The organism is Variovorax sp. 10N412 (assembly GCF_056394985.1).
The window spans coordinates 222,304-278,427 of sequence record NZ_JBFTIO010000007.1 but is presented as its reverse complement, the minus strand read 5'-3'; the positions used below and the strand labels follow the sequence as shown (position 1 = coordinate 278,427).

Here is a 56,124-nt window from a genome sequence, read left to right as displayed (position 1 = left end):
CAATCTGGCGGAAAGCACCTCGCAAGACCTGACCCTCGGCGAGCTTCTCGCGCTTCCGGGTCTGGAGAACATCCGCGACCTGAAGCTCGGCTACGGCACGTCGGCCGGCTCGCTCGCCCTGCGGCAGGCGATTGCGGATGCCTGCAGGGTCCCGGCGGACTATGTCCTCGCCACGCAGGGGACGGCGCTCGGTCTTTTCCTGCTTGCTTTCGAGGTTTGCCGTGCGGGCGACGAAGCGGTGCTGGCGACGCCGTGCTTCCCGCTGAGCCGTGACAGCCTTCTGGGGGCTGGTGTGACCGTGCGGGAGGTCAAGCTCTCGTTCGAGAGTGGCTACACCCTGGATCTCGCGCAGATCGAGGCATGCCTTACGTCGAAGACGAAGCTGGTGAGCATCGCTTCACCCCAGAACCCCAGCGGTGTGCGGATGCCGCGCGCCGACATCGAGCAACTCCTCGAACTGATGGGCAAGCTGTCGCCCGACGCACTGCTCTTTGTCGACGAGACCTACCGCGAGGCCTCCTACGGGGACGACCAGAGGGTCGAGAGCTTTGCGGGACTCGATCCACGCATCGTCACCGGCGCGTCTGTCTCCAAGGCACTGGGCGCACCGGGGCTGCGAACCGGGTGGCTCACAGTGCCTGACGCAGACCTCCGCTCGAGGCTCACGGTTGCGAAGATGAACACCGTGCTCTCCGGCTCGGTGCTCGATGAGGCGCTTGCCGCCGCATTGCTGCGCAACAGGGCGGTGGTGCTCGAGCCTCGTCGGCGCCTGCTTGCGAATGCCCTGGACGTGTTGTTGACCTGGTGCCAGGCTGAACAGGGCCGCATCGAGTGGATCCGACCCGATGCCGGTGCGTTGTGCTGCCTGCGGCTGCGCGCCGATGTGTTCGACGATGCGGCCGTCTCTCGCTTCTGGGCGCTGTTGCCGGAGCATGACCTGCAGCTGGCGTCGGGCAAGTGGTTCGGCGAAGCCGACCGGGTGTTCCGGCTCGGCTTCGGGTATCTGCCCCACGCAAGGCTGAAGCCTGCCTTGGCTGCGCTTTCTTCGAGTCTGGATGCGGCCTCTCGCTGACGAGCAAGCGCGGATTTCAAGGGAGCCTTTTTTCTGTTCAGTTGGAGTCGACGCATGAGAGTACGTATCGCATACATCGAAGAGCCGCCGTTTTATTGGACGGGCTCGGATGGCGTGCCAACCGGCGCAGATCTCGAGCTCGCCGATGTGGTGCTTCGTGCCATCGGGGTGTCGGCCATCGAGCACCATCTGGTCTCGTTCGAAGAACTGCTGCCCGGTGTCCAGCAAGGACGCTGGGACATGAATGTGCCGATCTTCGTGACGCCCGAGCGCGCCAGGCTGGTCACGTTCAGCGAGCCGGTCTGGGCGCTCGGAGACGGGTTCCTCGTGGCGCGGGGCAATCCCAAGGCGCTCACAAGCTACAAGGCGGTCGCAGCGCGCGGCGATGCACGGCTGGGCGTGGTCGGCGGCACCGTTCAGATCGATGCCGCAAAGGCCTCTGGAGCAACTGACAGCCAGATCGTGCTGTTCAATGACCAGCCTTCGGCGGTGGCTGCGCTGTTGTCCGGAAAGATCGACGCCTACGCCGCAACGGCCGTGGGCAACCGCGCGCTCGCTGCCGCCAACAAGGAACTCGAGGCCGTTGCGCATGAGAGGAGCGCCGACGGACGCGTGCCCGTTGGAGGCTTCTCCTTCAACAAGGAAAACCACGACCTCGTGCAGGCGGTGAACAGGCAACTTGGCGCGTACCTGGGTACGGCCGACCATCGCGCGCGAATGGCGAAATACGGCATCGAGGCCAGCGAGATCGATGGCGTGGTCGCGCGCCAGTCGAGCCAGGGCTCGGCCTTGAACATGAACGTCGAAAGTAAGAAATGAAAAGAACCTACAAGGTGGTCGATGTATTCACCTCCCAGCCTTTCATGGGCAATCCTGTCGCGGTGATCCTCGATGCAGAGGGGCTCGATACTCCGGCGATGCAAGCCATTGCCGGATGGACCAACCTTTCGGAGACAACCTTCGTGCTGCCCCCGACATCGCCGGAGGCTGACTACCGCCTGCGGATATTCACGCCCCGCGGCGAGCTCCCGTTCGCTGGCCATCCAACGCTCGGCAGCGCATACGCGCTCCTGGAAGCCGGACGCGTGACACCACGTGACAACGGTAGCCTGGTCCAGGAGTGCGACATGGGGCTGGTCGCGTTGACCGTCACGGATACGGGCGGAGATCGTCGCTTGAGCTTTGAGCTTCCGCCGGCAACGATCACCACCTTGGGGAAAGCGGATCTGAACGAACTGGAGGCCATTCTCGGAAGCGCACTGAAGGTCGAGCCTGGTGTCGTGAACGTAGGACCGGTCTGGATCATTGCGCAGCTCGAGGATGCAAACGCAGTGATCGGTCTGCGTCCGGATCTTGCGAAGCTGGCGGAACTGGAGCGTCGCCTGGGCGTGACCGGCGTCACCGTGTTCGGCTCGCACCCGTCCGGAGATGCCGCGATCGAAGTACGCACCTTCGCGCCGTCTTCCGGTGTGGACGAAGACCCTGTCTGCGGAAGCGGCAACGGCAGCGTGGCCGCGTTCCTGTGGGCGCGCGGCCTGTTGCCTTCCAGCGGCAAGGACTACCTCGCCACGCAGGGGCGCTGCGTGGGTCGCAATGGCCGCATCGCGGTGAACATCGATTCGAAGGGCGGCATTCGCATCGGTGGTTCCTGCGTCACGTGCGTGGATGGCTCGATGCTGAGCTAGCAACAGGCCCGCGACCGATTTCATCTTGGTGACAAACCGACGGACGCCTCGGTGACGATTGGCCCGCTCGATGCGAAGGCGGTGCTTGCGGCGCGTCGCTAGACGTCTGCGGCGCGTTGCCGCCGGATCTGCCGCTTCTGCCGACCATCGGGCGCCTTGTAGTCGGGCGGCAGCCGGCGTCGAAGCGACTTGATCGCGGTCGCCCGCGCCGCGTCGACAGCCGCATCCGTCACGTCGAGCGTCTCCACCCATGTGAGGGACTCGGCCGTGGGTGCGCCACGCACGGCCCAGAGGCACATGCTCTGGAGGATCGGCTCGGACGCCGCGCCAAATGCCTTGACCACAACTTGCAGAAGATCGTCCATGACGGCCTTCTCGACCTTCACGCCATCGTCCAGGCCCAGCAGCAGGTTCAACGCCGCCAGCGCCGTCCATTCGGCATGCGTGGCGTCTGTCGATTGCCACTGCGCCGAGCCGCAAAAGCCCGTCAAGGCCTCGACGCTTTCGACGGTCTTCACCTCTTCCAGGACACCGATCGCAAAGGTCGCAAGCGCGGGGTCGGCCAGCAGCGGCCGCAGTGCGGGGACACCACCGCGCCCGAAGGCGGCACAAGCCTGTGCCCATCGCGCAAACGGCACGACGCGCGTCCCGTTTTCGAGGAGGCCGTCGCTCAGCCAGCCGTGCTGCGCGCAGAGACGTTCGATTTCATCCGCGCCTTCGGCACCGTGGACGGAGGCGAAGCGGATCATGTCCTCGACATTCATGGCGCCGCCATAGGCCGAGGGTGCCGGGCCTTTCGACGCCTTGCGGGCGAGTGCGTTCAGGTTCATCTTTTCATTGTCATCGTGTGTAGCGCCTTTCAGCGCTTCGGGCCCTTCCCTGCTATCGGTCTGGTGGCGCAGCCGGGTGGCGTGGATGACAATCTTGGACACCAATCAATACGCGGACACCGCACGACGGAGGAACTGACGATGGCTTATTTGAAAGAACTCAAGGTCACGTTCACGCGCAAGCGCGTCGACGACGACCTGCTGAACAAGCCCGTGGACAGCCCCGAGCAGGTGTACTCGCTGTTCAGGGACATGCAGGACGAGACCAAGGAAAAGGTCGTCGTGCTGCACCTGAACCCTCAGCTGGAGGTTCTTTCTTATGAAATTGCAGCTATCGGAACGGGCACGGCGGCGCTGCTTGCCCCCGTGGAGCTCTATCGAAATGCGATGCTGGCACGGGCCAGTTCATTGATCGTGGTGCACAACCATCCGTCGGGGCATTGCACCCCTTCGGAAAACGATGTGAAGACCGCAGCGAAACTGCATGAACTGGGCGTCATTCATGAGATGCCTCTGCAGGACTTCATCATCATCGGGGACGGCGCGTACAACAGCTTTCGGCAGGACGGGCGCTTCTGAGCCGTACCGAAGCCCCCGCCCGGCTGGCGTGACGGGCGAGGGCGATGCCAATCAATCCAACGACACGTTCGCCTTGCGAATCACATCCGTGAACCGCGTCGTCTCGCTCGCCACGAACTGATCGAACTGCGGCCGCGTGGTCGGGAACGGCTCGTAGCCGAAGCTCTTGAACTTCTCCAGCACGTCGGGTTCGGCCAGTCCCTTCTCGATGTCGCGCTTGATCTTGTCGGTGACCGAGGCTGGCAGCCCCTTCGGCACCGCGATCGCGTTCCACCCGATCACCTCGAAGCCCTTCGGACCGCCCGACTCCGACACCGTCGGCACGTCGGGGAACGCCGCCACGCGCTGCGGTGCGGCCGCGGCCAGAAAGCGCAGCTTGTTCGCACGCTGCAGCGGCCCGGCCGTGGCGCTGGAGCCCAGCGCAAAGGCCAGCTCGCCCGTGGCCACCGACGTGTACAGCTGCGTGGTCTCCTTGTAGATCACGTGTTCCATCTGCGTGCCGGTGGCCGACTCGAAGAGCTCGGAGCCCAGGTGCACCGGGTTGCCGACCGACCACGAGCCGTAGTCGAGCTTGCCGGGGTTGGCCTTGGCGTCGGCGATCAGGTCGCCCACTGTCTTGTACTTGCTGTTGGTCGCGACGGTGAAGAAGAAGTAGGTCTTGAACAGCGGCAGCAGCGCGTCGAAGTCCTTGGCGGTGTCGTACGGCAGCTTCTTGAACAGCGCGGGGTACGCGGCCAGGTGCACGTTATCGAGCACGATGATGTCGTGGCCGTCCTTGGCGCCGCGCTTGAAGGCGTCGATGGCGATGAAGCCGTTGCCGCCCGGGCGGTTCTCCACCACCACCGGCTGGCCCCAGGCGCGCGAGAGCTTGTCGGCCACCAGCCGTGCCACGCCGTCGGGACCGCCGCCCACGGGGAACGGCGTGATGATGCGCACGGGCTTGGTCGGAAAGGCCTGTTGCTGCGCCGATGCAGTGGCGGGCACCAGCGCGGCGGCGGCGAGCGCGAGCGCGGCCAGGCCGACGCTGCGGCGCGTTGTGTTCGTCTTCTTCATCCTCTGATCCTCTTCTTTCGGTTCTCTTGGTTTGAAATTTTCCTGGCCGTGTTTCTTCGATTCGTTGTCGCGGCTGCTTCCTTTTCGGCTGCCGCGGCTACTCCACCACCGCGCCAGAACTCTTCACGATCGCTGCCCACTTCCCGCTCTCCCGGGCAATGAGCGCTGCGTATTCAACGGGCCCGCCCAGCAAGGGCACGGCCCCTTCCACGTCCAGCCGCGACTGGAATTCCTTCTCCCCCGCCACCTTCAGCATCTGCGCCGCCAGCTCGTTGACGAACGCGGCGGGCGTGCCGCGCGGCGCGAGGATGCCGTAGGTCAGCGTGCTCTCGAAATCCGCGAGCGCGCCCAGGCCCGACTCCATCACGGTCGGCACGTCGGGCAACGACGGCAGCCGCCTGGCGCTGGTGACGGCAATGGCGCGCAACCGCCCGCCCTTCACCAGCGCGAGCGCGGGCGGAATCACGCTGAACATCATGTGCACCTGCCCGCCCGTGAGGTCGGTCAACGCGGGGTTGGTGCCCTTGTAGGGAATGTGGGTCAGCCTGGTGCCTGTGCGCTCGGCGAAGAACTCGCCGCTCAGGTGGCCGCCGGTGCCGCTCCCGCTCGATGCGTAGTCGACGGCGCCGGGGCGCGCCTTGGCCTCGGCCACCAGGTCGGCGAGGGTGCGGATCTTCGAGCTGGCGGGCACCACCAGCACCAGGGCCGACGAGGCGAACATGGCCACGGGCGCCAGGTCCTTGCGGGGGTCGAACTTCAGGCCCTTGTAGAGCGCGGGGTTGATCGACACGGTACCGGTGTGGCCCAACAGCAAGGTGCTGCCGTCGGCGGCGCTGCGCACCACTTCGCCGGTGCCCAGGTTGCCGCCGGCACCGGGCTTGTTGTCGACGACGACGGCCTGCCTGCGCAGCTCGCCCAGGCCCTTGGCCATCTGGCGCGCGAACACGTCGTTGCCGCCGCCGGGGGCGAAGGGAACGACGATGCGGATGGGTTTGGTGGTGTCGCCCTGCGGTCCCTGCGGCACCTGGGAGAAAGCCGGCAGGGCTGCTGCGGACAGCAGGCCCAGCAGCATCTCGCGCCGGGTGGTTGAAGGAGCAACGACTCGGCACGAACGGGGCGTCATGACTCGGCGGTCAGACGCGTTCGAGGATCAGCGCAATGCCCTGCCCCACGCCGATGCACATGGTGCACAGCGCATAGCGGCCGCCGCTCTTGTGCAGCTGGTTCACCGCGGTGGTGGCCAGGCGCGCACCGCTGGCGCCCAGCGGGTGGCCCAGCGCAATGGCGCCGCCGTTGATGTTCACGCGCGCGTCGTCGTCCTTCAGGCCGAGCAGGCGCAGCACTGCGAGGCCCTGGGCTGCGAAGGCTTCGTTCAGCTCGATGACGTCGATCTGGTCGATCGTCAGGCCGGTGAGCGCCAACACCTTCTGCGTGGCCGGCGCAGGGCCGATGCCCATCACGCGCGGCGCGACGCCGGCGGTGGCCATGCCGACCACGCGGGCGCGCGGCGTGAGGCCATGCTTGGCGGCGCTGGCTTCGTCGGCCAGCAGCAGCGCGCAGGCGCCGTCGTTCACGCCGCTGGCATTGCCGGCGGTCACGGTGCCGTCGGGGCGCACGATGGGCTTGAGCTTGGCCAGCGCCTCCATCGTGGTGTCGCGCGGATGCTCGTCCTTGTTGACGATGAGGGCATCGCCCTTCTTCTGCGGCACGGACACGGGCACGATCTCGGCGTCGAAGAAGCCCGACTTCTGCGAGGCCACGGCGCGCAGTTGCGAGTTCAGCGCCATCAGGTCTTGCGCTTCGCGCTCGATCTTGTAGTCGGTGGCCACGTTCTCTGCCGTCTCGGGCATGGAGTCGACGCCGTACTGCGCCTTCATGAGCTTGTTGACGAAGCGCCAGCCGATGGTGGTGTCGTACACGGCGTTGTTGCGGCTGAAGGCGCTCTCTGCCTTGGGCATGACGAAGGGCGCGCGGCTCATGCTTTCCACGCCGCCGGCGATCATGAGGCCGGCTTCACCGGCGCGGATGGCGCGCGCGGCGGTGCCCACGGCGTCCAGGCCCGAACCGCACAGGCGGTTGATGGTGGCGCCGCCCAGTTCGATTGGCAGGCCCGCGAGCAATGCGGACATGCGCGCGACGTTGCGGTTGTCTTCGCCGGCCTGGTTGGCGCAGCCGTAGAGCACGTCGCTCACGGCTTGCCAGTCGACGTTCTTGTTGCGTTCCATCAGCGCGCGCAGGGGCACGGCGCCCAGGTCGTCGGTGCGCACGCTGCTGAGCGAGCCGCCGTAGCGGCCGAAGGGGGTGCGAACGGCGTCGCAGATGAAGGCTTGGTGGGTCATGGTGTGTGTCTCTTGAAAGTCTTGGATGGAATCAGGCGGCGGCGATCGGCAAACCGACCAGCTTCTCGAGCTCTTCGCGGCTCAGGCCGTCGACCAGGTCGACGAGCTTCAGGCCCTGCGGCGTGCATTCGATGGTGGCCAGGTCGGAGTACACGCGCTTGACGCAGCCGATGCCGGTCAGCGGGTAGCTGCATTCCTTCACCAGCTTGCTCACGCCCTGCTTGGTCAGCAGGTCCATCATCACCCAGGTCTGCTTGGCGCCGATGGCGAGGTCCATGGCGCCGCCGACGGCGGGAATGGCGTCTTTCTCGCCGGTGTGCCAGTTGGCGAGGTCGCCGGTGGCCGACACCTGGAACGCGCCGAGCACGCAGATGTCGAGGTGGCCGCCGCGCATCATCGCGAAGCTGTCGGCATGGTGAAAGAACGAGCCGCCCGGCAGCAGCGTGACGGGCTGCTTGCCGGCGTTGATGAGGTCGTAGTCTTCTTCGCCGGCCTCGGGCGCGGGGCCCATGCCGAGGATGCCGTTCTCGCTCTGCAGAATGACTTCGCGGCCCTTGGGCAGGTGGTTGGCCACCAGCGTGGGCTGGCCGATGCCGAGATTGACGACGGCGCCGTCGAAGATGTCCTGCGCGACGCGGGCGGCGAGTTGGTCCTTGGTGCGACGTTGGTAAGTCATGGTCATGCTGCCTTCTTGAAACCGCCGGCTTGCGTCGCCACGCGTTCGATGCGCACCACCTGGTGCACGAAGATGCCCGGGGTCACGATGGTCTCGGGGTCGAGGGTGCCGAGCTCGGCAATGTCGTGCACGGTGGCCACGGTTTTCTTCGAGGCCATGGCCATCACCGGGCCGAAGTTGCGCGCGGCCTTGCGGTACACCAGGTTGCCCCAGCGGTCGCCGCGCTCGGCCTTGATGAGCGCCACGTCGCCATGAATGGGGTACTCCAGCACGTACTGCTTGCCGTCGATTTCGCGGGTCTCGCGGTTGCCGGCCAGTTGGGTGCCGTAGCCCGTGGGGCAGAAGAAGGCGCCGATGCCGGCCCCGGCGGCGCGGATGCGCTCGGCCAGGTTGCCCTGGGGCACCAGTTCGAGCTCGAGCTTGTTGCTGCGGTAGAGCCCGTCGAACACCTGGCTGTCGGCCTGGCGCGGAAAGCTGCAGATGATCTTGCGCACGCGGCCGGCCTTCAGCAGCGCCGCGAGGCCGGTCTCGCCGTTGCCCGCGTTGTTGTTGACGACGGTGAGGTCTTTGGCGCCCTGCTCGACGAGGCCGTCGATGAGTTCGTTGGGAATGCCGGCGGTGCCGAAGCCGCCGATGAGAACCGTGGCGCCGTCCTGGATGCCTGCCAGGGCGTCCGCGACCGAGCGCGCGATCTTGTTGATCATGAAGCTTGTCTCCGGGTGAGAGGAAAGAAGAAGAAACCCAACCGTGGTCCGCGAACTGCCAGATTCTGCGAACCCTCGATTTGTTCGTCTAAAGAACATTTGTTCGTATAATGAATTCTAGAGACGATCGCACACCATGGCAACCCACCCCACACAAACCAATACACCCGACACGCCCGCCCCCGGCGACAGCTATGTGCAGTCGTTCGCGCGCGGCCTGCAGGTGATTCGTTCGTTCAGCGCCAATGCGCCGCGCCAGACGCTCAGCGAGGTGGCGGCCGGCAGCGGGCTGACCCGGGCGGGCGCGCGCCGCATCCTGCTGACCTTGCAGACGCTGGGCTATGTGGTGACCGACGGCAAGCTCTTCACGCTCACGCCGCGCATCCTCGACCTGGGATTCGCGTACCTGTCGTCCATGCCGATCTGGAACCGCGCCGAGCCGGTGATGGAGGCGCTGGTGCAGCAGGTGCAGGAGTCGTGCTCGGCCGCCGTGCTGGACGCGACCGACATCGTCTACGTGCTGCGCGTGCCCACGCAGAAGATCATGCGCATGAGCCTGGGCGTGGGCTCGCGCCTGCCGGCCTACTGCACGTCGCTGGGCCGCCTGCTGCTGGCCGACCTGGACGACGACGAGGTGCGCGCGCGGCTGGAGGCCTCGAACATCGAGGCCATGACCAAGCACACGGTGACCGACGTCGACGCGCTCATGGCCAAGGTGGCGCAGGCGCGCAGGCAGCAGTGGTGCCTGGTGAACCAGGAGCTGGAAGAAGGCCTGATCTCGGTGGCCGCGCCCATCGTCAACCGGCAGGGCCGCATGGTGGCGGCGCTGAACATCAGCGGGCAGGCCAACCGCACCAGCGCGAAGGTGATGCAGGAGACGATGCTGCCCGCGCTGGTGGATGCGGCCAGGCAGGTATCGCGGCTGCTCTAGCAGCAAGAACCACGGGCCACAGCCCTGGGCTCAGCTGTCCGAGTGAATGCCCTTCATGATGATCACACCGCCCAGGCGCGTGGTGTCGGCGCGCATGCGCTTGGCCAGCGTGTCGGGCGAACCGGGCTGCGCCTGCCAGCCGGTCTTGAGCAGGGCCTGGCTCACGTCGGGCGAGCTGATCACCTCGACCAGCGCCGCGTTGAGCCTGGTGACGGCCGCGGGCCTCATGCCGGCGGGCGCGGCCAGCGCGGTCCAGATCTCGAGGTCGGCGCCGCGCACGTCGGCATCGCGGATGGTGGGCAGCTCCTGCGCCAGCGCGCTGCGCTCGGGCGATGTCACGCCGATGGCTTTGACCTTGCCCGACTTGATGTGCGGCAGGGCCAGGCCCGGCGGCAGCAGCGCGAGCTGGATCTCGTTGGCCAGCAGGCCGGCGATGACCTGCGGGTTGCCGGTGTAGGGCTTGTGCTGCGCCGTGATGGCCGCGCGGCTCTTGATGAGCTCCATGCCCAGGTGGCCCACGGTGCCCACGCCCGGCGTGCCGTACCTGGCGCCGCTGCCGAGGTTGCGCACCCACAGCAGCTGGTCTGCCGCGGTCTTGCCTTCGGCGCTGCCCGACACCACCAGCACCAGCGGCGCGGTGCCGATGAGGCCGACGGGGGCGAAGTCTTTCTCGGGGTCGAACGGCAGCGACGGGTTGAGCAGCCTGGCAATGGTGAGGTTGCCGTTGATCAGCGCGCCGATGGTGTGGTCGTCGGTGGCCTTGGCCACCAGGTCGGCCACGGTGTTGCCGCTGGCGCCGGGCTTGTTCTCGACCACCACCGGCTGGCGCAGCAGCTTCGACAGCGGTTCGGCCACCGCGCGGGCCGCGAGGTCGGGCGATGCGCCCGCAGGAAAGCCCACGAGGATGCGCACGGGCTTGGTCGGCCAGGCGACGTCGCCGGCGGAAGAAGCGGAGGAAGAAGAGGCGCGCTGCGCCCACGAGGCCTTCGCAAGCAGCGATGCGGCAACGGCTGCCGCGCCGCCTTCGAGCAGGCGGCGTTTGGTGATCGTCAAGGTGACTCCAGAGAGTGAAAGGCCGGCGAATGCGGGTGCATTTGCTGACAGCGGGCTGACCGCCGGACTTACAAGACGTTACGTGATCGTGCGGCGTCGCGCAAGTCAGACGGAAGCGTTCAGCCGGGCTTTCACCTCGGGCCGGGATGCAGCAGCAACTTGCGCTGCGTGGGGAACAGCGACCAGCCCCAGCGCTGTTGCGCGTAGCCCCACAGGCCCTGCTTGAAGAACAGCGTCACCCCGATCGCGAGCAGGCCCAGACCCAGCAGATACCAGGTGCCGTAGTCGCTCAGGAACTTGTTGAGCGCCCAGAAGATGAGCGCGCCCACCAGCGGCCCTTCGATGCGGCCGATGCCGCCGATGACCACCATGAAGATGGCGAAGGCCGTCCAGTTGACGCTGAAGGCCGCGTCGGGGCTGATGCGCAGGTTGCCCACGAAGTACAGCGCGCCCGCCAGGCCCGCGCCGAAGGCCGCGACCACGTACACCGCCAGCTTCATGCGCGCGACCGGAATGCCCTGCGATTCGGCTGCCACCTCGTTGTCGCGAATGGCCAGCAGCGCCAGCCCGCGCTTGCTGCGCAGGAACAGGTACACCAGCGCGATGGCCGCGACCACGCAGGCCAGCGCCATCCAGTAGGTGGTGCTTTCGCGCGTGGCCTTCTCGATGCCGCGCAGCGCGGTGAGGGTGGTGCCCGAGCCGCCGCCCACCGCCGACACGTTGGCGAAGCTCAGGCGGAACACCTCGGCAATGACCCAGGTGCCGATGGCGAAGTACCCGCCCGACAGCCGGAAGGCGACGAAGGACACAGGTATTGCAACGAGCCCCGCGGCCAGCGCGCCCAGCGGAATCGCCACGAAGGGGTTGAGGCCCGCGAAGTTGCCGAGCATCAGCATCACGTAGCCGCCGAAGCCGAAGAAGGCCTGCTGCCCGATGCTGACCATGCCGCCGTAGCCGGCGAGCAGGTTCCACATCATCGCGAAGATGAAGTAGCAGGCGATCTCGACGAACTCGCGCATCCAGCTCGACTCGCCCCAGAACGGCAGGCTGGCCGCGACGAGCACGAGGGCGATGCCGACGACGAGCGCGGCGCGGCTCGCGGCGGTGGCGCGTGCTACGGCGATGAGGGGCGGGGGCATGTTCGTCATTCGGTTCATCCGCGCGGTCATCCACGGGTTTTGGGAAAGAGCCCCTGCGGGCGCAGCACCAGCACCACCAGGAACACGATGTGCCCGGCCCAGATGCCCCAGCCCGGATCGAGCCGGAAGCCGATCTGCTGCGTGACGCCGAGGATCATCGCGCCGGCCAGCGTGCCCCAGAAGGAGCCCATGCCGCCGATGATCACGGCCTCGAAGGCAAACAGCAGCAGCAGCGGGCCGTCGGACGGCGACACGGTCGTGCGCATGCCCTGCAGGGTGCCCGCGATGGCGATGAGCACGAAGGCGATGGCCGTGGCGAAGGCATAGACCTTCTTCGCATCGAGCCCCATGAGCTCGGCGATCTCGCGGTCGTCGGACACCGCACGAAACGACCGGCCCAGCGCCGTGCGCGCGAAAAGCCATTGCAGCGCGCCCGTCGCGACGACCGCGACGGCCAGCACGACGAGCGGCAGCACACCGAGCGAGAGCGAATCGCCCAGCGCCACGCCCTGCGTGTTGAGCCCGCCGGTCTCGATGGCGCGCGGGTCGGCCGAGAACAGCTCGAGCAGCAGGTTCTGGATGACGATCGACAGGCCGAAGGTGACGACCAGCGAAGGCAGCGGGTCTTTGCCCAGCGTGCCGTTGAGCACGTAGCGCTGCAGCGCGTAGCCGAAGCCGAAGGCCACCGGCAGCGCCGCGAGCGCGACCAGCCACGGCGCCACGTCGCCGCCGAGGGACACGCCCGCGATGACGGCGAACGCGCCGAGGATGATGAAGTCGCCCTGCGCCGTGTTGGTCAGGCGCATGACGCCGAACATCAGCGACTGGCCCAGCGCGAACAGGGTGTAGAGGCCGCCGAGCAGCACGCCTTGCACGAGGGTTTCAGCCATGGGCGGCCTCGATGCCGAAGTAGGCCTGCGAGATCTGCTCGCGCGTCAGGTCCGCGGAGCGGCCTTCGAGCGACACGCGGCCTTCCTGCAAACAGTAGATGCGCCGCGAGACCTGGCGCGCCATGGTCACGTCCTGCTCGACGATGACGACCGTCATGCCCTCGCCGGTGATGGCGGGCATGGCCGCGTAGATCTCGCGGATGACGATGGGCGCGAGGCCGAGCGAAAGCTCGTCGCACAGCAGCACCTCGGGGTTGCTCATGAGCGCGCGGCCCAGCGCGACCATCTGCTGCTGGCCGCCCGACAGCGAGGTGCCCGGCTGGTGGCGCTTCTCGGCAAGGATGGGGAACAGGGCGTACAGGCGCTGCAGGTTCCAGGGGCCCTTGCGGTTCGCGGTGGCGCCCATCAGCAGGTTCTCCTCGACGCTGAGGCTGGGGAACAGGCGACGGCCTTCAGGGACCATGGCGAGGCCGCGTCGGACGATCTCTCCGGGTGGGAGACCGCCGATCGGGTCGCCCTTGAAATGGATCGCGTCGCGGGGCGCACGCACCAGGCCGGTCAGGCTTTTGAGGAAGGTGGATTTGCCCGCGCCGTTGGCGCCGATGATGGCGACGAGCTCGCCCTGGGTCAGGGTGAAGTCGATGCCGAACAGGGCCTGGGCGTCGCCGTAGAAGGCCTTGAGGGCGTGGGTTGCGAGGAGCGCGTTCATGGCGTTTGCYCCCTCCCCTTCCGGGGGAGGGTTGGGGTGGGGGCAAGCGGCGGTCGATGAAGCGCGGCGGCCAASCCAGCGCCGYCGTGCCCCCATCCCAGCCTTCCCCCGGAAGGGGAAGGAGCAATGCAAAGACAGCTCGCGCTCATGCCTCCATCCCCATGTACACCCGCCGCACTTCCGCATCGTTCATCACCGCGCGCGGCTCCCCTTCCGCCAGCTTCTGCCCGAAGTTGATGACGAACAACCGGTCCGCCAGCGACAGCAGCGCATGCACCACATGCTCGATCCAGATCATGGTCACGCCCCGCGCCTTGATGCGCTTGAGTTCGTCGACAAGCACCGCGGCTTCCGGCTCCGTGAGCCCGCCCGCGATCTCGTCGAGCAGCAGCAGTTGCGGCTGCGTCGCCAGCGCACGCGCCAGTTCGAGGCGCTTGCGGTCCAGCAGCGTGAGCCCGCCGGCCGGTTTGTTGGCATGCGCCATCAGCCCCGTCTGCGACAGCACCTCGTGCGCCGTCAACCACGCCTCGCGCTCGGTCTGCTGCCCGCCGAAGCAGGCGGCCGTCACGAGGTTCTCGAACACGCTCATGTTGCCGAAGGGCTGCGGCACCTGGTAGCTGCGGCCGATGCCCGCGTGGCAGCGCTGGTGCGGCTTGAGCCGGGTCACGTCGCGCCCCGCGTACTCGACGCGCCCCGCATCGACACGCGCATCGCCAGAGATCAGGTTGAACAGCGTGGTCTTCCCCGCGCCGTTGGGCCCGAGAATGCCCAGCGTCTCGCCCTCGGCGACCGACAGCGTGATGCCGTCGGTGACCTTGAGCGCGCCGTAGGACTTGCTCACGCCATGCAGTGCCAGCAATGCCATGGCGTTCTTCAGAGCAGCCGCAGCGTGCCGCCAGTGGGAATGTTCGTGGCCGCCTCGTTGTTCACGATGGTGAGCTCGACCTTGTACTTCTTGCCCTTGCCCCACTGGCCGAGCACCAGCGGCGTCTTGCTGACGTTCTTGAACGGTCCTTGCCCGCCCCACTTCACCGGGCCGACCACCGAGTTGATCGACGTCGCTGCCACCGCATCACGCACGTCACCCGACTTGAGCGACTTCGACCGCGACAGCGCATTGGCTGCCACCTCGAACAGCGCATGCGCAAAGCCGATCGGCTGCGTCCACTGCTTCTTCGCACCGGCCTCGTAGGCGTCGGCCAGCGCCTTGGCGCTCTGCTGCGTGAGGCTGGACGTGAAGGGGTGCGACGGGCTCCACCACACCTCGGTCGACAGGCCGTCGCCCAGGTCGCCCAGCGCCTCGATGGCACCCGGGAACAGCAGCGCCTTGCCCAGCGTGATGATCTTCGGCTTGAAACCCTGCTGCCGTGCCTGCGTGAGGAAGGTCTTGGCGTCGGGCGGAATCACCACGCCGGTGACGATTTCCACGCCCGCGCCCTTGAACGCCGCGATCTGCGCGCTGAAGTCCTGCGTGCCGTTCTGGAAGCGGCCCGGGTCGCTGAGCGTGAAGCCCATGGCCGCGAGCGGCTTGGGAAAGCCCAGCTCCTTGTCGCCCCACGCGTTGCCGTCGCCGTCGTTCGGGAACAGCCCGCCCACCTTCTTGTTGGTGGCGAGCGTCTTCCACCCGTTGGTGTAGTTGGCGATGACGTCTTCCAGGCCCCAGAACATGTGGTACGTCCAGTTGAAGCCCTTGGCCGCGTCGCCCTTGCGGCCGAAGAACCACGGCTGCCAGGGCACCACGCTGGAGATGCAGGGCACCTCGTTGAGCTCGCAGGCGTCGCTCACGGGGTTGGCGGTTTCGGGCGTGCCTGCCGTCAGCACCAGCGCGACCTTGTCCTTCAAGATGAGGTCGTTGGCCACCTCGCCCGCGCGGTTGGGGTTCGACTGGCTGTCCTTCAGCACGATCTGCACCGCGTACTTCTTGCCGCCGACGCTGATGCCGTCCTTGAACGCGGTCTTCATCTGTTCGATGACCCATTTGTCGGCCTCGCCGAAGGGCGCGAGCGGGCCGGTCTGCGGCGACACGTAGCCGATCTTGAGCGTGTCGGCTGCGAACACCAGCGGTGCCGCGCCCGAGGCCACGATTGCGGCCGTGGCCTGCGTGAACTGTCTGCGATTGAATGTCATGGTTGTCTCCGTCTCTTGTTGGTTTGTGGGTTGTGCCGCAGGGCCGGGACTTACTCGTCAGCGCGCGAAGTGCGGCGGTATCTGCGCGTCGACGTTCACCCACACGCTTTTCACCTGCGTGTATTCGCGCATCGCGTCGAACCCCATCTCGCGGCCGTAGCCGCTCTGGCCGACGCCGCCGAAGGGCGAGCCTGGGTTCACGCGCTTGTAGCTGTTGATCCACACCATGCCGGCGTGCAGGTCGCGCGCCACCTTGTGGGCGCGCTGCAGGTTGTTGGTCCACAGGCCGCTGCCCAGGCCGTAGTCGGTGCCGTTGGCGATCTGCATCGCCTCTTCGTCGGTCTTGAAGGTAAGCACGGTGACGAAGGGGCCGAAGACTTCTTCCTGCGCCACGCGGTCCTTGTACGACCTGGCGCGCATCACGGTCGGCTCGAGGTAGCAGCCCTGGGCCAGATCGCCCCCGGGCGACTTGCCGCCCGCGAGCAGTTCGCCGCCCTCGCCTTGCGCCACCTCGACGTAGCTGAGCACGCGCTCGCGGTGTTGCGCGCTGGTGAGCGGGCCCATCTCGGTGTTGTCGTCGAGCGGGTTGCCCAGGCGAATCGATCTGGCGAGCGGAATGAACCGCTCAAGGAACGCATCGGCGATCTTCTCGTGCAGCATGAGCCGCGAACCCGCAATGCACGCCTGCCCCTGGTTGTGGAAGATGGCCCACGCGCTGCCGTTCACCGCGGCCTGCAGGTTCGCGTCTTCGAACACGATGTTGGGGCCCTTGCCGCCGAGTTCGAGCTGCACCTTCTTCAGGTTGCCCGCGCTGGCCTGCACGATGCGCCGGCCCGTGGCGGTGCTGCCGGTGAAGGCGATCTTGGCGATCTCCGGATGCTCCGCGATGTACTGGCCCGCCACGCTGCCCAGGCCCGGCAGCATGTTGACCACGCCGGGCGGCAGGCCCGCCTCGGCCATCAGCTCGGCGATGCGCAGCGAACTGAGCGGCGTGATCTCGGCCGGCTTCATCACGATGCAGTTGCCGGCGGCGAGGGCGGGCGCCATCTTCCAGCTGGTGAACATCAGCGGGAAGTTCCACGGCACGATCTGGCCGACGATGCCGACCGGCTCGCGCAGCGTGTAGTTGAGAAAGCCCTCTTCCACCGGAATGGTCTCGCCCTGGAACTTGTCGGCCATGCCGCCGAAGTAGCGAAAGCACGCGGCCGTGCGCGGCACATCGAGCCGGCGCGAATCGCGGATGGGGTGGCCGGTGTCGAGCGATTCGAGGCGGGCGAGCTCTTCGGCGTTGGCTTCGATGAGGTCGGCGAGCTTCAGCAGGATGCGGCCGCGGTCGGCGGCGGCCATGCGGCTCCATTTCGGGAAGGCACGCTTCGCCGCGGCCACGGCCTTGTCGACGTCGGCCTTGCCGGCCAACGCAACATCGGCGATGGGCGTGTTGTCGTGCGGGTTCAGCGTGGCCAGGGTCTCGCCGGATTCGGCGTCGACGAAGCGGCCGTCGATGAAGAGCTGGTGGCGGATGGATGGAGCAGGCATGGGCGTTCCTCTCCCTCCCCCGCTGGGGGAGGGCTGGGGTGGGGGCTTCTTCAAAGAGGGCGCGGGCCTGGCGAGCCCCCACCCCTGCCCTCCCCCAGAGGGGGAGGGAGAAAGGCAATTCAGAACTGCACGGGGATCTCGGGCGACTCGCCCTTCTGGATCTCATGCACCAGGCTCGGCGACCCGTTCTCCCACACCAGCAGCATCGAGCGCTTGGGGCTGAAGCCCTGGTGGCGGCAGTAGGCGGGCATGGCGGCCATGTCGCCCGCCTTCATGATCACGCGGGCCATCGGGCGGCCGGTGTTCTTGTCGCCGCAGTCCCAGTGGATCTCGTCGGTCATCTGGAAGAACCACTCGACGCGGTCGTTGCCGTGAATGATCGGCAGGATGTGCTCCTCGGTCGTCGGGCACATGTAGCTGTGCTTCACCACCGAGGTGAAGCTCGGGTTCCACGTCACCTGCGAGCGGCTCAGGAAGCCGAAGAGGTTGAAGCCGTGCACCTCGTTCTCGAAGCCGGGCTCGGGGTGCAGCTCGGGCTGGCCTTGGGGCACGTCGGCAAAGGCGCGGTTCACCGGTGCGCCGCGTGCGTCGCTGCGCAGGTCGAGGTCGCCCTTCAGGCCCACGCAGCGCTTGGCGAGTTCGCGCGCCCTCGTGATCTTGGCGGTGTTGTTGCCGCTCTTGCGGCCGTAGGGCGAGCCGGTTTCCTGCGGCGCGGAGAAGGGGTCGAAGCTCTCGTTGGTCCAGTCGTCGAGCATGGCCTCGAAGGTGGCGCGGATCTGCGCGGTCGGAAAGTTCTCGAGCAGGTCGATGCCCGCGTCCTTCATGGTGCCGTTGAAGCTGCCGGCGTAGAGGTCGACCGACTCGTAGTGGTTGACGGTGCCGAACACGTCGTCGAAGTTGACCCAGCCATAGAAGAAGCCCCACGCCACGTCGCGCATGAGTGCGCGCAGGTAGCTGCCGGCGTCCATGGTGTGGCTCATGGGGCGGCCGTCGCGGGTTTTCCAGCCGATGTGCACGAAGTATTCGTCGCGCCGGAAGCTGAAGCTGCCGAGCGAAAAGTCCTTGTAGCCGAGCGTGGCGTCGGGTTGCGATGCGATCACGCGGGCGAGTTCTGCGGGTGCGTTCATGGTGCGGGGCTCCTGTTCGATGCGGTCAATGCGTCTGGCAGATGTCGGCCCACTTCTCCACCGAGAGTTCGCCTTTGCAGCTCTGCAGCACGATCACGCCCGGCTCGCCGGCGTTGCGGAACTGGTAGGCGGTGTTCTTCGGCAGCAGGCCCTGGTGGCCGCGCGAGAGCTTCATCCAGCCCATCTTCCGGCCCTTGGGTTCGCCGTTCACGAGCACGGCGCCGTTCTTTTCCTTGTCGGCCACGGTCTGGGCCGCGTCGAGCTGTACCAGGTGCACTTCGACGTCGCCGTCCATCACCAGCGCGAACTCGTCGTGCGCGCAGGTGTACCAGGGCGAGGTGCCCTCGGCACGGAGCGTTTCCAGCACGTAGATCTGGTTCTGGCCGAACACGACCTTCTCGTAGGGCTTGCTGAGGCTGGCGATCTCGAAGCAGTTGGAAAACGCGTAGTGGCGCACGTCGTCGTCGATCGGCTCGACGTGGCCCTTCTCGAAGTGCTTGAGCGAACCGAAGCGGGTCTGGTACGCAGTGGAAGCGGCGGCTGTCATGGCTTGTCTCCTTGTGTTCTCTCGAATGAGCGAACTCTAGGAGCCCTGCGTCCCCGCCGGTAGGGACCAGTTTGGAAGAGGATTATTCGGAGTCTCCGAACAATCGGCCGGGTTTACCCCCGCTCCCCTGCAGCCCGGCCGCCCAGTCCAGGGACACCGCGGAACCGGCTCCGCCGGTCCGCAGGTGTCGCCCCCGGCGAGGGGGAAGGAGAAGCGACACGAAGTGCGCGAAGCCTGGGGGCGTACCTGTCACCCGCTGGAGCGGCTGAACTCGATGAGCTCCGCCGGGATCAGGCCGCGCTCGATCAGCGTGGCGTCCCACGGCGGCACGCGCGTGAAGCGCGTGGCGATGTGCTCGATGAACAGGCGCAGCTTCAGCGCATTGCGCGAGGTGCCCGCGTACACGGCGCTCAGCGAGAACGACGACAGCTGGTGTTCCGGCAGCACCACGCGCAGTTCGCCGCGCGCAATGGCGTCGCCCGCCACCAGCGTCGGCAGGCACACGATGCCCGCGTGCTCCAGCGCGTATTCGCGCAGCAGGTGCACGCTGTTGGTCAGCAGCGCCGCGGCCAGGTAGATGGTGATCTGCTCGCCCTGGTGATGAAAGGTCCAGCGGTCGCGCGTGGGGTAGCCCGAGTACAGGCCCAGCTTGTGGCGGTGCAGCTCGCGCGGCGAGCCCGGCGTGCCGTGGGCCTCCAGGTAGGCCGGCGTGGCGCAGAGCACGCGCCGCACCGGGAACAGCGGGCGCGACACCAGCTCCTGCGAGGTCGCCGGGAAGATCTGCAACGCGCAGTCGACGCCGGCTTTCACCGGGTCGGCCACCGCGTCGCTCACGATCAGCTCGAGGTGGATGTCGGGGTAGGTCGTCTGGAACTCGCGCAGCAGAGAGGCGAAACGCCCCAGCACCATGCCCGTGAGCGCATGCACGCGCAGCGTGCCCGACGGCGTGCCGCGCGCGTCGCGCATCTGGTCGACGATGTCGTTGGCGCGGCCTACCAGCTCGGTGCAGTCGCGCAGGAAGGCCTGGCCCATGTCGCTGAGGCGCACCACGCGCGTGCTGCGGTGGAACAGCGGTGCGCCCAGGAACTCCTCGAGCTGCTTGACCCGGGTGGTGACGACCGAGTTGGCCACGCGCAGCTGGCGTGCCGCCTCCGCGAAGCTCTGGGTCTGCGCGACACGAACGAAGGTTTCAATGCTTTGGAGGCGATCCACGGCGGCACTGTACTGCGGGGAAGGGCCAGGCGGCACTGGGGGCATCGCGGACACTATGAAACGCCACGAGCCGCAGGAACCGCACGAACCGCACGAACCGCACGAACCGCATTAAAGGCTGTCATCGCCGTATCGAGAGGTTAACCACCCCACTTACAATGCCTGCCGCATCACCCACCCCCTTACGAGGTCTTGTCCGCAATGCCCAAGAGCCCCAGGCCGCGCGCCCGTTTCAGCTTTTCCCCCACCGTGCGTGCCCTCGTGCTGGCCGCAGCGGCCTGTGGCATGTCGGTTTCCGCCTTGGCGGCCGTCGAGCATGAGGACGTCGACAAGCTCATGCAGGCCGGCAAGCTCGACGAGGCCATGACGCGGGCCGACGCCTTCCTCAAGGACAAGCCGCGCGACCCGCAGATGCGCTTCCTGAAGGCCGTGATCCAGCTCGACACCGGCAAGCGCGCCGAGGCCATCGCCGCCTTCACGCAGCTCACGCAGGACGCCCCCGAACTGCCCGAGCCGTACAACAACCTGGCGGTGATCTACGCGAGCCAGAACCAGTTCGACAAGGCGCGCGCCGCGCTCGAAAGCGCGATTCGCACCAACCCCAGCTATGCCACCGCCCAGGAGAACCTCGGCGACGTGTATGCACGGCTGGCCAGCCAGGCCTACAGCAAGGCGCTGCAGCTCGACCAGAACAACACGGCCGTTCAGCCCAAGCTGGCGGTGATCCGCACGCTCTTCACGCCGACCCCGCCGGGCGGCAAGGCGACGGCGCTGGTCGCCTCGGCGGCACCTGCACCTGCACCTGCTCCCGCGCCCGCCCCGGTGGCCAAGGCTGCGCCGGCACCTGCGCCCGCCCCCGTTGCACCGCCGCCGGCCAAGGTCGCACCCGCACCTGCACCCGCACCGGTCGCCGCCGCACCCAAGGCACCGGAGGCCACGCCGGCGCCAGCGCCCGCACCGGCACCGGCAGCCAGCTCCGCAGGCAACGCGGAAGTCGAATCGGCCGTGCGCGCCTGGGCCGCGGCCTGGGCCGGGCAGGACATGGACCGCTACCTCGGCGCCTACGGGCCCGACTTCGCGCCGGCCGGCGGCCAGAGCCGCAAGGCCTGGGAAGAAGACCGTCGCGCGCGCATCGTCGGCAAGAGCAGCATCAGCGTGAACATCGAGAACCTCGTCATCAAGGTCGACGGGCAATCGGCCACTGCCAAGTTCCGCCAGATCTATCGCGCCGACAACCTCAACATCTCGAGCCGCAAGACGCTGGACATGCAGCGTTCGGGCAACCAGTGGCACATTCGCAAGGAAAGCGTCGGCGGCTAGTGGCAGACATCGTCCGGCATGGCCGGCTTCAGAATCCTCCGTTCCGTCCGCGCAGCGGACACCTGCTCGCGGCGCTGATGACCGCGTCGGCGCTGATGCTGGCGACGCCCGGCGCGGCGCTGGCATCGGGCACCGCCAAGGCGGCGGGCAACGCAAAGGCCGGCGCCAGCGCCGCCGCCAAGGCGAGGCCCGCGAACAGCGGCAGCCGTTCCGCCAAGGAAGCCAAGGGCGCTTCGGCAAAGGCCCAGGCTCAGGCCCAGCAGGCCAAAAGCAGGAAAGGCGCAGCCGCCGACACCCGGTCCGCCGCCGCAAAGCCGGCGCGCCGCGGCGCACCGGCCGCCATCCAGGAAGCCGGCGGCGCCGAAGCCCGGCTGATCGCCGTCTACGAGATGTTCGGCCGCGGCCAGGCCCGCCCCGCGCTGGCCAAGGCCCGCGACCTCGTGCGCGACTACCCGAACTTCCAGCTTGCGCAGCTTGTCTACGGCGACCTGCTCGCCGCGCAGGTGCCGCCGACGAACGCGCTGCCCGACACGGCCAGCATCGCCAGGATGCGCGGCAACCCCGCCATGAGCGACCTGCACGAGGAATCGAAGCGCCGTCTGCAGGCGCTGCGCGAGCGGCCGCCGCCGAACACCGTGCCGTCGCAGTTCCTGGCGCTCTCCACGCGCAGCCGTTACGCCATCGCGGTCGACGCCTCGCGCTCGCGGCTGTACCTGTTCGAGAACACCGACAAGGGCCTGAAGCTCACGGCCGACTACTACATCTCGGTGGGCAAGTCGGGCACCGACAAGCTCGCCGAGGGCGACGCGCGCACCCCGCTGGGCGTGTACTACATCACCAGCAGCCTCGACCCGAAGTCGCTGAAGGACTTCTACGGCGCCGGCGCCCTGCCCATCAACTACCCCAACCCGTACGACGCGCGACGCGGGCGCACCGGTGGCGGCATCTGGCTGCACGGCACCCCGCCCCAGCAGTTCGCCCGGGCGCCGCTGGCGAGCGACGGCTGCGTGGTCATGGCCAACCCCGACCTCAAGCAGCTTTTGCGCAAGGTGCAAATTGGCGCCACCCCCGTGGTGACCGCGCGCAGCCTGCAATGGATTTCGCAGCCGCAGGCCGAAAAAGAAGCCCAATCAATTAGCAGCGCAATCAATGGCTGGAAAGAAGCCCGGGCTGCCGGAAATGAAGCGCAATTGAAGAAATTCTATTTGCCCGACTTCCAGCGCAGCAGCAAGAAGACAACCGAAGGCATTTCCGCCGTCGACGACGAAGTGAAATACGCGCAGGGCAAGCGCGTGCAGCTCAAGGACGTGTCGTACCTCCACTGGCGCGACGGCGACGACACCATGGTGGTCACCTTTGGCGAAGTCTTCGAGGGCGACAAGAGCGGGCGCTCACGGCGCCAGTACTGGCTGCGCCAAGGCAGCGAGTGGAAGCTCTTCCACGAAGAAATCCTGGGCTGACGCCCGGCTGACGCTGTACCGAGGCCCGGCTGGCGAGCCGCGAAGGCCAGGCTGACATCCCCGAGGCCGCGGTACATCCCCCGAGACCGGGCAGACATTCCATTAGGCCGTGGTGACATTCACCGAGGCCCTGCTGGCGATCCATGGAGGCCCTGCTGGCGACGCGGGCACCCCGTGAATCCGTGACTTTTTGCTCACGGTTTTTGGCTTTCTTCGCTGTTACAACTGCCTGTTTGTGGCCTTGCGCTACGTAACACGTAACGCGTTTGTGCCCGTAACACACCCCTGCTGGACGTTCCGTGTGACGTAACGTGCCCTCCCATTTTCATGGGAGGTGGGACAGCACCTACAGAGGGAAGATTTCGTTTCAGAACTGTCAGCCAGCTGACCAGGCAGGCCCTGGCTCGGACTGGCAAGAGGCTTGCAAGCCTCCGTTTGGTCTCCTCTCGTACCACGGCCTCTGGGTACAACCTCGGGGTAACCGATGTTGATACACAGAGTTACCCGGGATAACATTCGTCTCGCCAGCGTTTGTTAACACTTCCGAAAGGGGAAATCATGCTCAGCTCTATTACTCGTTTTTTGCGCGATGAAGAAGGTGCGACCGCAATTGAATATGGAATTATTGCGGGGCTGATGGCAGTTATCTTGATCGGCATCTTTTCCGAAACCAGCGGTATCGGAAAAGCGCTGATCGATATGTTTTCGTACATCGGGACCAAGCTTCCTACCAAGGACTGATTTGCGACCGGATTCCGTCCTGCTGATCTGGCTGGCCTTGGTCGCCGTCCATGATTTCCGCAGGCGCATCGTTCCCAATTGGCTGGTGCTCGCGGGCGCCGTCGCAGCGCTCGCCCAGCTTGCCCTCGGTTTCCAACCTGTGGGCATCGGCTGGTCCGAGGCGTTGCTCGGTTTCGCCGCAGGGTTCGGGGTTTTGCTGCTCTTCTACGCCGCTGGTGTCATGGGAGCCGGCGACGTGAAGTTCGCAGGCGTCCTCGGCCTGTGGGTCGGGCCGGCCGCACTCGTTCCCGTCTGGATCGGCGGAAGTCTGCTCGCCGCGGCCCACGGCATCCTTTGGCTGGTCCTGCAACGCTGGCCGCTGCTTCCGCGGCTCGCGTTGCTGCTGGCATATCAACGCGCCCCTGCCGACAGCTCTCCGGCTACCGGACGGCGGGCCCGTTTTGTTCCTTATGCGGCCTATCTGGCCTTGGCCACCGCGGTATGGCTGATCTGGGGGCGACAGCGGTAATCGAACAGCGTGAGATGAACATTTGAATCGTTGCGCGAACTCCTTGTTGCCGATTTCAGGATTGCCCACCTTCCCTCTTCCACAAGCCGCCCATGATCCATCTCACCAAGATAGTCGCTGCCATCCTCGTACTGCTTGCAATCGCATTGGGCGGCTATGCATGGATGCTCAGCCGCCAGGCACCCGCGCCAGCGCAAGCGGCCGTTGCTGCGTCAGCAGCACCGGCCAAGGCACAGCAAGTGCCGACCTATCCCGTGGTGGTCGCATCGAAGCCCCTGCCGGCAGGCCAGGCGATTCCCGCCGATGCGTTGCGCGTAGAACAGCTCCCCATCAATCCCGCCGGTGCATTCCAGGCAACCGCCGACGCCACCGGCCGCGTCCCTGTGCTGGATCTCGGCGAAGGGTCGCCTTTGCTCGAGGGTCAGTTGGTCTCGGGCCTCGCCTTGCGTGTCGCGGAAGGCGAACGCGCGGTCGCCATCAAGGCGGACGAAATCATGGGCGTCGGCAACAAGGTCCAGCCCGGCGATTTCGTGGATGTCTTCGTGATGCTCAAGTCGGATGGCAAGGACATCGATCGAAGCCAGGCCCGACTGCTGCTCGCACGCAAACGCGTGCTGGCGTTCGGCAACGCGTCAGTCGACGGCTTGCCGCCCAAGGGGGCCGATGGCAAGGCAGGAACAACGCAACAGCAGGCACAACGCACGGAGGCGCCGCGAACCGCCGTCCTGGCGGTCACCGTCGATGAAATCAACCGCCTGACGCTCGGCGAGTCCAGCGGCCGGCTGCTGCTGGCCCTGCGCAACCCGACCGATTCGGCCGAGCCCGATCCCCAGCTCTTCGCAGATTTGCCCACCGCCCTGCAACCGACATCGGCCAAGCCTGGCGGGTCGCGTCGAGCTCCCCTGGAGGGACTGGACAAGGCGCAGGCCGGCTTGACCGCGGTGGATTTCGTTTCTGGTGGCGCAGCCGATGTCAACCGCCGGACGAACACCGGAATCCGTCCCGCGGCGCCTGCAAACCCTCCCGCCCGCGTCGGCACACCGCAGCAGGGCGGCACCGAAGTCGAAGTGATTCGCGGCGAACGAAGCGAAACCATGCGCTATTGATCGGCCAATCCAATGACCGTCCAAGTTCAAGAAAGAAGACACATGCCGCATATGCCGCCCAGCGCGAAGCCGGATCCTCAGGCCTGCCAGTTCATCCAGGACCGGCCGTCTGCGCTTCGTATTCCGCTCGTGGTGCTGTGCCTGATCTCGCTCGGCATCCTTCCTGCCGGGTCTCGTGCGGCCGGCCCCGAGGCCAAGCCGCAAGCGACCGCGCGGCAGCTCCCCATCGCACTCGTCATGCAGGCAGGAACCCAGCAGGAACTGCTGATCGACAAGGGGATCGACCGCATGGCCATCGCCGACGAGGCGGTGGTCGGCGTCACGCTGACACGCAAGACCCCGGGCACACCCGCGGCGCGTCTCATCGTCACGGGCAAGGCCGCCGGCCGCACCACGCTCATGGTCTGGGAAAAAGGGAGTTCGGCAGCGACCACCTATGCAGTGGAAGTACGACGCCGCGTGGCGTTGGTGACAGGATCGACCGACAGCCTTCCCGCGCACCAGCAAGCCACGGACGTCGCCCTCTCCGGAGCCGACGAAAAGACCCTGTTGGTGGACCGATCCGTCGTGAACGTTCGAAGCCATACGGTTCAGGTCGAGGTCAAGGTCGTGGAGTTCAGCCGCAGCGTGCTGAAGGAGGCGGGTTTCAACCTCTCCTCCTACGGCCCCAACAGCCGCGGTTTCAGCTTCAGCAACACCGCACCGGGCGGCGTTCTGGCCGACGCGTTCAGCCTGGCATTGGGTTTCGGCAATGCAAACAAGGGCCGCGGCATGGCATTGACGCTGAACTTGCTTGAGGGCAACGGCCTTGCCCGCGTGCTTGCAGAACCGACGCTCGTGGCGATGTCCGGGCAGAGCGCCAGCTTCCTTGCCGGCGGTGAGTTGCCGATCCCGGTGCCGCAGAGCCTTGGCGCCACGACCATCGAGTACAAGCCCTTCGGAATCGGGCTGTCCGTGACACCGACAGTTCTGTCGAACGACCGCATCGTCCTGAAGGTCGCCCCCGAAGCGAGCGACCTCGACTACACCAACGCGCTGAGCATCGACGGCATTGCGGTGCCCGCAATCACCACACGCCGCGCGGACACCACGGTCGAACTCGGCGACGGCGAGAGCTTCGTGATCGGCGGGCTCGTGAGCAGGACCACCTCGTCCAACGTCGACAAGGTGCCGTTGCTCGGCGACATCCCGGTGATCGGTTCGTTCTTCAGGCAGAACAAGTACCAGATGAGCGAGAAAGAGCTCGTCATCATGGTGACGCCGCACCTCGTGAAGCCCATTGCGCGCAACACCGACCTCGCACCCTACCTGCCGGGCACCGCCGAGCAACGCGATGGCGCGGTGTGGCGTTCGATCTTCCTGGGTGGCGCGGCGAACACCGCACTTCCCGGCTTCTCGCGCTGAAGCGGCACCAGTGTGAACGCCAGAACTGCTGACCTCATGAACGCACCACGCGACAGCATTCCGGAAACAGGCGCAGAAACCTACCTGTTCGCCTCGATCAACGGCGGGCACATCACGTGGCTGACCGACGCGCTTGGTCGCCTCGGTTCCGTGGTGGTCCTTTCTCCGGACACCAAGTCGATTGATGAGCGCATTGCCCTTCTTGGCCCTGTCGCAGTGTTCATCGATTTCTCTTCGGACCAGATCACCGGCGCGAGTCAGCTTCACCAGCGCCTGAAGCGGGACTGGCCCACGTTGCCGGTGCTTGCCATCGGCACCTCCGCCGAGCCCGCGGCCATGCTCGCGGCGTTGCGCACGGGTGTCGACGATTTCGTGGACGTCGCTGCGGCCCCGGGCGAGGCGGTCAACACGCTGCGGGCGCTGCTTGAACGACGCAGCAGCCTGAGCGGCGGCACCCGCGGCGGCACCCTGGCACTGCTCGGTGCGCGCGCTGGCCTGGGGGTGACCACACTTGCGACCAGCCTGGCCTTGATGTTGAACGATCAGTTGGCACAAGCGCCGGCCAGGCCGGCAGCGCGCGCGGCAAGGCAAGGCGTGGCCTTGCTCGATCTGGGGCTGCCGGCACGCGACGGCTTGTTGTACATGGACACGCAAAGCGGATTCAGTTTCGTCGATGGCGTGCGCAACCTGCGGCGCCTCGACCAGACTCTTCTGCACACCGCACTGGCGCACCACACCAGCGGCGTGGCCGTGCTTCCGTTGCCCTCCAGCCTGTCGCAGATCCGCGAGATCTCGCATGCGGATTCGGTGGCGCTGATCAAGCGGCTCGCCGACTTCTTCGACTTTCAGATTGCGGACCTCGGCGGCTTTTCGACCATCGACTTCATCGCGCAAACCCAGCGCGAGGCGCAGCAGACCTGGGTGGTCTGCGACCAGAGCATCGGTGCCATCGTCTCCACCGCCACCCTGCTCAAGGAATTGCGCGCGCGCGGCGTCGAGACCGAGCGGCTCTCGCTCGTGGTCAACAAATTCGACAGCCACGTGGGCCTGTCGGCCAAGGACATCGCGGAGCGCCTGGAACTCCCGCTGCTGCATGTGCTGCCAGCGCGCAGCGCACCGCTGCTGGCCGCCGCGAGCCGGGGGGAAATGCTGGTGCGCTGCGCGCGCAACGACCCCTATTCGCAGGCCGTCACCGGCCTGGCTCGCGGTCTTCATCAAGGCTACATGTCCGCCTCGGGACAACCGCCGGCCAAGGATCAGCGCTGGGTAGCACTGATGTCGCAAATCACCGGGCTCTGGAAGAGTTCAAACGAAAGTTGAGCCAATGTCCACCGATATCGAATTTGCCGACGACGATCAGGCATTCATCAATTCGCAGCAGTTCCAGGACATCAAAAGCTGGACGCACGATCACCTGCTGAGCCGCATCGAAGAGCTCGGTGCGGAATTCGGCCGCTGGTCCCGCGCATCGATTCAGCAGTTCGTCGAACTCGAGGTCGACAGCTTCGTGCGCCTGCGCCGTGTTCCGATCAACGACCGTGAAATGCAGCTCATCTCCGATGCGCTGACAAAGGAACTCGCGGGCTTCGGCCCGCTGGAGGATCTGCTGAACGATCCAGCAGTCGAAGACATCCTGATCAACGGGCACACCAACGTCTACGTATCGCGTCACGGCGTACTGGAGCGCGAAACGCTGCGCTTTGCAGACACGGAGCATGTGATGCGCATCGTGCGTCGCATTCTCGCGCCGCTGGGACGTCGGCTTGATGAAGCGAATCCGATGGTCGATGCGAGGCTGCCCGACGGGGGCCGTATCAACGTCATCATCGAACCGCTGGCCATCGACGGCCTGTCCGTTTCGATCCGGAAGTTCCGCAAGGAGCCGCTCACGCCGGCGGACCTGGTGAAGCTCGGCACCTTCGACGCGGGCATGGCCCAGTTGCTCGAGATCGCGGTGCGCTCACGCTGCAACGTCCTGGTCAGCGGCGGCACGAGTTCGGGCAAGACCTCGCTGCTCAACGCGCTGGCTAGTTTCATCCCGCCCGTGGAGCGCGTGATCACCATCGAAGACACCGCCGAACTTTCGCTGGGCCACACGCACGTGGTTCGATTGGAAAGCCGTCCGGGCGGCTTCGACGGTACCGGCGTGGTATCCATTCGCGACCTGCTGCGCAACAGCCTGCGGATGCGACCCGACCGCATCATCGTGGGCGAGGTGCGCGGCGCCGAAGTGATCGAGATGCTGCAGGCGATGAACACCGGCCATGAAGGCTCGATGGGCACCATCCACGCAAGCTCGCCGCGCGAATGCCTCTATCGACTTGAAATGCTGGCGGGCTTCGCGGGCTACCAGGGCAGCGAGGTGAGTTTGCGCCGGCAGATCGCTAACGCAATCGACTTCATCGTGCAGATCGGGCGCATGTCGAGTGGCCAGCGGCGCATCGTGTCGCTGAGCGAAGTGACGGGCGTCAACGACAACGTCGTGGCGATGCAGGAGCTGTACCGCTATGACCCGATCGTTTCACCCGACGGGGAAGAACACGACAGGTGGATTTCGCTCGGCATAGCGCCGCACTCGCCGAAGATCACGCGCTTTCGCCAGATGATGAACCGCGCCCAGGGAGAACGCCGTGGGTGAGGCGCAGCTGGCCGTGTTGTGCCTTGCGCTGCTTCTCGCGGCGGCGGGCATCCTGCTGTGGCAGTGGGCACGCGGGCTTCAGCAACGGCAGGTCATCCATCGCCATCTTGCGCAACAGCTGGAAGCCAGGCCGGTGCCTGCGGAAGCTGCGCCTTCGTCGCCGCGCACATCCTTCATCGACTCCCCCGCCAACGGCATGGCGGCCGACCCTTGGATGAATGCGGGCAGCGCGGCGCCAGTCACGGCAGCCCGCAAAGACCGGCTGCAGGGGCTGATGCCGTCCTGGCTCGAAGGGGCGATCTCGGTGAATCTGGTCGCGCTCGTCGGCCTGCTGATCGTGATCCTGAGTGCAATGACCGGCTTTATCGCTGGCTGGATCAGCGCCATCGGCGCCCTCGTCGTGCTGTTGGCGCTTTCGACCTTCGGGCTGTGGCTGCGCCTGCAGAAGTTCCGCCGTCAACTGATCAGCCAGTTGCCGTCCTTCATCGACTCGATGGTTCGGCTCATCACCATCGGCAACTCGACGCAAGCGGCCTTCCAGCTGGCGATCACTTCGACGCAAACTCCCCTGCGCGGTTATCTGGAGCGCGCAGCCAACCTGGTACGCGCGGGCGTGGATCTGGACCGCGCGCTGCATCAGACCGCGGCCAGCGTACGGGTCGAGGAGATGTACCTCCTCGCATCGATCCTCGGCCTGGGCGTGCGCTACGGGGGACGCGCGGATTTGCTCCTGGAGCGCGTCGCAAACTTCATGCGCGACCGTGAACAGGCGCAGCACGAACTGGTGGCGATGTCGTCAGAGACGCGTCTGTCCGCATGGATCCTCGGCTTGCTGCCGTTGGGGGTGGGCGGCTTCATCATCATTGCCAACCCGGGCTATTTCCTGCGCATGTGGCACGACTCCACAGGGCAGATGATGATCTTCGGCGCAGTGGGCCTCCAGCTGCTCGGGACCGTCCTTCTCTACCGGCTGGCGAGATTGACATGAGCTTCACACCCGCGCAACTCGCCATCTGGAGCCTGGCCCTGCTCGCTCTGGGCCTGTGCAGCGCAGCAGCCGGCCTGCTCGTCAACGAACTGCGGCGGGTCCAGCGCACGAAAGCCATCGGCCGGGCGCTGCACCGGGACGATGCCGCTGTTGCACCGGTGGCCGACGCCTCGTCCGAAGTGGACGCAGCGCGGCGCGCCGACGCCGACCTGCCGCTGCACTGGCTCAACACCCGGGTCGGCAAGGCGTTGGTGGCCGATGAGGACAGGCGGTTGATCGATCAATGCGGCTTTTCCTCGATGCGGGCGCAACTCGTCTTCCTGGTCATGCGCCTGAGCCTGGCGGCCTTGTTACCCACCGTGGCGCTCCTGTTCTGGCCAGGCCCTATCTCGACCCGGAAGTTCACGATCCTCCTGGCGGCGTTCGTCGGCATCGGCTTCATGCTCCCGAAGTGGGTGCTCGGCCGGCTGGCGGCCGGCCGACGCGAGCGCGTGGCGAACGAGCTGCCACTGTTCGTCGATCTGCTGCGACTGCTGCAAGGCGTGGGGTTGAGCCTTGACCAGAGCTTGCAGATCATGGCCAGCGACTTTGCGCACGTCATGCCGGTGCTGGGCTACGAGCTGACGCTCGCCAACAGTCAGTACAGCCGGGGACGCACGCGAGAACATTCGCTCACCCGCCTTGGAACACTGCACGCGAACGACAACCTGGCGGGCATGGTTTCACTGCTCATCCAAGTTGACCGCCACGGCGGCGCCGTCCAGGAACCCTTGCGCATCTTCAGCGACCGGCTGCGTGAACACCGCAAATCGGAGATGAAGGCGCGCATCGGCAAGATCACCGTGAAGATGACCGGCGTGATGGTGAGCACGCTCTTGCCGGCCCTGGTCATCGTGACCGCCGGACCCGGCTTCATCGCCATCATCCGTTCACTCGGAGCCATGTCCAAATGAGCATCGCCTTCAATGATTCGAAGCAAATCTGCGCGCTGCTTGCGGCTGCGCTGGCATTCACGCTGACCGGCTGTGCCGGCCCCAAAGGGCAGTACGCCGCCGCGGCCGACGCGCAACAACGCATGGCGGCGGAAGCTGCCGCAAGCCAGAAAAACGCGGTGAACATCGACACGGCCGCCACCTACCTGAAGCTCGTCGAGCAGATGCAGGCCGACGGCTTGTGGTTCGCGTCACTTGCTCACATCGACGCGCTCGAGCAACGTTGGGGCACATCCCCCGAGTCGAGCCGCATGCGTGCAGATGCCTTGCGTCAGACCGGAGAGAGTGCAGGAAGCGAGGCCGCCTACAAGCGTCTGATCGGCACTCCGCTCGAAGGCGCCGGCTATCACGGACTCGGTCTGCTGGCAGGGGGGCGTGGCGACTACGCCGAAGCGGTGAGACTGCTGCGCGAAGCACAGCGCCGAAACCCCACCGACGCCGTCGTGCTGAGCGACCTGGGTTATGCCAGCCTTCGCGCGGGACTCGTGAACGAAGCGCGCTTGCCGCTGATGCAGGCGCTGCAATTGCGCTCCGACAATACGCAGGCACAAGCCAACCTCGCCCTTTACCTCGAAGTGACAAGGCAGAGTGCGCAGGCCGAAGCGTTGATGGAGGCACACCGCATGTCACCCGCAACCCGTACCGCCATCCGCGAAAGCGCGCGGCAGTTGGGCGGCGCGCCCTTGGCGTCCGCCCAGCCGACGCCGCGTCCGGCAGGCACCGGCGCAACGCCCCCCGACGACAGCGCTGTTCCCCTGCGCCTCAAAGCTGCGCGCTGGCCAGGCATGGGCGGACAACAGGTCAACGCAGGCCTGGCCACATCCAGCAGTTCGATCGCACGAGGTACCGAATGAAGAACCGTTTTTCCCGCCTCCATCTCTGGCCCATGGCCGGGCTGACTCTTGCGATGGTCGCCACGAGCGCGGCAGCACAGAACGCGCCCGAAGCCAAGCCTGAGCCCCGGACCGTCGCCGCAACACCTTCAGCGACGCCGCCCGTGACACCATCCTCGACGTCTGCGCCCACGGATACGGGCGCCGTGGCGCAGGCAGACCTCGCCAACGCCCCATCCGGAGACGAAGCGGAGATCCTGAGCGGTCCGCTTCTGCAAGTGGGTGACGCCGCGACAAGCCTGCTCGCATGGCAGCGCGAGGGTGTCATCGCGTCGCCCACGGCGCGTCCGATTGCAGGCGACGTGGCGCGGCGCAGCTATGAGCGTTACCTGAAGAGTTTTGAGTTTCCCATTCCCGAGCGTTTCAATTCGACCGTCAAAGCAACAAGCAGCGCCGCCAGCGGCTCGAAGTAGACATCTGTCCGCTCGCTCGAACGCCAGGCCATCGCATGATCACTCCACGACGAACTCGCCACCGCGCGCGCTGTCAAGCTGGAGCGTACGCGCTGGAATACGCCATCGTTTTTCCCGTGCTCTTCGTCGTGACCTACGCGATCATCAGCTACGCCATTCTCTTTGCTGTGCGACTGGGCATGCAGAACGCCGCGGAAGAAGGCGCGAGGGCAGCGTTGCGCTATCAGACGATCAGTGCGGGGTGCACCAGCCAGTTGGCCTGCCGCAAGCTTGCGGCACAGACGGTCGCCCAGAAGCGTATCGACTGGCTGCCCACCGCGACGGTCGAGGCCAAGACCTGCCTTCTCAGCACGGACGACAGCTGCACGAGCGCTTCGACGCCCGCCTGTGGTTCGACGCTCGATCAGCGGTGCCAGATGATCGTGACGGTCAGCTACGACTACGCGGCGCGGCCACTTGCACCGCCATTGCCAGGTTTCGGCTTCTTGCTGCCGAGCACGTTGCAAGGGCGCGCCGGCATGCTGATGAGCGATCCAACTGCCGCGAATCAGATATGAAAGAAAACTCGACCCCGAGGCCCATCGAACAACGAGGGGTCGCAGCCGTGGAGCTGGCGTTGGTGCTCACGACACTGCTGCTGCTTCTGTACGGTGTCGTCTCATTCGGTGCGGTGCTCTACACGCAGCAAGTGGTTTCTCGCGCCGCTGAGGACGGAGCGCGCGCGATCGCTGGCGTGAACGACCCAACGCAAGCGGCGAACATCGTACTGATCAAGAACGTGGTCTACGCATCGATGGCGAGTTCCTTGATCGCGCCCGTCGATGCCGGGAGCACGACAGCACAGCGCCAAGCCTGGCTCAAATCGAATCCGAAGGTCGTCGTGAATGTCGCAATCACGGGGCTGATCACGGTTTCGTATCCATATGGAGACAACCCGATCGTTGCCTTGCCCGACGCTTGGGTACCACGGAACATCTTTGGCTCCGCCAAGTTCTCCCTGTGAGGTTTTTCGAATGAAACAACCTCCGACAGAAACATCCAGCCGATCACAGCGCGGCTCGGTCGTGATTCACGTCACCATCTTCTTCATCCTGGCCGGCGTTCTTTTCATTGGATCGGAACTGGGATATCTGTTCTATCTGAAGCGGGAGTTTCAAAAGGCCGCCGACCTTGCAGCGCTGGCGGGTGCGCAGAATCTCAACTCCAACAATTGCAGCGCTGCCATCGGCGCCGCCAAATCGAACGCGAACGACGGGACGAGCAGGAACATGCCAAGCGGCTTCCTGCTCGCCGACGGCGACATTGCATGCGGTGGATGGAGTTCGACGGACAACATCAACCCCAATCATTTCAATGCTGCTGCGGCAGAAAAGAATGCGATCAAGATCGATCTTTCCAGAACGCCAGCCCCCTTGTTCAGCTTCTTCACGGCCAGCCGAACGATCTCGGTCCAAGCCATTGCCGCAAGATCGCTCCCGAAGGCCGCCTTGAGCATCAACAGCACATTGCTGAGCGTCGACACGCAGAAATCCGCAGTGCTCGACGCCCTTGTGGGCGGACTGCTGGGTGGGACCGTGCAGCTCGGCCTCGCCGGATGGCAGGGACTGGTGACTTCACAGATCAATCTGCTGAGCTTCCTCGATGCACTCGCAGTCAAGATCGGACTGAATGCCGGCGACTACGACAAGGTTCTTTCGGCTCAGGCCACAGTTTCAGACCTGCTGGCCGCAATGGCGACAGTATTGGAGAAGAACGGCTCGCTCGTTGGCTTGCAACTCTCCGAGTTCAAGAAACTCCCGGCATTGGCAGCGACCCTTGGCCTCCCCGCACTCAAGGTGTCGGACGTCCTCGGCGTTGTGACCGGCACTCCCGGCAGCGCTCTAGACCTTACCTTGCAAGCCGCGCAACTGGCACAGGCTTTCGTTCAGCTTGCCAGCAGCCAAATCACGGGCCCCTCAGCCGTTTTTGCGAGCGTCAACCTTCCGGTACTTGGCGTTGCAGCCAACGTCAAGGTCATCGAGCCTCCACAATTCTCCAGCATCGGCAATCCCGAACTGGCGAAGGCTTCACCACTGGGGCCCGACAAGATCTATGTCAGGACAGCGCAAATTCGCACGCTGATATCCGTCAACCTCGGAGCGTCAGGCCAGCTCCTGACAGGGCTGATCAGCGGCTTGTCGAATGCATTGACGAACCTGAGTTCGGCATTGATTTCGATCCTTACGACGGTCATCGACGTCACCCCTCCAGGTGAGTGCCCCGTGATTTCACTGGGTTGCCACACCACACCGAAGGCAGTGATCTCGGACGTCACGGCGCTACCCTTGCCCATCCGGATCGACATCAACATCGATGTGGCTCCCGCGGCGGCCTACGTCACCGATTTCGACTGCACCAACAACGCCGACAAGAAACTGTGGGCCGCATCAAAATCAAACGTTGCCACGCTGCGCATCGGAAAGATGGGAAGCAGCTCGGACGATGCGAAGACAAAGGTTTTTTCATCGCTGGTGACGCCGCCGACAGTGGACCCCATTGCATTGGTGGACATAGGAACGGTGCAATCCAGAAAGACCTGCACGGCTGTCGTTCTCAACTTGTGTGTCCTGGGCGTCCAGGAATACCTCAAGGCCGACGGCACCTGGACGTCGCAGAAATCGAATGCAAAAAGAACGGCGTTCGGAGGCGGGGGCGTCGGCCTCTCCGTGAACCCGGACCCTGTCAGCGGTGGTGCGGCAACTTTGCCCTTCCACTCCAGCACACCTGGGCTTCTGAAGGAGCTCAACGACACCGCAGCGCCGTTGCAGACTTATCTTTCGACGTCGGCCACCGGCAATGTCGCGGGTCTGCTGGTCGACACGATCAACGGCCTGCAACTCAACCTGTACAAGCCCAGCGCCTCCACGGGCATCCTGGGCGCCATCCTTGAGACGACAGACGCGGCAGCGACCGCGGTGTTCGGACTGCTCAAAACGCTTGTCGCTCCACTCCTGGCTTCCGTCATCAACCCGCTCGTTGAGTTCCTGCTCAAGAGCCTGGGAATCGATCTCGCCAACGCGGAAATCGGCGCACGGCTGACGTGCAGAGCCGGTGCGGAACTTGTTTATTGACGTGACCCACTTCTTAAAAATGCGGACACGCCTCAGGCCATCTTTCTTATGAGCGCCCCCAACTTCGACGAACTCGACCTCTTCGTCTACGAAGGCAAAGCCGACATCCTCGAGCGCATCGCGCGTTGCATGGCGAGCTTCGACGTCGAGGTGATCCGGGCCGACGGCCTGGCCACGCCCGAGCCTGAACGCGGCGTGGCGCTGCGCCCCTGCGTCGCGGTCATCAGCGTGACGGTCATCGACGGCGGCGGGCTGGCGCAGGCGAGCGAGCGCCTCCAAGGCATGCCCGTGATCTGGGTGGCCGCGGGCTCGCGCGAACGCGACTCGCGCACCTACCCGCCCGAATACCTGCACGTGCTGCCCTACGACTTCACCTGCGCCGAGCTGCGCACGATGGTCGCCAAGCTGGTGCGCCAGCTGCGCGCGCGCGACGTGGCGCCGCAGGCGCCCGACGTGCTGGTCGCGCACTCCGAAGCGATGAAGTCGCTGCTGTCCGAAGTGGGCGCCTTCGCGGACTGCAACCACCCGGTGCTGGTGCGCGGCGAAACCGGGGTGGGCAAGGAGCGCATCGCGCAGCAGCTGCACCTCGGCCACCAGCACTACAACAAGGGCGCGTTCGTGGCGGTGAACTGCGGCGCGATTCCCGACGGGCTGTTCGAGTCGCTGTTCTTCGGCCACAACAAAGGCTCGTTCACGGGCGCTGTGCATGCGCATCGCGGCTACTTCGAGCAGGCCACGGGCGGCACGCTGTTCCTCGACGAAATCGGCGACCTGCCGCGCTACCAGCAGGTCAAGCTGCTGCGCGTGCTGGAAGACAGCGCGGTGACGCGGCTTGGCGCCACGGCGCCGATACGGGTCGACTTCCGCCTGGTGGCGGCCACCAACCGCAACCTGCGCGAGATGGTGGCCAGCGGCGAATTTCGCGCCGATCTGTTCTACCGGCTCGCGGTGATCGAGCTGCATGTGCCCAGCCTCGAGGAGCGCGGCGAGGTCGACAAGATCGCGATCTTCAAGGCGCTGCTGGCCAACGTGCTCGGCGACGAGCTCGAGGCGCTCGGCGAAACCCCGCACTGGCTGAGCGACGCGGTAGCCGAAACCTACTTTCCCGGCAACGTGCGCCAGCTGCGCAACCTCGCGGAGCGCGTGGGCGTGATCGCGCGCCAGCTGCACAGCTGGGACCAGAACCTGATCCAGCGCGCGATCGCGCTGACGCGCGGCACGCCGGCACCGGCCGTCTCGGCGGAGCGCAACGGCGCGGGCGGCGGCGGCGTCGCGCTGGACGGCAGCAGCGAGCGCAAGGGCTGGAACAGCAGCGAGCGCAACCGCATCATCGCGGCGCTGGAGATCAACGACTGGAAGCGCCAGGACACCGCGCAGCACCTGGGCATCAGCCGCAAGGTGCTGTGGGAAAAGATGCGCAAGTACCAGATTCTTGACGGCGAACCCGGCATCCCCGAAGACGCTTGAATTAGCTCGCCCCCAGGCTGCGCGCACTTCGTGTCGCTTCTCCTTCCCCCTGCCGGGGGCGACACCAGAAGCCCGGCAAAGCCGGTTCCTCGGTGTCTCTGGAAGGGGCTTCGCTTCGCTTGCCTTGCCCGCTGCGCGTCAAGGGATCGACAGGCGTTGCGCCTTGCGCAGCGGCGGGTTGGCAGTGGCCGCGCCCACGGCGCGTTCGGCCACCGGCTCGCTCGCGCATGCCGTGTTGCTCGAGATGCACAGCGCGCCCAGCAGGCCGTCTTCGGTGAGCACCTGGCGGCTCGGCGCGCCGAAGAGGCGGTCGATCCAGCCGTTGGTGCCCGCGGGGTCGATGCGCAGTTCGCCGGTGGTGCGCGCCAGGCGCAGCTCCGACACGCGCAGGTCGAACACGCCGTCGATGTAGTCGAACAGCAGCGTGTAGTAGTCGAGCTGCGCGTCGAGCACCTTGGGCAGGGTCTCGCGGCCGAACTCCATCAGGCGGCGGCGCCCGCGAAAGGCCTGGCCGGAGGTGCTGACGGCCTCCATCAGCTGCTTTTCGCGTTCGCGCCCGGCCACGGTGCGCGACCATGACGCCGAGGTGAGCTCGAACAGGTTGAGCTTCACGCCTTCGAGCTTGGCTTCCTGGCTGGCGATTTCGGACAGCGCCGACTTCAGGCGCAGTTGCCGGTCGAAGCCGTTGCCGAAGTTCCAGTTGAGTTCGAAGGCCGCGCGCGTCGGGTCTTGCGGCGACACGCCGCGCGGGTCCTTGCTTTTGACGAGCACGGCGTCGAGCGTCGGGTACAGGCTGGCGTCCTGCTGGTCGGCCAGCGCCCTGGCGCGCTCGATGCGGCTCTGCGCCTCGGCGATCTCGGTGCTGCGCGCCTCGGCGCGGCGCAGCGCCTCCTCCTGCGAGGTGATGCGCCACTGCGCAGGCGCTGCGAGCACGGGCAGCGACTCGGGGTTGGGCGAGAACTTGAAGTAGTTGCGGAACTTGGCGAGCGCCTCGTCGCGCTGGGCCGCAAAGTCCGACTCGCGCGCAGCCACCAGGGCGCGCCGCGAGGCGGCCATGTTGAGGTCGTTGTCGCCGGTCACGCCCAGCGCCACGCGGCGGGCCTCGGCCTTCGAGAGCTCGGCCACCACCTCGGTGGCGCGGTGCGCGATCTGCTTCTTCAGGTCGAAGCGCTGCACCTGCAGGTAGGCCGTGAGCGCGTCCAGCACCACCTTCTGCGAGGTGGTGACCACGGCCTCGTCGTCGGCCTGGTTGGCGGCTTCGGCGGCGCGCTGCGCGGCGTTCATGGCGCCCCCGTCGATCAGGCTCACGCGGGCCTCGGCGGTGAGCACGGTGTAGCCCTGCGTCTTGGCGTTGTCCGCGCCGCTGTTGTAGTTGCCGGACGACGTGCCGAGCCTGAAACGCGGGTAGCGCGCCTGCCGGGCGGCGTCCACGCTGTAGCTGCTGGTGTTGGCGGTGGCCTGCGCCGTCTGCACTTCGGGGTATTCCTGCGACAGCACGATGAGCGCCTGCTTCACCTGCTGGGTGTAGGTGGTGGCGCCCAGCGAGGGCGGGGACAGCCGGCGCGCGAGCGCGAGCGCGGGGCCGGCTTCCTGCGGCGCCGGCTGCTCCTGCGCAACGGCAGCGGGGGGCAGCGCGAAGCTCGCGCACAACACGGCACAGACAACACCGGTGCCGGTGCGGCGCCGGCCGATCGATGGGGGTTGCTTCATGGTTCGCGGAAGGCTTCGCGCCGAAGCTTGAGCACGGGCCGCAGGATGTACCAGATGAACGGGTCGGTGCCCACGCGCAGGTCGACTTCGGACTCCATGCCCGCGGTGATGCGGTTCTCTTCGCGGCCCACGTGCGACTGCGACATGCTGATGAGCAGCCGGTAGTACGGCGCGCCGCTGGAAACGGCCGGGTCGCGGTCGGCGTCGGCCGCCACCAGCTTCACCTTGCCGTCGACCGCGCCGTAGCGCAGGTAGTCGTAGGCGGTGATCTTCACGCGCGCCTGCTGGCCCACTTCGATGAAGCCGCGGTCGTTCGGGTTGAGCCGCGCCTCGACCATGATCTCGTCCTCGTCGGGCACCACCTCGAGGATGGCCTCGCCGGGCTTCACGACCCAGCCGGGGCTGGAGTTGCGCAGGCCCTTGACGATGCCGTCCGACGGCGCCTTCACCACGGTGCGCGAACGCTGGGTGCGCGCGCGCGCGAGGTCTTCGCTCAGGCTGGCGAACTGGCGCTCCACGGTGGCCAGCTCGTCCGACGCGCGGCGGCGGTAGCGGCCTTCGGCCTCGGCCATCTTGGCCTGCGCCTCCGTGATGGCAGCGTTGGCCGAAATCACGCCCTGGCGCGTCACCGCGAGTTCGCTGCGCACGCCCTCGGCCTGGCGGCGCTTCTCGAGCACCTCGACCTGGCCGACGAGTTTTTCGCTGAGCAGCTGCTCGGAGATTTCGAGCTCCTTTTGCATCAGCACGAGCCGGTCGCTCAGGCCTTTGGCCTTGGCTTCCTGTTCCAGCTTCTTGCTGCGCGCCTGCTCCAGGCCCGACACGGCGCCGGCCATCACGCCGCGCTGTTCGAGCGCACGCGCCTGGTAGGCGCCGCTTTCGCCTTCGAGCACGCCTTCATCGATGTCGGCGGCGAACGAATCGCGCTTGAGCGGCTGGCCGCGGCTCTCGGCAATGAGGCGAACGCGCGTGGCCTGCGTGGCCGCATAACGGGCCGTGAGTTCTTCGAGGTTGAGCCCGCTGCCGCCCAGGTCGATCTCGACCAGCGACTGGCCCGCCTTGACCTTGTCGCCCTCTTTCACCAGCACGTTGCTGACGATGCCGCCCTCCAGATGCTGGATCGACTTGACGCGGTCCGAGGGGATCACGCGGCCCGGCGCAACCACCACGGTTTCCATGGGAAAGCCCAGGCCGATCAGCGCCAGCACGCCCACGGCGCCGCCGATGATCCACTGCCGGCGTCGCCCCTGCGGCGAGTTGCGCGCCGCGCGCTTCTCGTTCTCGTCCTGAAGAATCTGCGGCAGGTCTGATTTCAAGTCTCTTCCTCGATCGCTCGTCATGTGCCGGGCGGTGTCATGCAATGGATCGGGAGGCCGCGGCCCCCGCGGCGTCTTCCGAATCGCCCACGGCCACCAGCGGCTTGCGCACGCCGAACAGCTTGGGCACCATCTCCGCGGCCGAGCCCTGCTCCACGTTGCCCTGGCCGGTCACGTGGTAGACCACGCTGGCGGCGGAGACGATGCGCAGCGAGTGCGTGACCACCACCACCGTGCGCACCTTGGCCACCGCGAGCAGCGTGGCGAGCAGGTTGCGTTCGCTTTGAAAGTCGAGGTCGTTGCTGGGCTCGTCGAGCACCAGCACCGAGGGCTTGCGCAGGAAGCTCATGGCCAGCGCCAGCTTGCGCCGCTCGCCCACCGACACGCCGGTGCCGCCCTCGCCCACCCGGGTGCGGTAGCCGTCGGGCAGGCGCGACAGGAAGTCGTGCGCGCCCGAGAGCCTGCAGGCCGCCACGATCTGCTCGTCGCTCTGGCCCGGCGCGCCGCGGCGCATCACGTCGATGAGCGGGCCGCCGAACCAGTAGACCTCCTGCGAGAGGTAGCTGATCCAGCGCGAGAGCTCTTCGCGGCCGAACTGCGACAGGTCGTACTCGCCGATGCTGATGGTGCCGCGCGTGGGCTCGTACAGGCCCGACAGCAGCTTCACCAGCGTGGACTTGCCCGCGCCGTTGCGCCCGACGATCACATGCAGCCCGCCGGGGCCGATGTCGAGGTCGACGTTCTCCAGCACCGGCTGCTGCGCGGTCTCGGTGAAGCTGAAGCTCACGTCCTTGAAGGTGATGCGGCCAAGGGGCTGCGGCAGCGTCATGCCCGTGGGCGGCTTCTCGACCGGCTCGCGCAACACCGTCTCCAGGCGCTGGGCGGCTTCCTTCGCGGTGGCCAGCGAGCGCCAGTTCGACACCAGCCCTGCCACCGGCTGCAGCGCCTTGAGCGCCAGCATGTTCGAGGCGACCAGCCCGCCCACCGTCATCCATTGCTCCATGACCGAGATGGCGCCCACCGTCACCACCACCACCGAGAACACCGTGAGCAGCACGGTGGTGCCGTCGCGCGTGGTCTCGATCTCGCCGTTCTTAGTGAAGCTCTCGGTGAGCCAGGCGTTGTAGGTCTGGCGCCACATCTCGATGGTGGGGCCGTCGTTGGACTGCGTCTTGAGCGTTTCGCGCGCGTTGCAGATCTCGGACGTCATGCGGTCGAGGCCGCGGCCGCGCAGCACTTCTTCCACGCGCCCGGAGCGCACCTCGTCGGCCCACCACCACGCCAGGAACGACATGATGGCCAGGAACAGCGCCACCACCGGCAGCACCGGCAGCGCGACGATGCCGATCACGATGAGCGCGAAGACGGCCATGGGCAGGTCGAAGATCGATTGCGCGAGCCCGCCGGTGACGGTGCCGCGCACCGAACCCACGTCGCGGAAGTACAGCTGCCACGACGACGCGGGCCGCGCCTCGAGCGCCCGCAGCGGGCGCGACAGCATCGAGTTGAGCAAGGCGCCCGACACACCGTGGTCGATGATGGCGCCTGCATTGCGCAGCATGCGCGAGCGGCGCGTGCGCAGCCAGAACTCGATGCACAGGAAGAACAGGATGCCGCTCACCAGCGCGGCGAGCGTGGAGAAGCCGCTGCGCGACAGCACGCGGTCATACACCTGCAGCAGGAAGATCGACGGCAGCAGCCCGAACAGGCTGATGGGCAGCGAGCGCCACGCGGCGCTCTTCACGAGCGGGTACGCATCGCGAAAAGCCGCGTTCAACGCACCCGCATAAGGACTGGCTCCGGGCTCTTCGGGTTTGTCTGCGACCAGCTGGCTGGGCAAGAGGAACTTGATCATGGAAAAGGGCCGATCCATCGGGCAATGACGCCTGCGTCATATTAACTGTTACCCGACTGTTACAAGGCAAAATTTCACTCGCCGCGCGCCTCAGCACGGCGATGTCTGCCCCTTCACTGGACCGGCCCGTTCCACGCGCGCCGGTCCGTGTTGCGCGGGGCTTCCCGTGGCCGCGCAACCGACCGGCTTCCCTGAACTGAAAACGCCCGCGACCTGGGGCAAACCCTCGGCGAACACCAATGCGACGTTGGCGCACAACAGCATGCAGAGCACCCATGCGCACAGCAGCTGGAGCCAGCCCAGCCACCAGCGATCGGGCCGCTGCAGCGGTGCCGCGGCTTCATGTTCGAAGCGATGTTCGAAGGGGTGTTCGAAGGTCGGTTGCGCAAGCGCGTTCGATCTCATGGCAGTGCTTTCAAAACCCGGGCAAGCCGGGACAGGCCGATGCCGGCGGAACTCTTCGCGAGCACCCAGTCGCCTGGCTGCAGCAGGCCGCCGAGCGCGGTGGACAGATCGGACACGTCGACGAACCAGTGCGAGCGCACCTTGGTGCGAATGCGCGCATGCAGCGCGCGCATCATCGGGCCGCACAGCAGCACGCGGTCGGGCTGCGAGGCCAGCAGTTCGGCCTCCAGGTCGAGGTGATGGCGCTGGGCGGCGGGGCCGAGCTCCTGCATGTCGCCCAGGATCGCCACGCGGCGCGCCGGCTCGCAGGGTGCCTGCGACAGCATCTCGAGCGCCGCGCGCATCGAACTCGGGTTGGCGTCGTAGGTCTCGTCGATCAGCTTGAAGCTGCCGCCGCCGATGTGAATGGTGTGCAGCGCACCGCGCCCGCCCGGCGGCTCGAAGTGCGCAAAGGGTTCGACCGCCGCACCCAGCGGCAGGCGCAGTGCCTGCAAGGCCGCGAGCGCGGCGACGGCGCTCGCGCCCATGTGGCGCCCCGGCGCGTTCAGCCGCAGCTGGAAGGGCTCGCCCGCCACCAGGACCTGCACCTCGCCATGGTCGAACGCGAGCAGGCGCACGTCGGCGTCAATGTGCTCGCCGTAGCTGAGGACCTGCAGCTGCCGCGCCACCGCGGCTTCGGCGAAGGTCGCGAACTCGGGCATGTCGCGGTTCAGCACCACGCTGCTGCCCGGCGCCATCGACTGGAAGAAGCGGGCGTCCAGGCGCGCGGCGGCTTCCGAAGGGCCGCGGTGTTTCTGCGACGCGGCCGACAGCCCCGTCACCACCATCAGCGAAGGCCGCACGAGCTGGGCCGAAGCGGGCATTTGCGCGCTGCCCATCTCCAGCACCCAGTAGGCGGCGTGCCGCGGCATGCAGGTCATGTTCCATGCCATGCCCGAAGGCAGGCTGACGTTGCCCTCGGGCAGGCCGACCTCGCCCCACACGGTGAGCGCGCCGGCCAGCATCGCGGCCACGGTGCCGCTCGATGCGCCGCTTGCCGCCGCGCCTGACGAACCTGCCGTGGCGCTTCCGAGCACACCGCACACGCGGCCCGTGAACTCGGCGCGCGCATGGTCGCCCAGTTGCAGCACGGCCTGCAGCACGTTCTCGACCTTGAGCACGGGCACGCGCTTGTCCAGGTGCGGCTTGGGGTCGGTGCACAGCACGGCGGCGGCCGGCTGCAGCACGCCCTTGAGCGTGACTGCCGCCAGCGCCGTTTTCGACGCGCGCGCCTGGTGGTCGAACACGACGCGGCCCTTGCGCATGTACGAGCGCTGCGCCACGCCGGTGGCGCGCCAGCCATCGTCGGGCCTGACCACCCATTCGCCGCCGGTGACGCGCGCCATCTCGCTCGCGGTCCATGCGAGGCCGTCGTCGCGTCCGCCGCCCATGCCGCCATTCATGCCGCCCCCGCTGCCGTTCGCCGCCGGCAACGCGCGGCGCTCGACCAGGTAGCGGTGGTAGGCGGCCAGGCCCGATACGTACTGCTCGACGTCGTCGATGCGCACGCGAAACGAGTGATGGCGAATGAAGAACGCGCCCACCACGCTCGAAGGCCGGCGGAAGTACATCGCCACCTCGGGCCAGAAGAACCCGTTGAGCAGGTAGTGCGCGCGGTAGTCGAGCGCGCGGTAGAACTTCTCGGTGTCGAGCTCGTCGAGCAGGTGCCGCATCGCGGGCATGCCTTCGAGCCGCTGCAGCATCTGCTGCGCGGCCAGCATGAGTTCGAGCAGCGTGGGAAAGGTGGTCTTGCGGTCGAGCACGAAGTCGAGGTAGCCCGCCACGTTCTGCAGGCCGAAGCGAAAGTACTTTTCCTGCGGGCTCCAGCGCGTGAGCTCGTTGACGCAGCAGCTCAGCCAGTGATCGTGCGCCTGCCAGTGCTGGCTGGCAATGAAGTGGTCGAAGGCCTTCTCCACCGCCACCAGCCATTGCGGCTCGTGCGTGAGGCCGTACAACCGCATGAGCCCGTAGGCCGCCTCGCCGTCGTAGTAGATGATGCGCGAGGCCTGCTTGAGCGTGAGGTCGCTCGCATGCAGCACGTGGTTGAAGCGGCCGGTGGCCGGGTCTTGCAGCGACACGATGCCCAGGGCGAGCTTCTCCAGCAGCGCCAGCCAGTGGCGCGTGCCCATCAGCTCGCAGTACTTCACCAGCGCGAGCACGCAGGCCGCATTGCCGCCGAGCTTGATTTCGCCGCCGATGTCGACCAGGAACGCCACCGCGCGCCCGTCCGCCAGCGTGTAGTCGCGGATCAGCACCGTGGCGAGGTGGTCGATCCCGCGGTCGATGGCCGCGCGCAGGGTTTCGTCGCGCGTGAGCTCCCACGCCGCGAGCATGGCGTGGAGCGCGCTCGCATGGCGCATCGCGTCGTAGGTCGGAATGCGGCGGTCGAAGCTCGGAAAGTAGCCGTACACGAACAGGCCGTCGCTGTGCACCTGGCGCGCCAGGTAAGAGGAGCCGCTGCGCACCAGGTCGAGCACTGCCTGCGGGTTCAACGCCGGCAATTGCCGCCGCCCCGCGTCGAGCCCCGTGCCGACGAGCTTGTGCACCACGCCGTCGGGCTGGCAGAACACGCCCACCGTGGCCAGCAGGTACACCGGCTGGTCCGGCGGCATGTCCAGCGGCGGCACGCATCCGAAGCGGGCCTGGCCGTAGACCTCGAAGTTGCGCGGGTTCACCACCGAATGCGGAATGGTCGAGTCGCCGCACAGCATGGCGTTGGCGTTGAGCTCCTGCTCGGTGAAGGCGAGCGTGAAGTCCTTGTCGAAGGCCAGGCCGAGGCGAAAGTAGTTGCGCTTGACGGCGGTGAGCTGGGTCTTGAACTGGCCCCAGTCCATCGGGCTCGCGCCCTCGACCCAGTCGATGCGCAGCCACGGCGCGACGATGCCGCGCTCGCGCACCCATCGCTCGACGCGCTCGGCGCCTTCGCACCAGGCGGTTTCGAATTCGGCGGCGCGCGTGTGCACCACGTGCGCACGCTGCGAACCGTCGCTGATCGAGAAGAACAGCGTGAACGCCGGGTAAGGCGCGGGCAGCGCCGCGCACACCGACACCAGGCGCTCGTGGCAGGCGTGGAGCTGGTCTGTGAAGGACATCATTCGGCCCCGATCGAGTGCGGGAGTCCGGCCGCGCCCGTCATCTGCTCTCGCTTTGATGACGTGTGCGTGGCGCGGAAACGGCCGTCGAAATCATCGCGCTCGTCCGGTTCAGCGGTAGCTGAATTCGGCGCGGCGATTGAGCTGATAGCCCTCCTCGGTGGTGGCGAGCGACGCGGGTTTTTCCGTCCCCCAGCTGATGGCCTCGATGCGCTCGGCAGGCACGCCGAGTTGCGTGAGCGCGCGCTGCACCGACTCGGCGCGGCGCTGGCCGAGCGCCAGGTTGTACTCGCGCCCGCCGCGCTGGTCGGTGTTGCCTTCGATCACCACCCGGCTTGCTGCGCGGTTCCTCATGTAGCTCGCATGGGCCTCGACGATCTGCCGGTCCTGCGGCCTGATGTTGTATTTGTCGAAGTCGAAGTAGACGATCTTCGGCACGCCCGCCGGGCCGTTCTGCACCGGCGCCGGCGGGGCCGGCTCCACCTTGGGCACGGCCGAGACGGCCTTGTTGGAGTAGTAGTAGGTCGCGTCGTCGCGCCCGGTCTTCGGGGCCGCGCAGCCCGCGAGGACTGCGCCGAGGGCGACGATGGCCAGTGTCTGGAAATTCTTTTTCATATCGATCCTTTGTGGGACAGGCCGGTGGTGGCCTGTCCCTGGTGCTGCAACTCCCTCACCCCTCCTGCGATGTTCTTGTTCAGCCCAGCAGGCCGTGCAGGACGTTCGTCACGGGCGACAGGGCGGTGCCGACCGGGCTGTGCTCGACCAGGCTGGTGATGGGTGTCACCACGTCGGTCACCAGCGGTGCGGCGGCGTGCTGAACGCTGCTCACCACGTCGGTCACCGGAGACGCCGCACCCGACGAGCCGGCCAGGATGTCGGTCACCGGCGAAAGGGCCTCGGACGCCGCCTGCGTCACGGTGGACACCGTCGGCGAGACCGCATCGGTCACGCCCGAGACAGGCGCCAGGATGTTGGCCACGGGGCTGGCACCGCCGGTCAGGCCGCCGAGCAGGCTGCCCACCAGGCCTTCGTTGCCGAGCACACCGTCGAGCAGGCCGCCGGTGCCGCCACCGGTCGCGCCGCCGAGCAGGCTGCCGACGAGGCCTTCGTTGCCGAGCACGCCGTCGAGCAAGCCGCCGGTGCCGCCACCGGTCGCGCCGCCGAGCAGGCCGCCGACGAGGCCGTCGTTGCCGAGCACGCCGTCGAGCACACCGCCGGTGCCGCCACCGGTCACGCCGCCGAGCAGCCCGCCGACGAGGCCTTCGTTGCCGAGCACGCCATCGAGCAAGCCGCCGGTGTCGCCACCGGTCACGCCGCCGAGCAGGCCACCAACGAGGCCGTCGCTGCCGAGCACGCCATCGAGCAAGCCGCCGGTGTCGCCACCGGTCACGCCGCCGAGCAGGCCACCGACGAGGCCGTCGTTGCCGAGCACGCCGCCGAGGAGACCACCGTCGCCGCCGAGCACGCCGCCSAGRAGRCCRCCGTCGCCGCCGAGCACGCCGCCGAGGAGACCACCGTCGCCGCCGAGCACGCCGCCCAGAAGGCCGCCGTCGCCGCCGAGCACRCCRCCCAGCAGGCCGTCGTCACCCAGCACGCCGCCGAGCAAGCCACCATCGCCACCGAGCACGCCGCCCAGAAGGCCGCCGTCGCCACCAAGCACACCACCCAGCAGGCCGTCGTCACCCAGCACGCCGCCGAGCAAACCACCGTCGCCACCGAGCACGCCTCCCAGAAGGCCACCGTCACCACCGAGCACACCACCCAGCAGGCCGTCGTCACCCAGCACGCCGCCGAGCAAACCACCGTCGCCACCGAGGACGCCGCCCAGAAGGCCGCCGTCGCCGCCGAGCACACCGCCCAGCAGGCCGTCGTCACCCAGCACGCCGCCGAGCAACCCGCCGTCACCACCAAGGACGCCGCCGAGCAGGCCGCCGTCGCCGCCGAGCACACCGCCCAGCAGGCCGTCGCTGCCCACGAGGTGGGCCACGCCGTCGGTCAGGTAGTCGACCTGTGTCGCGACACCGTTCAGCAGCGCGCTCGTCGTTCCCGTGCCCAGCAGCTGGTCGGTCACCGGGCTCAGCAGGCTGCCCGCGCCGCTCGTCACCTGGCCCACGAGGCCGTCGACCGGGTCGAGCACGTTGGGGTCGTTCGGCGTGAAGCTGGTGCCGAGCACCGGGCCCAGCAGGCCGTCGACCGTGTCGGTCACGCTGTCGGTGAGGCCGACGACCGGCCCGAGCACGTTGCCCAGGCCGAGGCCGCCCAGCACGCCTTCGTTCAGGCCGTCGACCAGGTTGCCGACCACGCCGTCGGCCGGGTCGAGCAGCGCCGCGCCGGTGCCCGGGGTGCCGCCACCGCCGATGCCGCCCACCACGCCGCCGAGCGGGCCGCCCAGCAGGCCGTCGTCACCCAGCAGGCCGCCGACCGGGCCGTCGTTGCCCAGCACACCGCCCACGAGACCGTCGGGGCCGAGCAGGCCGCCGCCGATGCCGGTGCCGCCCAGCACGCTGCCCAGCGCGCCGTCGCCACCCAGCAGGCCGCCGAGCAGGCCGTTGTCGCCCAACAGGCCACCCACGGGGCCGTCGCTGCCCAGCAGGCCGCCGACCGGGCCTTCGTCGCCCAGCAGGCCGCCCAGCAAGCCGTCGTTGCCGAGCAGGCCACCCACGGGGCCTTCATTGCCCAGGAGACCGCCGACCAGGCCGTCGCCACCCAGCAGGCCACCGACCGGGCCGTTGTCGCCCAGCAGACCGCCCAGCAGGCCGTCGTTGCTCAGCAGGCCGCCGAGCGCGCCGTCGTCGCCGAGCAGGCCGCCCACGATGCCGTCGTCGCCCAGCAGGCCGCCGACCGCGCCGCCCAGCAGCCCGTCGTTGCCACCCAGCAGGCCACCCAGCGGGCTGTCGGCAATGAGGCCGGAGATCGCGCCGTCCTGGCCGAGCAGGCTGTCGACCAGGCCGCCATGGCCCAGCAACTCGCCGGTGAGGCCTTCGCTGCCCAGCACGCTGGCCAGGGCGCCGTCGCCGCCGAGCACGCCGCCGACGAGGCCGTCGTCGCCCAGCAGGCCGCCCAGGGCGCTGTCGTCGCCGAGCAGGCCACCCAGCAGGCCGTCTTCACCGAGAACGCCACCCACCAGGCCGCCGACTGCGCCGTCGCCAAGCAGGCCGCCCACGAGACCGTCTTCGCCGAGCACGTTGCCCAGCAGGCCGCCGACGGCGCCGTCTTCACCGAGCACGCCACCCACCAGGCCGTCCGAGCCGAGCAGGCCGCCGACCAGGCCGTCGTCGGCCAGCAGGCCGGCCACGAGGCTGTTTTCGCCCAGCACGATGTTGAGCAGGCCGCCGAGCGCGCCGTTCTCACCGACCAGTTGGCTGGTGACGCCGCCGAGGCCGAGGGCGTCGGTCAGGCCGCTGACGATGCCGTGGTCGCCGACCAGGTTGGTCAGGCCGTTGTCCAGCGCGTCGGTCAGGTAGTCGACCTGGTTCAGCACCGAGCCGAGCACGGCGGTGGTGCCGCCGGCGCCCAGCACGTTGTCGAGCGCGGGGCTCAGGGCGCCGCCCAGCAGGTGCGTGACGCTGCCGACGGTGTTGTCGACCGGGTCGAACTGGTTGGGGTTGTTCTCGGTGAAGGTCTCGCCGAGCAGCGGGGCCACCACGTCGTCGACCACATCGGTCAGGCCATCGACCACGTTGGTGACCGGCGTGAGCGCGCCGCCAAGGCCGAGCGCATCGCTGACGGTGTCGACGACCTGGTGGACAAGGCCATCGCCCGGATCGAGGAGGTGGTCGCCGTCTGCGTCTGCGTCGGCGTCTGCATCGGCGTCGGCGTCGGCATCAGCATCAGCATCAGCATCAGCATCAGCATCAGCATCAGCATCAGCATCAGCATCAGCATCAGCGTCGGCATCAGCATCAGCGTCGGCATCAGCGTCGGCGTCTGCATCCGCATCCGCATCCGCATCCGCATCGGCATCGGCATCAGCATCAGCATCAGCATCAGCATCCGCGTCGGCATCACCATCCGCATCCGCATCGGCGTCCGCATCAGCATCCGAATCGGCGTCTGCATCGGCATCACCGGGATTCGTCGGATTGCCCGAGCCGAAGAGCACGGGGAACGCGCTGTCGCTGCCGCCGCCGCCACCGCCGCCGAGCGCAGCGCCCAGTGCGGCGGCGCCCAGGGCGCCCAGTGCGAATTCACCCAGCCCGATGCCGCTGCCGGCCGCGAGCTTCTTGGTGACGGCCAGGGCAGCGGCGTCGGCGTCGCTGTCCGGCGGGGTCACCTGCAGGTCGCCCGAGGCAACGTCCACGTTCACTTGTTCGAGGCCGCCGGGCAGCTTGGTCGAGCCGATGGTGGCGTCGGTGCCGCCGGTGAACACACCCGCCAGCGGGGCCTTGTTGGTGGCCGAGCCGGGGAAGAGCACATTGGCGTGGCCGTCCTGCGGCACGATCACGCGGTCGCCGGGCAACAGCGTCTGATTGCCATCGACGGGAATGCTGACACCGTCGCGCATCACTGCAACACCTGGCGTGGCATTCGATAATGTGCCGATGCTGGCGGGGCCAGCTGCGGCGGGCGCCGCCGAGCCCAGCGAGGCGGGAGTGCCCAGCGGAGTGACGGTGGCTTGAGCGAGAACCACAGGAGCTGCGCCAGCGGCGGCAAGTCCTTCGGTCGAAACGGTCGATGCTTGTTGAGCGGTCATGGCAGCCTCTGTGAGAAAAGATGTCTCTACAGGGGCAACATGCGTGCCGCTTTTTTCCGGCACTTTTCAAGCAGCGCTACCGGGCTCCCAAGCCGTTGATTCTTATAGGTATTTTTACAAAATCAAGGGTTAACACGGAGCCTTCGAAAGAGGCCGGAAGTACCTCATTCAGCGATTCGTTACGTAACGATGTAACGCCTTGTACCCGGAACGTCCGGCACATCCCAAGGCTCTCGAACGACTTGCGGAGCGGCGCTTGCAGCGAGCCCCACACCCTCTTCTTCTTTCTCTTTCTTTTTCTCTCTATCTGTATGTTCAACCCCTCCCAGGAAGACGTGCGCCGCTTCTTCTGCGACGTGTACGCCAAGCATCGCCAGGGCCTGCCGATGGAAGCCCTCGAGACCATCGCTGCCGGCTGGATCGACGAGCACCCCGAGTACCACGAAGACCTGGTCGACGCCGACGCCGCGGTGGCGCGGGTGTACGACGGCGCGAATGGCCGCGAGAACCCCTTTCTTCACCTGTCGATGCACCTGTCGATCAGCGAGCAGTGCTCCATCGACCAGCCGCGCGGCATCCGCCAGGCCGTCGAGCTGCTGGCCGCGCGCCGCGGCTCGCTGCTGCATGCGCACCACGAGGCGATGGAATGCCTGGGCCAGATGATGTGGGAGAGCCAGCGCGCCGGCCGCCCGCCGGACGGCGACGGCTACGTGGCCTGCGTGCAGCGACGCGCAACAAAGGACTAGCTAGCCCCGAGGCGGCTTCCTGGCCTTCGGCGGCAACACCCCCTGCTGCTTCGCCGCCTCGCGCAGCAGCGCGGCCATGGCCAGGCGCAGCGCCGACGGCTCGGCATCGCTGCGCTGCAGCAGGCCGACCGGCTCCTCGGTGCCCGCGGTCTCGATGCGCAGGCGCACCATGCGCCCGTCCGCGAGTTCGCCGCGCGCGGCGCCCAGCGGCGTGATCCACACCGCGTCGGACACCGCCACCAGCGCGCGCGCCACGGCCACGTCGAGCGTCTGCAGCGCGTTGGTCGGCAGCACGAGGCCGCGCGCCGACAAGAAGCTCTCGGTGTTGTGTCGCGGGATGGTGCCTTCGCCGTACACCACCAGCGGATAACCCAGCACCGCCTGCACCGACGCGGCTTTCAGCGCCAGCGGATGGCCGGCGCGCACTGCGAACACCAAGGGTTCGGTGTGCAGCAGCTCGAAGCTCAGGCCGCCCATCAGGCGCGGGTCGCTCATGCGGCCGACCACCAGGTCGAGCTCGCCGGCACGCAACTCGTCGAGCAGCGCGGCGTTGGCGGCGCTCTTCACCACGATCTGCGCCTGCGGCCAGCCGTCGCGCAGCCGTGCCAGCGCCACCGGCAGCAGCGCGGGCGCCACGCTCGGCAGCGCGCCGATGCGCAGGCGCTCGATGCGCCCGCCCGCGGCCGGCGCCACCGCCTGCGCGCTGGCGTCCAGCGCCTCGAGCACGCGCAGGGCGTGGGCCAGCAACTGCTCGCCGGCGGCCGTGAGCCCCTGCACGCCGCGCCGGCCGGCCTTGCTGCGCTCCACCAGCCGCGTGCCGACGATCGCCTCCAGCTCGGACAGCGTCTTGGACACCGCCGGCTGGCTCAGCGCCAGCCGCTCGGCGGCGCGCGCCAGGTGGCGCTCCTGCGCCACCGCCACCAAGCAGCGCAGGTGGCGCAGCTGCACGTTGCGCAGGAAGTCCAGTCGGAGATCGGCGGAATTTTTCAATTACTTCTGGTTATTGAAAACAGAGCAATCTTCAATTTACATCATCGAACAGCGCTTCTACAGTGGCGGCTTCCGGATTCGTCCCACGACAGGAGACAACGTTCATGTTGACCAAGACCAAGGGCAGCTCGCCCGTCCTCACCCCGCGCGACTGGGAAGCCCACCCCAGCTACGTCTACCCGGGCTACAAATCCACCATGAAGCGCGGTCCGCAGAAGCCGCTGATTCCGCTGAAGGCCTCGCTCGGCGAGCTGCAGCAACCGGTGTACGGCCACGACAGCATCGGCGAACTCGACCACGACCTCACGCGCAACGCGCGCAAGAACGGCGAGCCGCTGGGCGAACGCATGATCCTCACCGGCCAGGTGCTCGATGAGCATCGCCGCCCGGTGGCCAACACGCTGGTCGAACTGTGGCAGGCCAATGCCTCGGGCCGCTACGTGCACAAGGTCGACCAGCACGATGCGCCGCTGGACCCCAACTTCCTGGGCGCGGGCCGTTGCCTGACCGACAGCGACGGCCGCTACCGCTTCCTCACCATCAAGCCCGGCGCCTACCCGTGGGGCAACCACCCGAACGCGTGGCGTCCGCAGCACATCCACATGTCGCTGTTCGGCCAGAGCTTTGCGAGCCGCCTGGTCACGCAGATGTACTTTCCCGGCGACCCGCTGCTGCAGTACGACCCGATGGTCACCGGCACGCCCGAGCGCTACCGCAACCGGCTGATTGCCGACTTCAGCCTCGACATCACCGAAGAGGGCTACGCGCTGGGCTACCAGTTCGACATCGTGCTGCGCGGCGCCGACGAGACGCCGTTCGAGAACCGCTGAGCCGCAAGGAGACACACACCATGTCATTGATGACCGCACAGGAAGCCGACTTCGGCCAGACCCCCTCGCAGACCGTGGGCCCCTACTTCGCCTACGGCCTCACCGCCACGCAGTACGGCTACGACTTCGACCAGCCCTTCGACGCCGTGCTCGCGCTGGACAACGCCAGCGGCGAGCGCATTCGCCTGGAAGGCCACGTGATCGACGGCGACGGCAACCCGATCAACGACGCGCTGGTCGAGATCAGCCAGCCCGACGGCGAAGGCCGCTACCCGCAGACGCCCGATGAAGCACGCGCGCTGGGCTTTCGCGCGTTCGGCCGCGTCGGCACCGGCACCACCGAAGGCAACCGCTTCGTGTTCCATACCGTCAAGCCCGGCGCGCAGGCGCCCGGCGAGGCGCCGCACATCAACGTGATCGTGCTGATGCGCGGCCTGCTGCTGCATGCGTTCACGCGCGTGTACTTCAATGACGAAGCCGCGGCCAACGCGAAGGACGCGGTGCTGCAGAGCGTGCCGGCCGATCGCCGCCACACGCTGATTGCCGAGCGCGTGGTGCAAGGCGGCGCGGTGAGCTACCGCTTCGACATCCGCATGCAGGGCGCGGACGAGACGGCGTTCTTCGACGTCTGATTCGCGCAGGACTCGGGGAAAACCCGAGGCACAAAAAAGCCCGCTGCAAGCGGGCTTTTTGATGTGCGTTGAAACGCGTGTTCAGTCGACGCGGTGATGAATGCGCGATTCGGGCACCGTCTTCAGTTCGCCGGGCAGCGAGCTGATGTAGGTGGCCAGCGTCTTCAGCTCGGCGGTGGTGAACTTCTTCTCTTCGACCTGCTGGCCCATCACCGCGTTGGAGCGGCCCAGGTGCGCGTTGTTCTTCACCCGGTACGACTTGAGCGCGACGAACAGGTAGTCGGCATGCTGGCCGGCCAGCTTGGGCACGGTGCCGTCGTTGGGCGTGTTGAAGTTGGCGCCGTGGCACTTGGTGCAGCTGTTGTCGGCGTTGCGGGTGATGAGCCCCTCGACGTTGGCCGGCGTGGCCTTCGCCAGCGCAGCGGGCGGTGCGCCGCCGTCCTTCAGGCCGAGCTGGCTGTAGTAGGCCGCGAGGTCGGCAATGTCCTGCTCGGTCAACGAGTCGGCAATGGCGCGCATGGTGGGGTGCTTGCGGTCGCCACCCTTGTACGCGGTGAGCGCGGCCGTGATGTACGTGGCGCTCTGCCCCGCGATCATCGGCACCTTGTGGATCTCGGGGAAGCTGGCCTGGTAGCCGATGATGCCGTGGCAGCCCACGCACATCTGTACTTTCTTCGCACCGTCCTGGGCCTTGCCCGTGGCTTGCTGGGCTTGCGCCGAGAGCGTCACGCAAGCGACACCAAGGGCAAACATCGTGGTCAACAACTTGTTCATTTTGCGCGCACAATCTCGTGGAGAGTACAGTTTTTCGAATCAACATTCGATTATAGGCAGGGGTCCCCCGGATCCCTGTGCAGGCCAACCCTAGGCTGCACAACGCGCGTCGAGTGTGTTCTTTTCTCCACCCCCAGCTTCCGTCTCACTCATGAAATTCCAGGGCTCAGACAATTACGTTGCCACGCGGGACCTGATGCTCGCGGTCAACGCGGCCATCACGCTCCAACGTCCGCTGCTCGTCAAGGGCGAACCCGGCACGGGCAAGACCATGCTGGCCGAGGAAGTGGCCCAGTCGCTCGGACTGCCGCTGCTGCAGTGGCACATCAAGTCGACCACCAAGGCGCAGCAGGGGCTGTACGAATACGACGCCGTGAGCCGCCTGCGCGACTCGCAACTGAAAGACGTCGACGGCGGCGAGCGCGTCAAGGACATCCAGAACTACATCATCAAGGGCGTGCTGTGGCAGGCCTTCACGGCCGACCAGCCGGTGGCGTTGCTGATCGACGAGATCGACAAGGCCGACATCGAATTCCCGAACGACCTGCTGCGCGAAATCGACCGCATGGAGTTCTACTGCTACGAGACGCGCGAGCTCATTCGCGCCAAGCACCGCCCGGTGGTGTTCATCACCTCCAACAACGAGAAGGAACTGCCCGACGCCTTCCTGCGCCGCTGCTTCTTCCACTACATCAAGTTCCCCGATGCCGAGACGATGAAGAGCATCGTCGCCGTGCACTTTCCCGGCCTGAAGCAGGAACTGCTCACCGCCGCCATGAAGACCTTCTACGACGTGCGCAACCTGCCCGGCCTGAAGAAGAAGCCCTCGACCTCCGAGCTGCTCGACTGGCTCAAGCTGCTGGTGGCGGAAGACATTCCGCTGGAGGCGCTGCAAAGCAAGGAAGACAAGGTCGCCGTGCCGCCGCTGGTGGGCGCGCTGCTGAAGAACGAACAGGACGTGACGCTCTTCGAGAAGCTCGTGTTCATGCAACGCAACAACCGCTGAGCCGCTGAGCCGCCGAATCCATGAGCCAGACACCGCACCCCACCGGGCAACTGATGAAGCTGGGCATCGCCCAGGCCGTGCTGTTCGTGGTGGGTGCGCTGCTGGGCCGCGGGCTCGGCTTGCTGCTGGGGCTCGACGCCTTCGGCGCCGCCGGCTACGGCAACCGCGAGATCTTCGGCATTTTGCTGATCGGCCTGGGCGGCGGCGGCGGGGTGCAACTGGCACGCGCCTGGTACGTGCGCAAGTACGGCAACCCGCGCGGCTGAAAAAATCCATTACAGAGTCTTGAAGATGGCTTTCGTCGAACCCGTCACGCTGAAGGCCCGCGGCATTGCGCTGGTGCCGCTGTCGCCGGCCCATGAAGAAGGCCTGCGCGCCGCGGCCGCCGACGGCGAACTGTGGAAGCTGCGCGTCACCTCCGTGCCCGAACCGCAGGACACGCGCGCCTACATAGACACCGCGCTGAAAACCGCCGACCGCTTCGCCTTCGCCGTCACCGACGAAGCCACCGGCACCGTGCTCGGCAGCACCAGCTTCCACGACATCCTGCCGGGCGTGAAGCGCGCGGAAATCGGCTACACGTGGTACGCCGCGCGCTGCCAGCGCACGCACGTCAACACCACCTGCAAGCTGCTGATGCTCACGCACGCCTTCGAGGCGCTGGGCTGCAACGTGGTGGGCTGGCGCACCGACAACTTCAACTTCGCCTCGCAGCGCGCCATCGAGCGGCTGGGCGCAAAAAAAGACGGCGTCATTCGCGGCCACGCGATGCGCCGCGACGGCACCATCC

Annotated in this window: 52 protein-coding genes (2 of these 52 cut by a window edge); 27 read left to right on the top strand and 25 right to left on the bottom strand. The window is 67.0% G+C overall.

Annotated features, from left to right (window positions below; genetic code table 11):
- The 3 genes in view from AC1DJH_RS18930 to AC1DJH_RS18920 are tightly spaced (at most 54 nt apart) and all read left to right on the top strand, a layout consistent with a single transcriptional unit that may run on beyond the window.
- Positions 1 to 1,072 carry the 3' portion of a pyridoxal phosphate-dependent aminotransferase gene (locus AC1DJH_RS18930; protein ID WP_478186731.1) on the top strand. 131 nt of this gene lie to the left of the window's left edge, so 1,072 of the gene's 1,203 nt are visible here — the last part of the coding sequence; its start codon lies off the left edge, out of view; its stop codon occupies positions 1,070 to 1,072.
- 54 nt (positions 1,073 to 1,126) lie between these two features.
- Positions 1,127 to 1,891 carry a transporter substrate-binding domain-containing protein gene (locus AC1DJH_RS18925; protein WP_478186730.1) on the top strand — a complete coding sequence of 255 codons (765 nt, stop codon included), beginning with the start codon at positions 1,127 to 1,129 and terminating at the stop codon, positions 1,889 to 1,891.
- The gene (locus tag AC1DJH_RS18920; RefSeq protein WP_478186729.1) at positions 1,888 to 2,757 is read left to right on the top strand and encodes a PhzF family phenazine biosynthesis protein; all 870 of its coding nucleotides are present in this window, start codon (positions 1,888 to 1,890) and stop codon (positions 2,755 to 2,757) included. Before AC1DJH_RS18925 ends, AC1DJH_RS18920 begins: the two co-directional genes overlap by 4 nt.
- A gap of 98 nt (positions 2,758 to 2,855) precedes the next feature.
- Here AC1DJH_RS18920 and AC1DJH_RS18915 read toward each other — a convergent pair whose 3' ends face one another.
- Entirely contained in the window at positions 2,856 to 3,587 is a 732-nt protein-coding gene (locus tag AC1DJH_RS18915) for a hypothetical protein (RefSeq protein WP_478186728.1), read from the bottom strand.
- A gap of 141 nt (positions 3,588 to 3,728) precedes the next feature.
- Here AC1DJH_RS18915 and AC1DJH_RS18910 point away from each other — a divergent pair, with 141 nt between their 5' ends.
- Positions 3,729 to 4,166, top strand: coding sequence for a JAB domain-containing protein (locus AC1DJH_RS18910; protein WP_478186727.1), 438 nt, complete (start codon positions 3,729 to 3,731; stop codon positions 4,164 to 4,166).
- Between the two features lie 51 nt (positions 4,167 to 4,217).
- On the opposite strand, the gene AC1DJH_RS18905 is transcribed toward AC1DJH_RS18910, so the two are convergent.
- From AC1DJH_RS18905 to AC1DJH_RS18885, 5 genes are all read right to left on the bottom strand, one after another.
- Positions 4,218 to 5,219 (bottom strand): Bug family tripartite tricarboxylate transporter substrate binding protein, encoded by a 1,002-nt coding sequence (locus AC1DJH_RS18905; RefSeq protein WP_478186726.1) that lies wholly within the window; start codon positions 5,217 to 5,219, stop codon positions 4,218 to 4,220.
- A 97-nt stretch (positions 5,220 to 5,316) separates the two neighbouring features.
- A complete protein-coding gene (locus AC1DJH_RS18900) occupies positions 5,317 to 6,291 on the bottom strand; it encodes a Bug family tripartite tricarboxylate transporter substrate binding protein (RefSeq protein WP_478186811.1) in 975 nt (324 codons plus the stop codon).
- A gap of 61 nt (positions 6,292 to 6,352) precedes the next feature.
- Positions 6,353 to 7,558 (bottom strand): 3-oxoadipyl-CoA thiolase, encoded by a 1,206-nt coding sequence (gene pcaF / locus AC1DJH_RS18895; protein ID WP_472124332.1) that lies wholly within the window; start codon positions 7,556 to 7,558, stop codon positions 6,353 to 6,355.
- 31 nt (positions 7,559 to 7,589) lie between these two features.
- Positions 7,590 to 8,240 (bottom strand): 3-oxoacid CoA-transferase subunit B, encoded by a 651-nt coding sequence (locus AC1DJH_RS18890; RefSeq protein WP_478186725.1) that lies wholly within the window; start codon positions 8,238 to 8,240, stop codon positions 7,590 to 7,592.
- Positions 8,237 to 8,938 (bottom strand): 3-oxoacid CoA-transferase subunit A, encoded by a 702-nt coding sequence (locus AC1DJH_RS18885; protein ID WP_478186724.1) that lies wholly within the window; start codon positions 8,936 to 8,938, stop codon positions 8,237 to 8,239. Before AC1DJH_RS18885 ends, AC1DJH_RS18890 begins: the two co-directional genes overlap by 4 nt.
- Positions 8,939 to 9,074: 136 nt before the next feature.
- Between AC1DJH_RS18885 and AC1DJH_RS18880 the strand changes: the two genes are divergently transcribed.
- Positions 9,075 to 9,869 (top strand): IclR family transcriptional regulator domain-containing protein, encoded by a 795-nt coding sequence (locus tag AC1DJH_RS18880; RefSeq protein WP_478186723.1) that lies wholly within the window; start codon positions 9,075 to 9,077, stop codon positions 9,867 to 9,869.
- Between the two features lie 30 nt (positions 9,870 to 9,899).
- On the opposite strand, the gene AC1DJH_RS18875 is transcribed toward AC1DJH_RS18880, so the two are convergent.
- The 10 genes from AC1DJH_RS18875 to AC1DJH_RS18830 all read right to left on the bottom strand — a co-directional run bounded on the left by AC1DJH_RS18875 (position 9,900) and on the right by AC1DJH_RS18830 (position 20,209).
- On the bottom strand, positions 9,900 to 10,922 hold the full coding sequence (locus tag AC1DJH_RS18875) for a Bug family tripartite tricarboxylate transporter substrate binding protein (RefSeq protein WP_478186722.1): 1,023 nt from the start codon (positions 10,920 to 10,922) through the stop codon (positions 9,900 to 9,902).
- Positions 10,923 to 11,053: 131 nt separating this feature from the next.
- Positions 11,054 to 12,061 (bottom strand): branched-chain amino acid ABC transporter permease, encoded by a 1,008-nt coding sequence (locus AC1DJH_RS18870; RefSeq protein ID WP_435436938.1) that lies wholly within the window; start codon positions 12,059 to 12,061, stop codon positions 11,054 to 11,056.
- Positions 12,062 to 12,087: 26 nt separating this feature from the next.
- A complete protein-coding gene (locus AC1DJH_RS18865) occupies positions 12,088 to 12,951 on the bottom strand; it encodes a branched-chain amino acid ABC transporter permease (RefSeq protein WP_478186721.1) in 864 nt (287 codons plus the stop codon).
- Complete coding sequence (locus AC1DJH_RS18860; RefSeq protein ID WP_478186720.1) at positions 12,944 to 13,660, bottom strand: ABC transporter ATP-binding protein; 717 nt, start codon at positions 13,658 to 13,660, stop codon at positions 12,944 to 12,946. Before AC1DJH_RS18860 ends, AC1DJH_RS18865 begins: the two co-directional genes overlap by 8 nt.
- A 145-nt stretch (positions 13,661 to 13,805) precedes the next feature.
- Positions 13,806 to 14,525, bottom strand: coding sequence for an ABC transporter ATP-binding protein (locus tag AC1DJH_RS18855; RefSeq protein WP_478186719.1), 720 nt, complete (start codon positions 14,523 to 14,525; stop codon positions 13,806 to 13,808).
- Between the two features lie 8 nt (positions 14,526 to 14,533).
- Positions 14,534 to 15,787 (bottom strand): ABC transporter substrate-binding protein, encoded by a 1,254-nt coding sequence (locus AC1DJH_RS18850; protein ID WP_478186718.1) that lies wholly within the window; start codon positions 15,785 to 15,787, stop codon positions 14,534 to 14,536.
- Between the two features lie 57 nt (positions 15,788 to 15,844).
- Complete coding sequence (locus tag AC1DJH_RS18845) at positions 15,845 to 17,308, bottom strand: aldehyde dehydrogenase family protein (protein ID WP_478186810.1); 1,464 nt, start codon at positions 17,306 to 17,308, stop codon at positions 15,845 to 15,847.
- 134 nt (positions 17,309 to 17,442) lie between these two features.
- Complete coding sequence (locus AC1DJH_RS18840) at positions 17,443 to 18,450, bottom strand: hydroxyquinol 1,2-dioxygenase (RefSeq protein WP_478186717.1); 1,008 nt, start codon at positions 18,448 to 18,450, stop codon at positions 17,443 to 17,445.
- A gap of 25 nt (positions 18,451 to 18,475) precedes the next feature.
- Positions 18,476 to 18,997: a cupin domain-containing protein gene (locus AC1DJH_RS18835; RefSeq protein WP_478186716.1), complete on the bottom strand. Its 522-nt coding sequence runs from the start codon at positions 18,995 to 18,997 to the stop codon at positions 18,476 to 18,478.
- Positions 18,998 to 19,246: 249 nt separating this feature from the next.
- The gene (locus tag AC1DJH_RS18830) at positions 19,247 to 20,209 is read right to left on the bottom strand and encodes a LysR family transcriptional regulator (protein ID WP_435436931.1); all 963 of its coding nucleotides are present in this window, start codon (positions 20,207 to 20,209) and stop codon (positions 19,247 to 19,249) included.
- A gap of 201 nt (positions 20,210 to 20,410) precedes the next feature.
- On the opposite strand from AC1DJH_RS18830, the gene AC1DJH_RS18825 reads away from it, so the two are divergent.
- The 16 genes from AC1DJH_RS18825 (at position 20,411) to AC1DJH_RS18750 (ending at position 37,249) form a co-directional block, all read left to right on the top strand.
- Positions 20,411 to 21,529, top strand: a complete 1,119-nt coding sequence (locus AC1DJH_RS18825) for a tetratricopeptide repeat protein (RefSeq protein WP_478186715.1) — start codon at positions 20,411 to 20,413, stop codon at positions 21,527 to 21,529.
- On the top strand, positions 21,529 to 22,989 hold the full coding sequence (locus AC1DJH_RS18820) for a L,D-transpeptidase family protein (RefSeq protein WP_478186714.1): 1,461 nt from the start codon (positions 21,529 to 21,531) through the stop codon (positions 22,987 to 22,989). The genes AC1DJH_RS18825 and AC1DJH_RS18820 overlap by 1 nt, the downstream gene beginning before the upstream one ends.
- A 558-nt stretch (positions 22,990 to 23,547) precedes the next feature.
- Positions 23,548 to 23,730, top strand: coding sequence for a Flp family type IVb pilin (locus AC1DJH_RS18815; protein ID WP_478186713.1), 183 nt, complete (start codon positions 23,548 to 23,550; stop codon positions 23,728 to 23,730).
- A 1-nt stretch (position 23,731) separates the two neighbouring features.
- Positions 23,732 to 24,238: an A24 family peptidase gene (locus AC1DJH_RS18810; RefSeq protein ID WP_478186712.1), complete on the top strand. Its 507-nt coding sequence runs from the start codon at positions 23,732 to 23,734 to the stop codon at positions 24,236 to 24,238.
- 92 nt (positions 24,239 to 24,330) lie between these two features.
- Entirely contained in the window at positions 24,331 to 25,344 is a 1,014-nt protein-coding gene (cpaB, locus tag AC1DJH_RS18805) for a Flp pilus assembly protein CpaB (RefSeq protein WP_478186711.1), read from the top strand.
- A 42-nt stretch (positions 25,345 to 25,386) separates the two neighbouring features.
- Positions 25,387 to 26,748: a type II and III secretion system protein family protein gene (locus tag AC1DJH_RS18800; RefSeq protein ID WP_478186710.1), complete on the top strand. Its 1,362-nt coding sequence runs from the start codon at positions 25,387 to 25,389 to the stop codon at positions 26,746 to 26,748.
- Between the two features lie 36 nt (positions 26,749 to 26,784).
- Positions 26,785 to 28,068: a CpaE/TadZ family protein gene (locus AC1DJH_RS18795; RefSeq protein ID WP_478186709.1), complete on the top strand. Its 1,284-nt coding sequence runs from the start codon at positions 26,785 to 26,787 to the stop codon at positions 28,066 to 28,068.
- 4 nt (positions 28,069 to 28,072) lie between these two features.
- Positions 28,073 to 29,386: a CpaF family protein gene (locus AC1DJH_RS18790; RefSeq protein ID WP_478186708.1), complete on the top strand. Its 1,314-nt coding sequence runs from the start codon at positions 28,073 to 28,075 to the stop codon at positions 29,384 to 29,386.
- Positions 29,379 to 30,374 (top strand): type II secretion system F family protein, encoded by a 996-nt coding sequence (locus tag AC1DJH_RS18785; protein ID WP_478186707.1) that lies wholly within the window; start codon positions 29,379 to 29,381, stop codon positions 30,372 to 30,374. The genes AC1DJH_RS18790 and AC1DJH_RS18785 overlap by 8 nt, the downstream gene beginning before the upstream one ends.
- On the top strand, positions 30,371 to 31,327 hold the full coding sequence (locus AC1DJH_RS18780; RefSeq protein ID WP_478186706.1) for a type II secretion system F family protein: 957 nt from the start codon (positions 30,371 to 30,373) through the stop codon (positions 31,325 to 31,327). The genes AC1DJH_RS18785 and AC1DJH_RS18780 overlap by 4 nt, the downstream gene beginning before the upstream one ends.
- Entirely contained in the window at positions 31,324 to 32,220 is an 897-nt protein-coding gene (locus AC1DJH_RS18775) for a hypothetical protein (RefSeq protein WP_478186705.1), read from the top strand. Before AC1DJH_RS18780 ends, AC1DJH_RS18775 begins: the two co-directional genes overlap by 4 nt.
- A complete protein-coding gene (locus AC1DJH_RS18770; RefSeq protein ID WP_478186704.1) occupies positions 32,217 to 32,672 on the top strand; it encodes a DUF3613 domain-containing protein in 456 nt (151 codons plus the stop codon). The genes AC1DJH_RS18775 and AC1DJH_RS18770 overlap by 4 nt, the downstream gene beginning before the upstream one ends.
- A 35-nt stretch (positions 32,673 to 32,707) precedes the next feature.
- On the top strand, positions 32,708 to 33,229 hold the full coding sequence (locus AC1DJH_RS18765; RefSeq protein ID WP_478186703.1) for a TadE/TadG family type IV pilus assembly protein: 522 nt from the start codon (positions 32,708 to 32,710) through the stop codon (positions 33,227 to 33,229).
- Positions 33,230 to 33,276: 47 nt separating this feature from the next.
- Positions 33,277 to 33,675 carry a TadE/TadG family type IV pilus assembly protein gene (locus AC1DJH_RS18760; RefSeq protein WP_478186702.1) on the top strand — a complete coding sequence of 133 codons (399 nt, stop codon included), beginning with the start codon at positions 33,277 to 33,279 and terminating at the stop codon, positions 33,673 to 33,675.
- 10 nt (positions 33,676 to 33,685) lie between these two features.
- Positions 33,686 to 35,782: a TadG family pilus assembly protein gene (locus AC1DJH_RS18755; RefSeq protein ID WP_478186701.1), complete on the top strand. Its 2,097-nt coding sequence runs from the start codon at positions 33,686 to 33,688 to the stop codon at positions 35,780 to 35,782.
- Positions 35,783 to 35,830: 48 nt separating this feature from the next.
- Positions 35,831 to 37,249, top strand: coding sequence for a sigma 54-interacting transcriptional regulator (locus AC1DJH_RS18750; RefSeq protein ID WP_478186700.1), 1,419 nt, complete (start codon positions 35,831 to 35,833; stop codon positions 37,247 to 37,249).
- Between the two features lie 138 nt (positions 37,250 to 37,387).
- On the opposite strand, the gene AC1DJH_RS18745 is transcribed toward AC1DJH_RS18750, so the two are convergent.
- The 7 genes from AC1DJH_RS18745 to AC1DJH_RS18715 all read right to left on the bottom strand — a co-directional run bounded on the left by AC1DJH_RS18745 (position 37,388) and on the right by AC1DJH_RS18715 (position 50,356).
- The gene (locus AC1DJH_RS18745; protein ID WP_478186699.1) at positions 37,388 to 38,959 is read right to left on the bottom strand and encodes a TolC family protein; all 1,572 of its coding nucleotides are present in this window, start codon (positions 38,957 to 38,959) and stop codon (positions 37,388 to 37,390) included.
- A complete protein-coding gene (locus AC1DJH_RS18740; protein WP_472124411.1) occupies positions 38,956 to 40,272 on the bottom strand; it encodes an HlyD family type I secretion periplasmic adaptor subunit in 1,317 nt (438 codons plus the stop codon). Before AC1DJH_RS18740 ends, AC1DJH_RS18745 begins: the two co-directional genes overlap by 4 nt.
- A 37-nt stretch (positions 40,273 to 40,309) precedes the next feature.
- Positions 40,310 to 42,127 (bottom strand): peptidase domain-containing ABC transporter, encoded by a 1,818-nt coding sequence (locus AC1DJH_RS18735; RefSeq protein WP_478186698.1) that lies wholly within the window; start codon positions 42,125 to 42,127, stop codon positions 40,310 to 40,312.
- Positions 42,128 to 42,217: 90 nt separating this feature from the next.
- Positions 42,218 to 42,532, bottom strand: a complete 315-nt coding sequence (locus tag AC1DJH_RS18730; protein ID WP_478186697.1) for a hypothetical protein — start codon at positions 42,530 to 42,532, stop codon at positions 42,218 to 42,220.
- Entirely contained in the window at positions 42,529 to 45,666 is a 3,138-nt protein-coding gene (locus tag AC1DJH_RS18725; protein WP_478186696.1) for a glutamate ligase domain-containing protein, read from the bottom strand. Before AC1DJH_RS18725 ends, AC1DJH_RS18730 begins: the two co-directional genes overlap by 4 nt.
- Before the next feature lie 108 nt (positions 45,667 to 45,774).
- A complete protein-coding gene (gene pal, locus AC1DJH_RS18720; RefSeq protein ID WP_435484969.1) occupies positions 45,775 to 46,278 on the bottom strand; it encodes a peptidoglycan-associated lipoprotein Pal in 504 nt (167 codons plus the stop codon).
- Positions 46,279 to 46,357: 79 nt separating this feature from the next.
- Positions 46,358 to 50,356, bottom strand: a complete 3,999-nt coding sequence (locus AC1DJH_RS18715) for a hypothetical protein (protein WP_478186695.1) — start codon at positions 50,354 to 50,356, stop codon at positions 46,358 to 46,360.
- Between the two features lie 311 nt (positions 50,357 to 50,667).
- Between AC1DJH_RS18715 and AC1DJH_RS18710 the strand changes: the two genes are divergently transcribed.
- Entirely contained in the window at positions 50,668 to 51,102 is a 435-nt protein-coding gene (locus AC1DJH_RS18710) for a DUF1841 family protein (RefSeq protein WP_435436909.1), read from the top strand.
- Here AC1DJH_RS18710 and AC1DJH_RS18705 read toward each other — a convergent pair whose 3' ends face one another.
- The gene (locus tag AC1DJH_RS18705) at positions 51,103 to 52,092 is read right to left on the bottom strand and encodes a LysR substrate-binding domain-containing protein (RefSeq protein WP_478186694.1); all 990 of its coding nucleotides are present in this window, start codon (positions 52,090 to 52,092) and stop codon (positions 51,103 to 51,105) included. It lies immediately after the preceding gene.
- Positions 52,093 to 52,196: 104 nt separating this feature from the next.
- On the opposite strand from AC1DJH_RS18705, the gene pcaH reads away from it, so the two are divergent.
- Positions 52,197 to 52,922: a protocatechuate 3,4-dioxygenase subunit beta gene (gene pcaH / locus AC1DJH_RS18700; protein WP_478186693.1), complete on the top strand. Its 726-nt coding sequence runs from the start codon at positions 52,197 to 52,199 to the stop codon at positions 52,920 to 52,922.
- Between the two features lie 20 nt (positions 52,923 to 52,942).
- A complete protein-coding gene (gene pcaG, locus AC1DJH_RS18695) occupies positions 52,943 to 53,554 on the top strand; it encodes a protocatechuate 3,4-dioxygenase subunit alpha (protein WP_478186692.1) in 612 nt (203 codons plus the stop codon).
- Between the two features lie 81 nt (positions 53,555 to 53,635).
- On the opposite strand, the gene AC1DJH_RS18690 is transcribed toward pcaG, so the two are convergent.
- Positions 53,636 to 54,328, bottom strand: a complete 693-nt coding sequence (locus AC1DJH_RS18690; RefSeq protein WP_472124432.1) for a c-type cytochrome — start codon at positions 54,326 to 54,328, stop codon at positions 53,636 to 53,638.
- 151 nt (positions 54,329 to 54,479) lie between these two features.
- Here AC1DJH_RS18690 and AC1DJH_RS18685 point away from each other — a divergent pair, with 151 nt between their 5' ends.
- The 3 genes in view from AC1DJH_RS18685 to AC1DJH_RS18675 are tightly spaced (at most 25 nt apart) and all read left to right on the top strand, a layout consistent with a single transcriptional unit that may run on beyond the window.
- Positions 54,480 to 55,334, top strand: coding sequence for an AAA family ATPase (locus AC1DJH_RS18685; protein WP_435436904.1), 855 nt, complete (start codon positions 54,480 to 54,482; stop codon positions 55,332 to 55,334).
- 20 nt (positions 55,335 to 55,354) lie between these two features.
- A complete protein-coding gene (locus AC1DJH_RS18680) occupies positions 55,355 to 55,600 on the top strand; it encodes a hypothetical protein (RefSeq protein ID WP_435436903.1) in 246 nt (81 codons plus the stop codon).
- A 25-nt stretch (positions 55,601 to 55,625) separates the two neighbouring features.
- Positions 55,626 to 56,124, top strand: partial view of a GNAT family N-acetyltransferase gene (locus AC1DJH_RS18675; RefSeq protein ID WP_435436902.1) — the 5' portion only. Its footprint extends 89 nt past the window's final position; 499 of the gene's 588 nt are visible here — the first part of the coding sequence; it begins with the start codon at positions 55,626 to 55,628; its stop codon lies beyond the right edge, outside the window.

What these genes read in the sequence shown, in the direction of transcription:
- AC1DJH_RS18925 (WP_478186730.1), top strand. Translation starts at nt 1,127, where the DNA reads ATGAGAGTACGTATCGCATACATCGAAGAGCCGCCGTTTTATTGGACG.
- AC1DJH_RS18920 (WP_478186729.1), top strand. Translation starts at nt 1,888, where the DNA reads ATGAAAAGAACCTACAAGGTGGTCGATGTATTCACCTCCCAGCCTTTC.
- AC1DJH_RS18915 (WP_478186728.1), bottom strand. Translation starts at nt 3,587, where the DNA reads ATGAACCTGAACGCACTCGCCCGCAAGGCGTCGAAAGGCCCGGCACCC.
- AC1DJH_RS18910 (WP_478186727.1), top strand. Translation starts at nt 3,729, where the DNA reads ATGGCTTATTTGAAAGAACTCAAGGTCACGTTCACGCGCAAGCGCGTC.
- AC1DJH_RS18905 (WP_478186726.1), bottom strand. Translation starts at nt 5,219, where the DNA reads ATGAAGAAGACGAACACAACGCGCCGCAGCGTCGGCCTGGCCGCGCTC.
- AC1DJH_RS18900 (WP_478186811.1), bottom strand. Translation starts at nt 6,291, where the DNA reads ATGCTGCTGGGCCTGCTGTCCGCAGCAGCCCTGCCGGCTTTCTCCCAG.
- pcaF (WP_472124332.1), bottom strand. Translation starts at nt 7,558, where the DNA reads ATGACCCACCAAGCCTTCATCTGCGACGCCGTTCGCACCCCCTTCGGC.
- AC1DJH_RS18890 (WP_478186725.1), bottom strand. Translation starts at nt 8,240, where the DNA reads ATGACCATGACTTACCAACGTCGCACCAAGGACCAACTCGCCGCCCGC.
- AC1DJH_RS18885 (WP_478186724.1), bottom strand. Translation starts at nt 8,938, where the DNA reads ATGATCAACAAGATCGCGCGCTCGGTCGCGGACGCCCTGGCAGGCATC.
- AC1DJH_RS18880 (WP_478186723.1), top strand. Translation starts at nt 9,075, where the DNA reads ATGGCAACCCACCCCACACAAACCAATACACCCGACACGCCCGCCCCC.
- AC1DJH_RS18870 (WP_435436938.1), bottom strand. Translation starts at nt 12,061, where the DNA reads ATGCCCCCGCCCCTCATCGCCGTAGCACGCGCCACCGCCGCGAGCCGC.
- AC1DJH_RS18865 (WP_478186721.1), bottom strand. Translation starts at nt 12,951, where the DNA reads ATGGCTGAAACCCTCGTGCAAGGCGTGCTGCTCGGCGGCCTCTACACC.
- AC1DJH_RS18860 (WP_478186720.1), bottom strand. Translation starts at nt 13,660, where the DNA reads ATGAACGCGCTCCTCGCAACCCACGCCCTCAAGGCCTTCTACGGCGAC.
- AC1DJH_RS18855 (WP_478186719.1), bottom strand. Translation starts at nt 14,525, where the DNA reads ATGGCATTGCTGGCACTGCATGGCGTGAGCAAGTCCTACGGCGCGCTC.
- AC1DJH_RS18850 (WP_478186718.1), bottom strand. Translation starts at nt 15,787, where the DNA reads ATGACATTCAATCGCAGACAGTTCACGCAGGCCACGGCCGCAATCGTG.
- AC1DJH_RS18840 (WP_478186717.1), bottom strand. Translation starts at nt 18,450, where the DNA reads ATGAACGCACCCGCAGAACTCGCCCGCGTGATCGCATCGCAACCCGAC.
- AC1DJH_RS18835 (WP_478186716.1), bottom strand. Translation starts at nt 18,997, where the DNA reads ATGACAGCCGCCGCTTCCACTGCGTACCAGACCCGCTTCGGTTCGCTC.
- AC1DJH_RS18825 (WP_478186715.1), top strand. Translation starts at nt 20,411, where the DNA reads ATGCCCAAGAGCCCCAGGCCGCGCGCCCGTTTCAGCTTTTCCCCCACC.
- AC1DJH_RS18815 (WP_478186713.1), top strand. Translation starts at nt 23,548, where the DNA reads ATGCTCAGCTCTATTACTCGTTTTTTGCGCGATGAAGAAGGTGCGACC.
- cpaB (WP_478186711.1), top strand. Translation starts at nt 24,331, where the DNA reads ATGATCCATCTCACCAAGATAGTCGCTGCCATCCTCGTACTGCTTGCA.
- AC1DJH_RS18800 (WP_478186710.1), top strand. Translation starts at nt 25,387, where the DNA reads ATGCCGCATATGCCGCCCAGCGCGAAGCCGGATCCTCAGGCCTGCCAG.
- AC1DJH_RS18795 (WP_478186709.1), top strand. Translation starts at nt 26,785, where the DNA reads ATGAACGCACCACGCGACAGCATTCCGGAAACAGGCGCAGAAACCTAC.
- AC1DJH_RS18790 (WP_478186708.1), top strand. Translation starts at nt 28,073, where the DNA reads ATGTCCACCGATATCGAATTTGCCGACGACGATCAGGCATTCATCAAT.
- AC1DJH_RS18780 (WP_478186706.1), top strand. Translation starts at nt 30,371, where the DNA reads ATGAGCTTCACACCCGCGCAACTCGCCATCTGGAGCCTGGCCCTGCTC.
- AC1DJH_RS18775 (WP_478186705.1), top strand. Translation starts at nt 31,324, where the DNA reads ATGAGCATCGCCTTCAATGATTCGAAGCAAATCTGCGCGCTGCTTGCG.
- AC1DJH_RS18770 (WP_478186704.1), top strand. Translation starts at nt 32,217, where the DNA reads ATGAAGAACCGTTTTTCCCGCCTCCATCTCTGGCCCATGGCCGGGCTG.
- AC1DJH_RS18765 (WP_478186703.1), top strand. Translation starts at nt 32,708, where the DNA reads ATGATCACTCCACGACGAACTCGCCACCGCGCGCGCTGTCAAGCTGGA.
- AC1DJH_RS18755 (WP_478186701.1), top strand. Translation starts at nt 33,686, where the DNA reads ATGAAACAACCTCCGACAGAAACATCCAGCCGATCACAGCGCGGCTCG.
- AC1DJH_RS18750 (WP_478186700.1), top strand. Translation starts at nt 35,831, where the DNA reads ATGAGCGCCCCCAACTTCGACGAACTCGACCTCTTCGTCTACGAAGGC.
- AC1DJH_RS18745 (WP_478186699.1), bottom strand. Translation starts at nt 38,959, where the DNA reads ATGAAGCAACCCCCATCGATCGGCCGGCGCCGCACCGGCACCGGTGTT.
- AC1DJH_RS18735 (WP_478186698.1), bottom strand. Translation starts at nt 42,127, where the DNA reads ATGATCAAGTTCCTCTTGCCCAGCCAGCTGGTCGCAGACAAACCCGAA.
- AC1DJH_RS18730 (WP_478186697.1), bottom strand. Translation starts at nt 42,532, where the DNA reads ATGAGATCGAACGCGCTTGCGCAACCGACCTTCGAACACCCCTTCGAA.
- AC1DJH_RS18725 (WP_478186696.1), bottom strand. Translation starts at nt 45,666, where the DNA reads ATGATGTCCTTCACAGACCAGCTCCACGCCTGCCACGAGCGCCTGGTG.
- pal (WP_435484969.1), bottom strand. Translation starts at nt 46,278, where the DNA reads ATGAAAAAGAATTTCCAGACACTGGCCATCGTCGCCCTCGGCGCAGTC.
- AC1DJH_RS18710 (WP_435436909.1), top strand. Translation starts at nt 50,668, where the DNA reads ATGTTCAACCCCTCCCAGGAAGACGTGCGCCGCTTCTTCTGCGACGTG.
- pcaH (WP_478186693.1), top strand. Translation starts at nt 52,197, where the DNA reads ATGTTGACCAAGACCAAGGGCAGCTCGCCCGTCCTCACCCCGCGCGAC.
- pcaG (WP_478186692.1), top strand. Translation starts at nt 52,943, where the DNA reads ATGTCATTGATGACCGCACAGGAAGCCGACTTCGGCCAGACCCCCTCG.
- AC1DJH_RS18690 (WP_472124432.1), bottom strand. Translation starts at nt 54,328, where the DNA reads ATGAACAAGTTGTTGACCACGATGTTTGCCCTTGGTGTCGCTTGCGTG.
- AC1DJH_RS18685 (WP_435436904.1), top strand. Translation starts at nt 54,480, where the DNA reads ATGAAATTCCAGGGCTCAGACAATTACGTTGCCACGCGGGACCTGATG.
- AC1DJH_RS18680 (WP_435436903.1), top strand. Translation starts at nt 55,355, where the DNA reads ATGAGCCAGACACCGCACCCCACCGGGCAACTGATGAAGCTGGGCATC.